This is a genomic window from Pseudomonas sp. FBCC-B35, assembly GCF_059133755.1.
Window position 1 is genome coordinate 2,615,420 of sequence record NZ_CP101439.1, and the last position, 57,671, is coordinate 2,673,090.

The window sequence follows — 57,671 nt, forward strand, 5'->3', positions numbered from 1 at the left end:
ATGGTCGACTGGTTGGTACTCCATTATGGGGACCACCTGCGCAGCGTCTCCGACCAGTTGCTGCAAGTGCTCGTTGGCCTTGAAAACCTGCTGCGGCTCATGCCGTGGTGGCTACTGCTGGCGGCGGTCGGTGCGCTGGCCTGGCATGCTTGCCGAAGCCTGCTGCGCAGCTGTGTCCTGGTAGGGCTGCTGGCGGTCATCGGTATGCTGGGGTTATGGGACAAACTGCTGCAGACCCTGGCGCTGGTGCTGGTCAGTACCGGGTTGTGCGTGCTGGTTGGCATACCGTTGGGCGTCGTGCTGGCCGCTCGGCCGTTGGCAAGGCGCCTGGTGATGCCAGTGCTCGACGTGATGCAGACCCTACCCGCTTTCGTGTACCTGATTCCCGTGTTGATGCTCTTCGGTCTGGGCAAGGTGCCTGCGGTTTTCGCGACCTTGATCTATGCCCTGCCACCGTTGGTGCGACTCACTGAACTTGGGTTGAGTCAGATAGACCCGTCGTTGCTCAAAGCCGCCCAAGGCCTTGGCGCGACCCGTGCCCAGCGGCTCAGGCGCATCGCACTGCCCCTGGCGCTGCCCAGTATCATGGCCGGGCTCAACCAGTCGGTCATGATGGCCCTGTCGATGGTCGTGGTCGCCTCGATGATTGGGGCGCGAGGGCTTGGCGAAGATGTGCTAGCAGGCATCCAGACGCTGAACGTTGGTCAAGGCGTCGAGGCCGGGCTGGCCATCGTGGCACTGGCCATGGTCATCGACCGTATCAGCCAGGCGTATGGGCGTGGACGGCGTTGAAAGGCCATAGCCAGGGCGGTAGGACGGGCATGGCAAAGCAAGTGTCCGGCCGGTACTCTGTGCAACGTACCCGGCCACGGATCTGCCTCCATGCTGCATGTGCTGTTGACCACCCTGCTCCCCATCATCCTGTTGATCGCCCTGGGCACGCTGCTGCGGGTGCGTGGCTTCGTCTCGGACAGCTTCTGGCCGGGAGCCGAGCGCCTGAGCTACTACGTGCTGCTGCCCTCGTTGTTCCTCCATGGCCTGGCCACTGCCAACCTGGACGGGGTGCCGGTGCTGGCCATGGTCGCGGTGCTGATGCTTTCGACCCTGTCCGGGGCGTTGCTGTTGGTGCTTTATCAGGGCGTGCGCCAGCACGACGGCACCGACTTCACGTCGCTGTTTCAGGGTGGCATCCGGTTCAACAACTACATCGGCGCGACCTTGGCCGCGGGCATCTACGGCAGCGCGGGCATCGCATTGGCAGCAGTGGCCAACGCAGCCATCGTGCCACTGGTCAATCTGCTCTGCGTGCTGGTGTTCGCGCGCTTCAGCGCCCGGCACAGCTCGCCGCTGACGGTGCTGCGGGCGATCCTTGCCAACCCACTGATTCTAGGGTGTGCGGGGGGCATGCTGTTACGGGTGACGGGGCTGGGCCTGCCGGCTGGCATCGAGCCTACCCTTGGCGCGCTAGGGCATGCCGCGTTGCCGCTGGGGTTGCTGTGCGTCGGTGCGGCCCTGGGTGGTGCACGTCTCGGTGATCAGGCCCAGCCATTGATAGCGGCCTGTGTCTTCAAGTTCCTGGTGATGCCGGTGACGACATGGGGGCTCTGCCGCCTGCTCGGCCTCAGTGGCCAGGCCGCTGTAGTGGCGGTGATTTTCCAGGCGCTGCCAACGGCATCGTCGTCCTACGTCATGGCCAGGCAAATGGGCGGCAACGCGCCTCTGATGGCGACCATCATTGCGGTACAGACGGTGGCGGCGGCGGCCACGCTTCCTCTGGTCCTTTCACTGTTGTTGGGCTGACAGCTGCACAACATCATGCATGGCCGATATCATGCCGAGTGCAAGTCCGGTCCACGCACACCCAGCATTGCCCCCTACACCTGGCCTGCACGCCGCCGCACTTTTTGCCCAGCCTGCGGTCTACTCTCCCTTACGACCGACAATGACTGCAGGCGTTTTCAATGCGTTGCACAGCTCGGGTCAAAACCATCGGGCTTGTGTAGGATAGGCAGCGCCTACTCGCCGCTGCCAGCCTCAGGGAGAACCATATGCGCGTCCTGTCATCTGTCGCTGCCTTCACGCTTGGGCTGATCGTTTCCTCCCAGGCACTGGCTGTCACGGGCGAAGAAGCACAGTTGATAGCGGCCATCAACGTCTACCGCAGCCAGGCGCAGCCCTGTGGCGAGCAAGGCTCGCTCGAACTGCCGCCGCTCAACAGCGACACCCGCCTGGCGCTGTCTCCCGAAGGCACCCGTGACCTTCAGCAGGCCATGACCCGCGCCGGTTACCCCATGGTCAACGTGCAGGCGATCAGCCTGTCTGGCCCCCGAGATGCACCCGCTGCCATGCACGCCATTGAAGAAAGCTTCTGCCAGGTGGTGCTCGATCCTCAGTTCGTCGACATCGGCGTCAGCCAGGAAGGTCGGGATTGGCGCATTGTGCTGGCGCGCCCCCTGCTCTCTGGTCGCTTGGGCGACTGGCAGGCGGAAGGGCAAAAGATGCTCCAGGAAATCAACGCCGCGCGTCAGCAGCCCCGCCAGTGCGGCGGCCAACCCTACGCCGCCGCACCTGCACTTGGCTGGAACACCGTGCTGGCCGGAGTGGCAGCCGGCCACACGCGGGCCATGGCCAACCAGAACTTCTTCGATCACATCGACAAAGAAGGCCGCACCCCAGGTGATCGGGCCGAGCTTGCCGGTTATCTGTACCAGCAGATTGGCGAGAACATCGCCGCCGGGCGCGACACGCCGCACAAGGTGGTTCAAGGCTGGCTGGACAGCCCAGGCCACTGCGCAGTCCTGATGAGCGCCGACTTCCGGGACCTCGGCGCAGCCTATGCCGTAGACCCGAAAAGCGATGCCGGCATCTATTGGACGGCCCTGTTCGGCTCGCCGCAATAGCGCCTGGTTGAACCGGCGACACCCGACACCCGCAGTGTTGGCCCCGGGCGTCAGGCTGGCCGGATCAGAAACCCAGCGTGACAGACAGCAGGTAAGTGCGTGGCGTCGACAAGGTAAGCCCCGGTTCGGCGTCATCCGGCGCGCCTGCTGAGCTCCAGTAACGGTCGTCGAGCACGTTTTCGACGCTGGCGCGCAGGGTCACCTGCGTGTCGTCCAGCTTGAAGGCGTACCGTGCCCCCAGGTCATAGCGTTCCCAGCCGTCGATCTTCTTGCTGTTGTTCTGGTCCAGGTACTGGGAGCTCGAGTGCGTCCCGCGCGCCGTCAGGGTCAGCCCCTGGACCACCGGCACATCCCATTCGGCCCCCAGGTTGACGTTGTACGCGGGCGTTGCGGGCGCACGGTTGCCATCGTAGGCCCCCCTCACGGTATCGGTCAGCTCACTGTCGATGTACATCACCCCGCCCAGCACACGCACCCCTTTCGTGGGTTCACCGAACACGGTCAGCTCCACACCCCGGTTGTTGCGCTTGCCATTGGCGCCGAAGACCCGGGAGCCGGGGTTGGTTTCATAGGCAGGCTGACGGATTCTGAAGGCGCTGGCCGTGAACGCCACGTTGCCCAGGTCATACTTGGCACCCACTTCCACCTGGCGGCTGGTGAAAGGCGGGAAAATCTGATCCTCGTTGATCGAGGTGGACGGTGCGATCTTGCCTTGGCTCAAGCCTTCCATGTAGTTGGCATACACCGACAGCTCCTCCGTTACCTTGTACAGCACACCACCGGAGGGCGACACCTTCTTCTCGTCATACGCCGTGTCGCCTTTGACCCCATCACTCCAATCGTCCACCTGCACCCGCTGCCAGCGCAGCCCCAGGGTCAACAGCAATCGGTCATCAAAGAAGCCGAGGGTGTCGGACAACGCCAGCCCAGAGAAACGGTTCTCGGTGTAATCCTTCGAATCGAGCCGCGTCGGGGTACCTGGCGTGGGCGTCGCCGTCGGATGATAGAGGTTGCCGGGTGAGGCGGCGTAACGGGCACCCCCATTGGTGAAGTCCATGTAGTAGTACGTGGCAGCCAGGTTGATCTCGTGGCTGACGGGCCCGGTGTGCAACCAGGTCCTCAAGCCCGCCAAGGCAGTGCGTACCGATTCATCCCTGCTGAAATCGCGGGGCTGGATGGTGAAGTCGCCAGCATTGTTGATCACAGAGACGTTATGGCGCAGGAAATCGTGTCGGCTCTCCCGGGCACCCACTGCGCCATAGGCCAGCACAGAATCGCTGAGGTCATATTCGGCATGCACTGCCCCGAAGGTATCGTTGGTGCGCGCCTTGCTCCACGCCTGGGCGTAGTTGCGGTGCACATCGCCAGCACGCGGTACCTGGGCGCTTGCCCCTACCAGCACACGCTCCTGAGGGGCATCGGTGTCACGCTCGGTATGCCCAAGGTCGGTCGAAAGCCGCAGGCGCTCGCCGCGAAAATCCAGCCCCAGTACGGCCATTTCGCGGTCCACTTGCTGGTGGTCCCATTCGGTATCGCCAGACTGTTTCACCGCGTTCAGACGCATGCCGAACTGCTGCTGTTCACCGAACCTTCGCCCTACGTCAACGGCCCCGCCTACCTGGCCCGCCGAGGCGTAGCTGCCGGTGAACTCGGTGATCGGCGTGTCGCCAGCGCGTTTGGGTTGGACGTTGATGCCGCCGCCGACGCTACCCCGTGGCGCAATGCCGTTGATCAACTGGCTGGGGCCCTTGATGATGTCGACCCGTTCGGCCATCTCCATATCGATCGAATAGGTAGGTAGCAAGCCATAGAGGCCGTTGTAGGACACATCACTGTTATACAAGCTGAAACCGCGAATGGTGAACTGCTCGAAACGCCCACCGGCCGGGTTGGTGGCACGAACCGAAGGGTCGCTGGCGACCAGTTCGCTCAGGGTGCGGGCCTGTTGGTTCTTCACGAGGTCGCTGGTGTAACTGGTGATGCTGAACGGCGTTTCCATGAAATCGCGCGCACCCAGCAAGCCCTGCGCGCCTTGGCGGGCGACCTGCCCGCCTGCATAAGGGGGTGCCTCGTCGGTCGCCGGTAGGCCACCGACGATGCTGGTAGGGGCTATTTCCAGCGGGCCACTTTGCTGGGGCGACGGCACGAGAGTGAAAGCATCTTGGCCCACGGCTACCCATTGCAGACCGCTGCCGCGCAGTAACTGCGTGAAGCCTTCATCGACGCTGTATTGCCCGGTCAGCCCTTCGCTGCGCAGGCCCTTGACCAGCGCTGGGTCCAGCGACAAGCTGACCCCTGCTTGATCGGCGAAGCGGGTCAATGCCGCCCCCAGGCTCGCCGCTGGCACTTGGTAGGTGCGCCGGGCTGGCTCATCGGCCCAAGCGGGCGTGCCGAGCAGCAGGCTGATGGCGAACAATGGGCGTGCTGCCCGCACCCATGGGCGCAGGTGGATGGACTTTACTGCAGGCATCTATAAAGCTCCCCTTTATGGTGTTCTAGGGGTAATGACAGGCGAGTCCGGAAAAGGGGACAGCTTCTCGTTGATATCACGTGCAATGCGTCGCAACGCAGCGTTCGGGGTGAACTTGGCGGGTTCGAGCTTCAGGCAGTCGTTGCTCGCGGCACCAGCGTGATCCAGTAGCGGGTACGGGCTACCACCTGCACCGGCAGGCTTGCCGCGAGCAGCGTCAATACCTGGTCGGTGTCATCCAGTCGGAAGGTGCCGGTCACCCGCAGCCTGTCCAACGCCGGGTCCCAGCGCAGCACACCTGGGCGATAGCGGCTCACCTCCACAAGCAAGTCGCCTAGCCGCTGATCGTCCAGGCGCAACACGCCATCACGCCATCCCAATCGCCATGCCTCGAAGAAACCGACATTTCGAATACCTGACGCTACAAGGTCGGCCTGCTGACCGGCGTTGAGGCGCAGGCGGCTACCCCCTGAGGGCTGCACGTCTGCCCTGCCCTGGACTACCGCGACCTGACACCCTGATTCGATCAGGCGGACGCACACCTGTCCAGGGCCAAGGGTTGCACCACCCAGCGACACCTGGCCTGAAGGCACCTGGAGGGTCAGGGGTTGAAGGCCAGGCGTGGTGACTGAAATTTCGCCGCGTCGCAACCACACCTTGTGATTTACGGTGTCCAGGTCGACAGCGCTGTCGGTGTTCAATTGCACCGTGGTGCCGTCATTGAACGTCACCACTCGACGCTCACCTACATCCGTGCGCAGGTCGGCAGTCCAGGCCTCAAGGGGCAGTTCGTGGCTCACCCACCAAGCCGTAGGCACCAGCGCTGCCAAACCCAGTATTTGCCCAAGCGCGGTACGTCGGCTCTGATCCGGACGGTCCAGCGTGGCCATGGCCAGACTGGCAGGCAAACCGGTGAAGCGCTCGCGCAAGCGCAGCGCCTGCTGCCAGGCAGTCTCATGCACAGCGCTTTGGCTGCGCCACTGCTCAAGCCCGGCCAGGTCCGTCTCACGGGTATCGCCTGAATCGATGAGCGCCAACCATTGCGCGGCCTCGCGCAAAGCTTCCCGCAGGTGCTCAGGCGCGCTCACAGGAGTTCGGCCAGCAGGCAGTGCTCGTAAGCGTGCGCCATGTAGCGCTTGACCGACCGCTCGCAAACACCAAGCCGGCTGGCGATGTCGGCGTAGCTCAGTCCTTCGAGCTGGCTCAGCAGAAAAGCCTTGCGCACGACTGGCTTCAAACCGCCCAGCAATTCATCGAGTGCCTGCAGCGTTTCGAGTAACAACCAGCGCTGCTCGGGCGAAGGTGCGTGCTGTTCGGGCAGGTGGGCCAGGGCCTCAAGGTAGGCTTTTTCAAGGCTGCGGCGTTGGTGCAGGTTGCTCAGCAGTCGCTTGCCAACTGTCAACAGGTAGGCGCGTGGTTCGCGGATGTCGGTCAACGGCTGGGCGCTGGCCATCACGCGAAGGAAGGTATCCTGACTCAGGTCGGCCGCATCCCAGGCATTGCCCATGCGCCGTCGTAGCCAGCCCTCGAGCCAGCCACGGTGCTCCCGGTAGAGGTCGGGGAAGCTTTGCGAGGGCGGCGGCGCGGCTTCGAACATGGACAAGTCCCTGCGATGATGTAAATAGGATTAATTCTAATTTACATCTCACCACAGGGCCAAGCCCTTTATCACTGCTTACGCAATGGCCGCATCCACCAGTACCTGGGCTTCCTGTACCAGACGTTGCAAGTGGGCTTCGTCGACGAAACTCTCCGCGTAGATCTTGTAGATGTCCTCGGTGCCGGATGGCCGGGCTGCGAACCAGCCATTGGCGGTGATGACCTTCAGACCACCGATGGCCTGCCCATTCCCTGGCGCGTGGCTCAGGATCTGCAGGATTGGCTCTCCAGCAAGCTCGGTGGAGGTCACTTGCTCGGGCGCAAGCTTGCTCAACAACCCTTTCTGGCGGGCATCGGCCTTGGCTTCCACGCGGGTAGCGAACGGCTTGCCCAGGGCCTGGGTCAGCTCGGCATACGCCTGGCTTGGGTTACGTCCCGTCCGGGCGGTCATTTCCGCAGCCAGCAAGGCCGGGATGAGGCCATCTTTGTCGGTTGCCCATACCGAGCCGTCGCGGCGCAGGAACGAGGCGCCCGCACTTTCTTCGCCACCAAAGCCCAGCGTGCCATCGAACAGGCCTTGGGCGAAGAACTTGAAGCCTACGGGTACTTCGTACAGCTCGCGGCCCAGCCGTTGGGTTACGCGATCGATCAGGCCGCTGGACACGACCGTCTTGCCGACGGCTGCGTCGCTACGCCACTGGGGACGGTTGCGGTACAGGTAGTCGATGGCCACGGCCAGGTAGTTGTTAGGTTGCAGCAAGCCGTCGGGGGTGACGATGCCATGGCGATCATGGTCCGGATCGCAGGCAAAGGCCACGTCGAAACGCTCGCGCAGGCCGATCAAGCCCTGCATGGCGTAGGGTGACGAAGGGTCCATGCGAATCTGGCCATCCCAGTCGACGCTCATGAAACGGAACGTCGGGTCGACCTCGGTGTTTACCACTTCCAGGTCCAGTTGATAATGCTGGGCAATGGCCGACCAGTAGCGCACCCCTGCCCCACCCAGCGGGTCCACACCCAAGCGCAGCTTGGCCGCACGGATGATCTCGAAGTCGATGACGTTTTCCAGGTCTGCCACGTAGTGGCTGACGTAGTCGTGACGATGGGTGGTAGGGGCCTGCAGCGCCTGGGCGTGGTCGATACGCTTGACCCCCGCCAGCCCGGCCGCCAGCAACTCGTTGGCCTTGGCTTCGATCCACTTGGTGACGTCGCTGTCGGCCGGGCCGCCGTTGGGCGGGTTGTACTTGAAGCCGCCACTTTGCGGCGGGTTGTGCGAGGGCGTGATGACAACCCCGTCGGCCAGGCCGTCCTGGCGCCCACGGTTGTAGCAGAGGATGGCATGAGACACTGCCGGTGTCGGGGTGTACTCGTCGTCCTTGGACAACATCACCTGCACGCCGTTGGCAGCCAGCACTTCCAACGCACTCGCTGCTGCAGGTGCTGACAGCGCGTGGGTGTCGGCACCGACGAACAGGGGGCCATCGATGCCCTTTTCCTGGCGGTACAGGCAGATGGCCTGGGTGATGGCCAGTACATGGTATTCGTTGAAGCTCAACTCAAGCGAAGTACCCCGGTGCCCCGATGTGCCGAAGGCGACCCGCTGGCTCGCCACGCCAGCGTCCGGCCGGCCGGTATAGTAGGCCGTGAGCAGGCGGGGAATATCGACCAGCACGCTGGCTGGAGCCGGCTTGCCTGCCAAAGGACTGAGCGTCATGCATTAACCTCGAGTTCAGCGAAATGTGGGGGGTTAGAGCGTGCAGTGTACTGAGAGTTGCAAGTGCGCGCGATGCAGGGCACGAAAGAAACCCCGGGTATCGCTCGATGATAATTTGATGCAGACCCCCCGTCCCTGCCACGGGATGATATCGAGCCCCTGCCTTATGTGGATCTTGGCTCAAGCCATGCGGTCAGAAGCCTTGTCGAGCACACCATTGCTGTGAGGCACCATGGCTTTCTATCGTCTGACGCGCACTCACCCTCGATTGAGCCTGGCCACAGGCGCAGGGTTGCTGAGCGCCTGGCTGATCCCTGTCAGCGACCCTGTGCAACGCCTGCTGGCAGGCTGGAACATTGGCGTCTGGTTGTACCTGATGCTGGTACTCTGGCTCAGCTGCACCGCAAGCCCTGCAAAGGTTCGCAAGGTGGCCCACAGCGAAGACGAAAACGCGGGCCTGGTGCTGCTGACCGTCTGCGTCGCAGCGATCGCCAGCCTGGTCGCCGTGACGCTGCAACTGGTGTCCAGCCGCGGGCTGCAGGGCAGTGCATTGACGGCTCACTACCTGTACACCGGGTTCACCGTCGCAGGCTCCTGGCTGCTGATTGGCTGCATCTTCAGCCTTCACTATGCACGGCTGTTCTATGCAGTGAAGGCCACGGCGCCGCCTTTACGCTTCGCCGATGGCGAAACCCAGCCAGACTACTGGGACTTTCACTACGTCTCGTTCACCATCAGCGTGGCCGTCCAGACATCCGACGTGGGGGTAGCCGGTAGCGCGATGCGGCGCGTGGTATTGGCCCACTCGCTGGTGGGGTTCGTGTTCAACACCGCCATTCTTGGCTTTACCATCAATATCGCGGCTGGGTTGCTTGGGTGAATCACCCGTCGGTCAGGTTTCATGAACTCACGCCATGCTCGGCTTTATACGTTCTATAGGCTTATCTCGTATCCCCACCCTGAACCCGGCTTCCGAGGTTCAGCGTTTGGATTGGCTCGATGCGGTGGGCGTGTGCCCGCCGGACGGGCAAAATCATGAGGATGCGCCTTAACCGGCTTCAGATTCCCATAGCGCTGTGATGCAGGTCATGCCCTGCAACATTTGTCACATTTGCAGGCGAGAATCACGTCAGCCAGATGCTATGGTTACATTCCCGGCAGCCACGGTGCGCGGCCGCCCTTCACCAGCTTTCAGTCACGTACAAGGAGGCTCGGATGAACAAGATGACCTTCCCCAACGCCTGTCAAGTCATGCGCTGGCACTTCCATCCGTTGGGTTTCGAAGCCAACATGGATGCACCGCGCAGCATGGTGGCGCGGCTGTTCGATCGAAGCACGGGCGAAACCTTGCTGGCCATAGCAGGCATCCCCTGCACAGCCATCATGGCTGCCAGCGATGTAGAGCGCATCATCGAAGCGGTCGAAACCGAACTCGATGCCTTCCAACCCCCTCCTTTGCTGCGCAACGCCAGTTAACTCAGGGTCGAGTTCGACCCCCGCAACTGCTCGGCCGGCACGGGTCGACCGAGCAAGTAGCCCTGAAGCGAATCGCAGCCTAACCGCGTCAGGAAGGCTTGCTGACTGGAGGTCTCGACGCCTTCTGCGACGATTCGCAACCCCAGTGCGCGGCCCAGGGCAACGATGGCCGACACGATGGCCGCATCCTCGCCCTCATCTTCCAGCTCGCGCACGAACCCTCGGTCGATCTTCAGCTCGTTGGCTGGCAAGCGCTTGAGGTACATCAGGCTGGAATAACCTGTACCAAAGTCGTCAATCGATAGGTCCACGCCCATGTCCGAGAGCTGCTGGAGTACGGTCAGGCTCACCTCCACGTCGGACATCGCCGTGGTTTCGGTGATTTCTAACGTCAGGCAGTTGGCGGGCAGTGCGTGACGTTCGAGGGCACGCGCCACGCTATCGAGCAGGCCCGCGTGGCAAAACTGGATGGCCGACAGATTGACCGCGATCCGCCAGCCCTCGATACCCTCATCCAGCCACAGGCGCATCTGGCGACACGCCTCGTCCAATACCCAGTCACCGATGGGGATGATCAGGCCGGTCTTTTCCGCCAGGCCGATGAAACGGTCTGGGGCCAAAAGCCCGTGCTGAGGATGCTCCCAACGCAGCAACGCCTCGGCGCCGATCGGTTGACACCGCTTGGCGTCGAACTTGGGTTGGTAATGCAGACGGAATTGACCGGCTGCCACTGCCAGGCGCAAGTCCTGCAACAACTGCAGCTGCTGACGGGCGTTGCTGTTCATCGAGGCGTCGAAGAAGCTGTAGCCATTCTTGCCGACCCGCTTGGCGTGATACATGGCAGCGTCGGCGTTGCGCAGCAGCTCGTGCTGATCCTGGCCGTTGCCGGGATACAGGACGATACCCAGGCTCGCTGAAAGCTGCAGATCATGCTCGGCCACTCTGAAAGGCCGCGAGACCAGATTCACCTGTTTGATGGCAACGTTCATGGCATCGCTCGGGTCCTGTAACTCGACCAACAGCACGAACTCGTCCCCGCCGATGCGCGCCAGCGTGTCCTGACTGTGCAGGTGACCCCGCAATCGCGTCGCCACAGCCTTGAGCAGCAGGTCCCCAGCATGATGGCCAAAGGCGTCGTTGACCGGCTTGAACCCATCCAGATCAATGAACATCAGCGCAAAGCACCCCCCCTGCTCAGCGACCTTCGAGATGGCCAGTTCTATGCGGTCAGCCAGCAGACTGCGATTGGGCAACCCTGTAAGCGTGTCGTGCAATGCCAGCTGAGTCAGCTCCTGGTTGGCCAGGGTCAAAGACCTGGCCAACGCCGCCGTGCGAGCTTCGAGGCGCGCGTCCAGTACGGAGGTCAGCAAGGCCACGAGCAACACGGCAAAGGTCGTGATCAGGACAAGCGATACCAGGCCGTCCCCTTCCAGGCCATCGGGCAGCGCGCCACAGAAACTGCCCTGGGGAAAACCAGCGGCCGCCATACCGGTGTAGTGCATGCCAACGATGGCGATCCCCATGAGCACCGCTGCCAGCCCACGTATCTGACGCACGTAGGGGGTCTGCCGGCGCAGCCGGAACGCGGTCCACAGCGCCGCAGCCGAGGCGCCCACCGCGATCAGCAGCGAGGCCATGAACAGGCTCGGGTCATAGTCGATCCCGGGTGTCATGCGCAGCGCTGCCATGCCGGTGTAATGCATGCTGGCGATTCCGGCTCCCATGATGAGCGCGCCGAGGGCAAGCTGCAGGAAGGGCAAGCTGGGCTGGCTGACCAGCCACAGGGCGAAGCCCGAGGACAGCACCGCGATCAACAGCGAACATGCCGTCAACGTGAGGTCATAGCCCAGCTCGACAGGCAGCTGCAAGGCGAGCATGCCGACAAAATGCATCGACCATATGCCGGTCCCCATGGCCAGCGCCCCGCCGATCATCCATAGCGAGGCGGCATACCCTCTGGCGGTGGCAATGCGCCCGGCAAGGTCCAGCGCCGTGTAGGACGCAAGGATGGCCACGCACAGGGAAATCAGCACCAGCGAAGAGGAGTAGCTAGCGGTCAGCATTTTGCGAAGTACCAGGGGCTGGCAGAGGTAGGCACGAAAGGCCGACCATTGTACTCAAGCTTTGGTAAAACGCACGGTGTTTCGACATGTCAAATGGCCATGTCGACAGCAGGTAGGTGCGTCGACATGTGCCATGGGCTGCACATCAATCCTGGTCGGCGAAAGCCCCACGGGCATCCCAGCCACCGCCCAGCGCTGCCACCAATTGGACACTGGCGACCAAGCGTCCCTGCAACAGGTTGAGCACACTGCGTTCGTTGCTCAGGGCGGTGGCTTGCACATTGACCACATCCAGATAGCCGATCAAGCCGGCCTTGTACTGATTTTCCGTAAGCCGCAGCGATTCGCGGGCTGCCTCCAGGGCTTCCTGGCGCACCACGGCTTCGTCCCCGTACACCTTCAGTTGCACCAGCAGGTTCTCGACTTCCTTGAACCCATCGAGCACGGTCTGGCGGTACTGGGCGACCGTCTGGTCGTATACGGCAACGGTACGGTCCACCTCGGCGCTGCGCCTGCCGGCATCGAACAGGGTGAGCGCAAGCTGTGGGCCAACCGACCAGTAGCGGTTGGGCAACTCGATCCAGTTGTTGAAGCTGCTGCTCGAATAACCGCCATTAAGGCTCAGGCTGAGATCTGGGAAATAAGCCGCACGTGACACGCCGATATTGGCGTTGGCGGCCATCACGTTGCGCTCGGCAGCGGCGATGTCGGGTCGGCGCTCGAGCAGTTGCGACGGCAGAGCCACCGGGATTTGTGGCAATGCAGGAATAGCCTGGCTGTCGGCCAGGGCAAATTGCGCAGGCGTCTTGCCCAGCAACACGGCAATGGCGTTCTCGAATTGAGCGCGCTGCCAGATCAGGTCGATCAGGTCAGCCTCGGTGCTTTTGAGCTGGGTGCGCGCTTGGGCCACGGCATCGGGGCCGGCGATGCCCGCGCGGTATTGATTCTGGTTCATCCGCAGCGATCGCTCGTACGCGGCCACGGTGGCTTGCAGCAAGCGTTTCTGCTCATCGATGACGCGCAGTTGCAGGTAGTTCTGCACCAGCTCCGACTGCTGGCTCAAGCGCATGGCGGCAAGGTCGGCCAGGCTGGCCTGGGCACTGGCCTGGTTGGCATTGAGCGTCTCGCGCAACTTGCCCCACAAGTCGATTTCCCAGCTCACGCCCAACTGGGCGTTGTAGGTGTCACGAATGCCGCTGCTGTTATTGGACAGGCTTGAGCTGGAACTGCCGGTGCCCTGGGCTGACCTGTTCTTGGCCACGCTCAGGTCAAGGCTTGGAAACAGCCCGGCGCGGCTACTGCGCACCAGCGCCTGGGCCTGACGATACTGAGCCTCGGCTTGCGCCACACTCTGGTTGTTGCGGTTGAGCTCCTCGACCAGTGCGTTGAGTTGCGCGTCGCCGTAGATCTCCCACCAGGCACCGCGGGCGATGGCGTCAGAAGGCGTGGCCTGCGTCCAGCCTTCGGCATGCTTGAATTGCGCCGTGCCGGCCATTTCCGGGCGGTGGTAATCCGGGGCCAGTGTACAGGCGCTGAGCAAGGCGGCCCCCAAGGCAGCCCCCAGCAAACGCGAGCCGCGAACACGGCTGAGCACTTGCAGGGCACGATGAAGCGGAGTCTGGGCAAAAGTCATAGCGGGTTTTCCAAGGCCGCGTCGGTGCGCACGCCGCGCCAACGGTTGTAGCGGTGACGCAAGCGGTCCAGATACAGGTAGACCACAGGCGTTGTGTAGAGGGTCAGGACCTGGCTGAAAACCAGGCCGCCGATGATGGTCAGCCCCAGCGGCTGACGCATCTCCGCCCCTTCTGCCTGGCTCAGCAGCAGGGGCAAGGCGCCGAGAATGGCCGCCAGCGTCGTCATCAGGATCGGGCGCAAGCGCAGCAGGCACGCGCGCCGAATGGATTCCTCGGGCGAGAGCCCCTGGTGGCGTTCAAGTTGCAGGGCCAGGTCGATCATCAAGATGGCGTTTTTCTTCACGACCCCGATCAACAGGAATAGCCCCAGCAGGGAAATCAGGCTGAATTCGCCACCGGTCACATACAGCGCCAACAAGGCACCAACGCCGGCCGAGGGCAGCGTGGACAAGATGGTCAGGGGGTGGATGTAGCTCTCGTACAGGATCCCGAGTACCAGGTACACAAGCACCAGTGCGCCCAGAATCATGAAAGGCTGCCCCTGCGCGGTCTTGGTGAAGGCATCGGCGGTGCCGCCCAGCTTGGCGATCACCCCTTCCGGTAGGCCGAGCTTGGCCACGGCACGCTCGACCGCCGCCAGCGCCTGGTCGGTGCTGTAGCCTTCGGCGACGTCGAAGGCGATGTCCTCGGAGGCGAACTGGTCTTCGTGGCTGACCCGGTCGTTGGCCAGGCTATTCTCGTAGTGCGCGATGGTCGACAGCGGCACCCGCGCGCCCTCGGCGGTAATCACCTGCACCTGCTCCAGCGTACTGGGGTCCCAGGCGTATTTCGGGTTGATCTCCAGCACGACCTGATATTGGTTGAGGCTGTCGTAGATGGTGGAGATCTGCCGTTGGCTGTAGGCGTTGTTCAGCACGGTGGTGACCATCTGCATGTCGATGCCCAGACGCTTGGCCTGATCACGGTCCACCACCAGTGTCACCTGCTGGGTGCCCGCCCCGTCGCGTGCGTCGATGGCGGTCAGCTCGGGCAAGGCGCGCATGGCCGCGACGACTTTGGGGAACCATTGGCGCAAAGCTGCCAGGTCGCCGCTCTGCAAAGTATACAGGTACTGCGAGGACGACTGATCGCGCCCGCCGCCGCCTAGCTGCAGGTCCTGATCGGCCATCAGGAACAGCCGCCCGCCTGGCACCTTGGGCATTTCCTTGCGCAGGCGTTCGATGACCTTCTGGGCATCGAGCTTGCGTTCGCCGATGGGCTTGAGCCTGACCAGAACCATGGCGTTGTTGGTGCCGCTGTTGCCGCCGATGAAGCCTGCAACGCTCTGCACGGCAGGGTCTGCCAGCAAGGCGCGCCGGTAGATTTCCATCTTCGGCTGCATCACGCTGAACGACAGGCCGTCGTCACCGCGAATGAAACCCATGAGCTGGCCGGTATCCTGCTGGGGCATCAGCGTTTTGGGCACCACGATGTATAGCGCCACGTTGACTGCAATGGTCACCAGCAGGCTGATCAGGGTCAGGCGCCGATGCCGCAGCGCCCAACCCAGGCTGCGGTCATACGCGGCAACCATGCGCCGGTGCACGGCATCGCTCCAGCGTTGCAGGCGAGTCTGCTCGGCCTGGTGCGCAGTCAGCCAGCGGGCGCACAGCATGGGGGTGAGGGTCAGCGACACCAGCAGCGAAACCATGATGGCGGCCGCCAGGGTGATGGAAAATTCCTGGAACAAACTGCGCACGATGCCGCCCATGAACAGGATCGACACGAACACGGCCACCAGTGACACGTTCATCGACAAGAGGGTAAAGCCGACTTCCTTGGCGCCCAGGAACGCCGCTTTCATGGGTGGCTGCCCGTCCTCGATATGCCGGGAGATGTTCTCCAGCACAACGATGGCATCGTCCACCACCAGTCCCGTCGCCAGGATCAGCGCCATCAGCGACAGGTTGTTGAGCGAGAAGCCGCACAGATACATGACCGCGAACGTGCCGACCAGCGACACCGGCACCGCAAGGCTTGGAATCAGTGAAGCACGCAGGCTGCCGAGGAACAGGTAGACCACCAGGATCACCAGTACCACGGCGATCAGCAGGGTATGCTCTGCCTCCTTTAGCGTGGCCTTGATCACCGGCGAACGGTCCATGGCCACGTTTAGCTCGACGCTTGCCGGGAGCAGCGATTGCAGTGCAGGCAACTGCGCCTTGATCTGGTCCACCGTGGCAATGATGTTGGCACCTGCCTGCCGGTTCACGACCAGCAACACCGCGCTCTGGTCATTGAAAAAACCACTGTTGTAGCGGTTTTCGACCCCATCGGTGATGGTTGCCACGTCCGATAACCGAAGAATCGTGCCATTCTCCTGGCGAATCACGATCGGCCCGTAGTCCTTGGCGCTTTCCAACTGATCGTTGGCCCGCACCTGCCAATTGCGCTCGGCATCCTCGACAAAGCCCATGGGCCGGCGCTGGTTGGCGTTGGCCACGGCGGTACGCACCTCATCCAGCGCCAGGCCGTACTGGTTCAACAATTGCGGCTCGACCGAAATGCGCACGGCCGGCAGCGAACTGCCCCCGATCTGCACCTCACCCACGCCAGGCACCTGGGCCAGGCTTTGGGACAGGATGGTGTCGGCCAAATCGTACAGCTGCCCTTTCTGCAGCACACTTGAGGTCAGCGACAGGACCATGACCGGTGCCTGCGACGGGTTGATCTTCTTGTAGGTCGGCATGCTGCGCATGCCGCTGGGCAGCAGGTTGCGGGTGGCATTGATTGCGGCCTGCACCTCGCGCGCAGCGCCGTCGATGTCGCGGCCAAGCTCAAAACCAATGATGACCCGCGTGGAGCCCTGGTTGGAGCTGCTGGTCAATGTGGTGACGCCGGCGATGCTGCCCAGCTTGCGCTCGAGCGGCGTTGCCACGGTCGAGGCCATGACCTCGGGGCTTGCGCCCGGCAGGTTGGCCGAAACCACGATCACCGGGAAATCCATCTGCGGCAGCGGCGAGACCGGCAACAGACCGAAGCTGACCGCGCCCAGCAGCATGATCGCCAAGCTCAACAGCATGGTTGCCACGGGCCTGCGGATGAATGGCGCCGACAGGTTCATCGGGCCGCCCTTAGGAACGCGCTGCACGTACTCATACCGGCTCCTGCGCCAGGTCGCGCTTGCCGAAGCGACGGCCCAACCGGTCGAAATACAGGTATATGACCGGCGTGGTGAACAGTGTCAGCACCTGGCTCACCAGCAGCCCGCCCACCATCACCAGGCCCAGGGGTTGGCGCAGTTCGGCGCCGGACCCGGTGGCCAGCATCAACGGCACTGCACCGAACAGGGCCGCCAGCGTGGTCATGAGGATCGGTCGGAATCGCAGCAGCGCGGCCTGGTAGATGGCATCGCGCGGACTCATGCCTTGGTGACGCTCGGCTTCGAGCGCGAAGTCGATCATCATGATGGCGTTTTTCTTGACGATGCCGATCAACAGGATGATGCCGATGATGGCGATCATGCCCAGGTCATTGCCACTGATCAGTAGCGCCAGCAACGCACCCACGGCAGCCGAAGGCAGCGTCGAGAGGATGGTTACCGGATGGATATAGCTTTCATAGAGCACACCCAGCACGATGTACATGGTCACCACCGCCGCGAGAATCAGCAGCAAGGTGCTGGACAGCGATGCCTGGAACGCCTGCGCCGCGCCCTGGAAACGGGTCTGGATACCCAACGGCATGCCGATGTCCTGCTGAACCTGCTCGATCACTTGCACGGCCTTGCCCAGCGACGCGCCCTGCCCCAAGTTGAATGACAAGGTGACCGCCGGGAACTGGCCGATGTGGGAAATGGCCAGCTGCGCCTGGCGCTGCTCGATGCGCGCCAGCGCGGACAGTCGCACTTGCCCGCCATCACTGGCCTTGACGTGGATCGACTCCAGTGCCTGGGGCCCGATCACGGCCGCGTCTCGCGATTGCAGCACCACCCGGTATTGGCTGGCCTGGGTATAGATGGTCGATATCTGCCTTTGGCCGAAGGCATCGTAAAGCGCGTTGGTGATCTGCGATACGCTGATGCCTAGCCGACTGGCCATGTCCCGGTCGATCACCAGGTACACCTGCAAGCCATTCTCCTGCAGGTCACTGGCCACATCGGCAAGCTCGGGGCGCAGGTTCAGGGCCTGGACCAGCTTGCCACTCCACTGCCCCAGCAGCTCGGCATCGGGCGATGACAGCGTGAACTGGTACTGCGTGCGGCTGACCCGGTCCTCGATGCTCAAATCCTGCACCGGCTGCATGAACAGGCGGATGCCCACCAGCTTGTCGAGCTGGGGTTGCAGGCGCTTGATGACATCGGTTGCAGTGACATCGCGCTCGCCATGAGGCTTGAGGTTGATGAGCATGCGGCCGCTGTTGAGCGTGGCGTTGTCGCCGTCCACGCCAATGTAGGATGAGAGGCTCTGCACGGCAGGGTCTTGCAGAATAACGCGGCTCAGGGCCTGCTGGCGCTCGCTCATGGCCGCAAACGAGGTGGACTGGGGCGCTTCGGAGATACCCTGAATGACGCCCGTGTCCTGGACCGGGAAGAACCCCTTGGGCACCACCATGTACAGCAGTACCGTCAACGCCAGGCTAGCCACCGCCACCAGCAGGGTCAGGGGCTGGCGCTTGAGTACCCATTGCAGGGCGCTGGCGTAGTGCTTGATCAGCCAGTCGATCCAGGCGCCGCTGGCGCGGTAGAAGCGGCCTTGCTCGTCAGGGGTGGGTTCACGCTTTAGCAGGCGGGCACACATCATCGGCGTGAGGGTCAGCGAGACCACCAGGGAAATCAGGATGGCCACCGCCAGGGTGATGGCGAACTCCCGGAACAGGCGCCCTACCACATCGGCCATGAACAACAGCGGGATCAGCACGGCGATCAGCGAGAAGGTCAGCGAGATCAAGGTAAAGCCAATCTGCCTGGCGCCTTTGAGCGCCGCCTGCATAGGCGTTTCGCCCTCCTCGATGTGCCGGGAAATGTTCTCCAGCATCACGATCGCATCGTCCACCACGAAACCGGTGGCGATGGTCAGCGCCATCAGGGTGAGGTTGTTGATGGAAAACCCTGCCAGGTACATGACGGCGAAGGTACCGACCAATGACAGCGGCACGGCAATCGAAGGAATGATCGTGGCGCTGAACCGCCGCAGGAACAGGAAGGTGACCATCACCACCAGGGCGATGGCGATCAGCAGTTCATGCTGAACGTCGCGCACGGCGGCACGGATGGTCTGGGTACGGTCAGTGAGCACGGACACGTCCAGGCCCGCGGGCAGGTTGTCGGTGATCGAGGGCAGCATGTCCTTGATGCGGTCCACCACCTCGATGACGTTGGCACCTGGCTGACGCTGGATGTTCAGGAGCACGGCATGGTTCTGGTTGGCCCAGGCCGCCAGCCGCTCGTTTTCCGCGCCGTCGACGATTTCCGCCACATCCTTCAAACGCAGCGGAGCGCCGTTGTTGTAGGCCAGGATGAGGTTGGCGTATTCCTCGGGCGAGCGCAGCTGGTCATTGGCGTCGAGCATCGAGACGCGGGTAGGACCATCGAAATTGCCTTTTGGCTGATTGACGTTGGAGGCCCCGATGAGTGTGCGGACATCCTCCAGGTTGAGCCCGTTGGCTGCCAGCGCATCCACGTTGACCTTGATGCGCACGGCCTGGCGCTGGCCCCCGGCGATGCTGACCATGCCCACCCCGCTGGTCTGCGCCAGCTTCTGTGCCACGCGGGTGTCGACCAGGTCGTTGAGCTTGGGCAGCGGCATGGTCTTGCTGGAGATGGCGAGCGTCAGCACTGGCGTATCGGCCGGGTTGACCTTGTTGTAGACAGGAGGCGCCGGAAGATCGCTGGGCAGCAGGTTGCTGGCGGCGTTGATTGCAGCCTGCACCTGCTGCTCGGCCACATCCATGTTCATGTCCAGGTTGAAGCGCAGGGTCAGCACCGACGCGCCACCGGAACTGGTCGAGGCCATCTGTTCAAGGCCGGGCATCTGGCCGAACTGACGTTCGAGTGGCGCGGTAACGGCACTGGTCATGACCTGGGGGCTTGCACCGGGATACAGGGTCATGACCCGAATCGTGGGGTAATCCACCTGCGGCAGCGCGGCGACAGGCAGCATGCGGTAGGCAATCAGACCGGCCAGTACCAAGGCCAGCATGGTCAAGGTCGTTGCGACTGGCCGCAGGATGAACAGGCGCGAGAGGTTCATGCGCCCGCCTTGCCTGCGGTGCTGTCGGCCTGGCCCGGGGCACTGCTTTCTTGGCCCTGCAAATGCTGGCCGGGCGTGGTGGGCACCTGGGAGCTGTCATCGACCACGTCCACCTTGGTGCCTTCGCGCAGACGGTCGGTGCCTTCGAGCACCAGGCGATCACCGGCCGCCAGGCCTTCGAGGATCACGCTGTTCTCACCGTCGCTGGGGCCGACTTTCAGCTTGCGCACGTTGACGGTATTTTCGCCGTTGACCACGTAGGCGAACGTCCCGTCGTTCCCGAACTGGATGGCGGCGGCTGGCGCCAGCACCACCTGCTTGAGCGTATCGGCAAGCAGGCGCACGTTTACGAACTGGTTGGGGAACAGGGCCAGGTCCTTGTTCTCGAAGCGGCCCTTGAACTTGAGGGTGCCAGTGGCAGTGTCGATCTGGTTGTCGATACTGCCCAGCACGCCAGTGGCCTGCAGCTTGCTGTCGCCTCGATCCCACGCCTCCACGGGCAGGCTGGCCCCGGTGCGATAGCGCTCAAGAACGGTGCCCAGTTCGGTTTCTGGCAGTGTGAACGCCACGTTGATCGGCTCTGTCTGGGTGATCACCACCAGGGCGGTGGTGTCGTTGGCGGCCACCAAATTGCCCAGGTCGAGCTGGCGCAGGCCGACACGGCCGCTGATGGGCGCGCGAATCTGGGTGAATTCGAGGTTCAGGCGCGCATCGTTGACCTGCGCCTGGTTGGTCTTGACCAGCCCCTGGAATTGCGCCACCTGCGCCTGCGCAGTGTCCAGGGTTTGCTTGGCGATACTGTCCTCGGCGTACAGCCCTTTGTAGCGAGCGACGTCGACCTGGGCATTCTTCAGTTGCGCCTGGTTCTGGGCCAGGGTGCCCTCGGCCTGCTGCAGGGCAATACGGTAGGCACGTGGGTCGATTTCAGCAAGCAGGTCACCGGCCTTTACTTGCTGGCCTTCCTTGAAGTGCACCTTGACCAACTCCCCCCCTACACGGCTGCGCACATTCACGGTATTGGTCGCGGTCACGGTGCCAAGCGCCTTGTAGTAAAGCGGGAAGTCGCCCACCCGTGCAGGTTCCACCCTGACCGGGACAGGGTCGGTAGACCCTCCGAAACCGGGCCGCCCGCTCTTGCCACCCTGCCCCCCAGCTGCCTGGTCGGTGGCTGGCGTGGCAGGCCATAGCCACCAGGCCAGCACTGCAACCAGCAGCACGATCAGCAGCATAACGAGCCAGCGACGGGGAGAACGGGATGTAGGCGCTTGCATGGGTTGAACGAACCTTGTTCGGATTGACGATTCAGGAGGGTGAACGATAAGCACTGTCGACAGCCAAGCAAAGCGCCTTTACCAGAGGTTTACCTTTGCCTGACGTTGCCAAGACCCTGAACTTTAAACGAAAACGGCCCGGAAAAGCGTTCCGGGCCGTTACAGGGTATAGCTTGGAGCAATGGGCAGGAGGAAGGTTCGATCCCTGCCCGGCGCCGTCACTTCAACGCGGCAAGGGCGGCGTCGTAGTTGGGCTCGTCGGCGATTTCAGCGACCAGCTCGCTGTGCAGCACCTTGTCGTGCTCGTCCAGTACCACGACGGCGCGGGCAGCCAGGCCTGCCAATGGGCCGTCGGCGATGGCAACACCGTACTGCTCAAGGAACTCACGGCCACGCAAGGTGGAGAGGTTCTTGACGTTTTCCAGGCCTTCGGCACCGCAGAAGCGAGCCTGGGCGAATGGCAGGTCGGCGGAAACGCACAGTACGACAGTGTTGGCCAGCTCGTTGGCCTGGGCATTGAACTTGCGCACAGACGTGGCGCAGGTAGGCGTATCGACACTTGGGAAGATGTTCAGCACCTTGCGCTTGCCGGCGAAGTCATTGAGCGACTTGTCGGCCAGCCCCTCGCCTACCAGGGAGAACGCCGGCGCCTGAGCACCGACCTGTGGCAGCGAGCCATTGACTTGGACGGGGTTGCCTTTGAGAGTCACTTGAGCCATGACAAAATCCTTGATCTTGGGTTGGGAAAAGGATCAAGAGTTAACCATGAAGGCCAGCATGTGCCTATGGGGCAACGTGAATTTGTTGGCGGTGAAGCATTGGCCCGCCCCGGCGCACGTACCGAGCACCGGGGCGGGCCTGCAGCTGGGCGCTTAAGCCAACAGGCCGTAGACGACCGAAGTCAGGGCGACCAGGCCGATCACGGTGACGAACACGTTCGACAGCGCCCCGCTGTACTTGCGCATTGCCGGCACGCGGCGGATGGCATACATGGGCATCAGGAACAGCAATACCGCGATGATCGGGCCGCCGAGAGACTCGATCATGCCCAGGATGCTGGGGTTGAGCGTGGCAACGATCCAGCACACCACCAGCATCAGCGCCGCCACCACGCGGTCCAGGGCCTTGGCACCCGGGCGCGCGCCGGTCTTGGCGATGATGCCCTTGAGACCCTCGCTGGCGCCGATGTAGTGGCCCAGGAATGACTTGGCGATGGCGACGAAGGCGATCAAGGGCGCGGCGAAGGCGATGGTCGGGTTGCTGAAATGGTTGGCCAGGTACGACAGGATCGACAGGTTCTGCGCCTTGGCTTCGGCCAGCTGCGTGCTGTCGAGGGTCAGCACGCAACTGAAGACGAAGAACAGCACCATGGCCACCATCAGCAGGTGCGCACGCGCCAGAATCTGGCCGCTGCGGGCGTCTGCATGATCGCCATAGCGGCGTTTCTGGTCGACCGCGAAGGCCGAGATGATGGGTGAATGGTTGAACGAGAACACCATCACCGGGATGGCCAGCCATACCGTGTGCAGGAAGGCCGAACCGCTGGGCACGGTGTGGACGCTGTCGAGAATGCCGCCGGTCCAGTGCGGGACCAGGTACAGGCCCAGCAGCGCCAGGGCCACGATGAACGGATAGACCAACAGGCTCATGACCTTGACGGTGGCCTGTTCGCCGCAGCGTACGATTGCAAGCAGGCCCAGGATCAGCACGAACGACAGCAGTGCACGGGGTGGAGGCGCCATGTGCAACTGGTGCTCCATGAAACTGCTGACCGTATTAGTCAGGGCCACGCTGTAAATGAGCAGGATGGGGAAGATGGCGAAGAAGTACAGGACCGTGATCACGGCGCCTGCCTTGATGCCGAAGTGTTGTTCGACCACGTCGGTGATGTCTGCCCCTTCGCGCCCCGAGAGCACGAACTGGGTCAACCCGCGGTGGGCGTAGTACGTCATCGGGAAAGCCAGCGCCGCCAGCACCAGCAATGGCCAGAACCCGCCAAGCCCGGCATTGATCGGCAGGAAAAGCGTACCTGCGCCAATGGCGGTGCCAAACAGGCCGAGCATCCAGGTGGTGTCCTGACGGGACCATTTGCCGAGGGTACCGGCGGTCGTTTCTTCGTAACGCTGTTCTACGCTTGAGGCCTGCTCATTCATCCGGGTGACGCTCCACTCGCAAGACTGCAACAGGCTGAGAATGACGAAGCGTTGGCTGCGCCCTACTCAACCGGAAAAAGAGGGGCGCGATTGTGCACGGAAAGGTTGCACTTGCGAAGCCTTTTTCGGAGGGGCGGTTGCACTTGTCTGTACAAGCGGTAGGTGCAGCCGGGCTGCTCAGCACGCTCGGCGTGCAGAAGGTCTTGACTGGCACAGGCGTCCTTGCGGGCAGGACACGGATAAAGAATGACGATGGCCGAAGCCGCAGGGCGGCCTCGGCCATCGTCGTTGCATAACGTTAAGCGTGGGCGCTTACTGATGCACAGCCGCGAATGCCTCGGCAACACGCTGCAGGTTTGCCGGCCGCAGGCCTGACATGCACACGCGCCCACTGTCGATCAGGTAGACGCCAAACTCATCGCGCAAGCGGCGCACCTGCTCCACGCTGAAGCCTGTGTAACTGAACATGCCCCGCTGACGCAGCAGGAACTGGAAATCACGCCCCGGCAGCAACACGCCCAACGCATCGACCAGCGCTTGGCGCATGTCCAGAATGCGAGTGCGCATGACTTCCACTTCCGCAGCCCACTGGGCATTGAGGACGGGATCGTTGAGCACGCCTGCGACCAGTTGGGCACCGAAGTTGGGTGGGCTGGAATAGTTACGGCGCACGGTGGCCTTGAGTTGGCCAAGCACGCTCTGCGCCGTGGCCGCATCGTCGCAGACCACCGACAGGCCGCCCACACGCTCCCCATACAGGGAGAAGATCTTGGAGAACGAGTTGCTGACCAGGCACGGCACGCCTGCGCTGGCCATTTCGCGGATGGCGAACACGTCTTCGACCAGCCCTTGGGCAAAGCCTTGGTAGGCGATGTCCAGGAAGGCGATCAACTGACGGGCCTTGACCACCTCCACCACCTGCTGCCACTGGCCCTGGTCCAGATCGGCACCTGTCGGGTTGTGGCAGCAGGGGTGCAGCAGCACCACACTGTTGGCAGGCAAGGTGTGCAACGTGGCAAGCATACCTTCGAAGTCCACGCCACGGGTGGCCTGGTCGAAGTACGGGTAGGTGTTCACCGTGAAGCCCGCCCCCTCGAAGATGGCGCGATGGTTGTCCCAGGTGGGGTTGCTGACCCAGACTTGCGCCTGCGGGAAATAACGTTTCAGGAAGTCGGCACCGACCTTCAGGGCTCCGGAACCACCGACGGTCTGCACCGTTGCCACGCGACCGTCAGCAACCGCCGGGTGGTCGGCCCCGAACAGCAGGGCCTGAATGGCCTGACGGTAACTGGCAAGGCCTTCCATGGGCAGGTACAGCGAAGCATCGTGATCCTGACCTGCGATGCGCTTTTCCACTGCATCCACTGCAGCGAGCTGCGGCACTACTCCGGCTTCGTCGTAGTAAAGGCCGATGCTCAGGTTGACCTTGTCGGCGCGTGGATCGGCCTTGAAGGTTTCCATCAACGAGAGGATCGGGTCGCCGGCGTAGGCTTCGACATGTTTGAACACAGCGTGCAGCTCCTTGGGATCAGGACGAGTCAAAAAGGCAGCCAAGAGCATACCCGTACTGGCTGAGAATGGGCACCAACTATCGTGCAAGGGGTATATGCAACCCTGCATGATCGGGTAAGGGCCGCCTACCCTGCCCTGCGGCGATCAGATGAGCAGATCGCGCAGCGCCTGCAGGGTACTGATGCCGATTGCCACCCCTTCGCGCTGCGCCCGTTCACGCTCCAGGTGCCGCCGGGCACCTGGCATGCGACTGACGCCGGCCGCCTCCATCTGCTCGAGTAGCAGGCGGCTGCGCTGGGCGAACCGTTGCCCTTGTGCGATCTGTGGATCGATGACGATCAGCAACTGCCCGGTCCACGGCGTCTTGGCCCCGGGATGGCCAGACCAGTCGAACTCCCACGAAAAATGCCCACCCGTGAGTGCTGCCGCCAACAATTCCACCATCATCGACAAGGCTGAGCCCTTGTGCTCGCCGAACGGAAGCAGAGCACCGCCGTCCAGGATCTTGGCCGGGTCCTGAGTCACCTGGCCCTGACCGTCCACGCCCACCCCCAGGGCCACGGGCTCCCCGGCACGGGCAGCCAGTTGCACATCGCCATGGGCCATCGCACTGGTGGCCATGTCGAACACGATGGGTGGATGCCCTTCGCAAGGCGCAGCGAAGGCGATCGGGTTGGTCCCGAACACCGGCTTGCGCGCACCGTGCGGTACGACGCATGTCATGCTGTTGACCACGCTCAGGGCAACCAGGCCCTGTTCGGCGAACGGCTCCACATCCGGCCACAATGCGGCGAAATGATGGGAATTGTGGATGGCCAGCACTGCGATCCCAGCGGCGCGTGCCTTGGCCACCAACACGTCCCGGGCAGCCGCCAATGCGGGCTGCGCAAAACCACCCCGTGCATCGACACTGATATAACCGGCCGCCAGATCACTGACCTCGGGAGTAGCCTTGCCATCCACCCAACCGCTGGCCAAGGTCGACACGTAGCCAGGCATGCGGAACACGCCATGGCTATGCGCGCCATCACGCTCGGCGCTGGCACAATTGGCGGCCAGTACCCGAGCCACTGCCGGCGTACAGCCATGACGTTCGAAGATCGACTCAAGCAGGGCTTTGAGCTCAGCAAAGGGAACATGGGTGGCGGGCTCGCTGCTAGGGATGGCCATCAAAATATCCTTCTTCTGATCATGGAGGGATGTGCTGCACCGCAACAGCTCGGAAGACTAACCCACGCCTGCTGGCAGGGCCACGTGATCCGGTCGAGTCAACTGCCAAGCATCAGCCTGTAGCCCCTGGAACCGTTGGAACATTGCACCGCTGCAATGAGTCGACTGCGTCGTTAAGTATTATTGACCATCGCCCCAGCCAAACCCGCGCCGCCACTGCCTTGCAGCCCGCCAGGCCCCATGATTGGGGGCCAGGGGCCTGCTGCGGTCGTTTGACATATCGAACGGCTCTGGCAATCTAACACCAAGTCCCGACCGGCATCGTCGACGCCGACGAGTCGGCAGTGCTCGGGGCCTCAGGTTGCACCAGCGCCGCGCGCCGTGCACCTGCACAACAACGACAGGTTCGACCTGTCCCAAGGTGACATATGTCCAACAGCAACATTGGCAACAAGCAACCTTCCCTGCGCAAACCCATCGTTCTGATGACCATGGGCACTCAAGAGCGCAAAGGCCATGACTACCAGGTCATGACCCACAAATACATCACCCCGCTGGTCGATTTCGCCGATTGCGTCCCGGTCCTGGTGCCCACCTGCTGTGGCACCGAGGCGCTGGAGACCTACCTGGACATGGCCGACGGCGTGTACCTGACGGGCGCGGGCAGCAACATCGACCCAGCGCTGTACGGCCAGGAGAACGAAACCCCAGGCAAAGGCCAGGACAGGAACCGTGACCTGTTCGACATTCCGCTGGTCAAGGCGGCGATCAAGCGCGGCCTGCCCATCTTCGGCGTGTGTCGGGGCATGCAGGAAATCAACGTGGCGCTGGGCGGGGACATCTACCAGAAGGTGTACGCCGAGCCTGGTTTCAATGATCACCGTGAAAACCCCGAAGACCCTGTCGAGGTGCAGTACGCTCAGGCTCACAGCGTGAAGATCAAGCCCGGCAGCTGGCTGCGCGACACCCTTGGCACGGACGAAATTCGCGTCAACTCCCTGCATGGCCAAGGCTTGCGCAACCTGGGCAAGGGCATCGAAGCCATTGCCCACGCCGAAGACGGGTTGGTCGAGGCCATCCATGCCCCGGGCCTTTCGTCTTTCCTGTTTGCCGTTCAATGGCACCCGGAGTGGCAAGCTGCCAAGAATCCTGACTCGATCAAGCTCTTCCAGGCCTTTGGCGATGCGTGCCGAGCGCAGGTTCGCAAGGCACAGGGCAAGCCTCAACAGGCGGCCTGATCACCCGCACACAGGCGAGTATTAAGCATGGGGCGGCGCAAGGCCGCCTCATTCGTTTGTAAAGCGACTACCCATCCCAGAGATACGATGACCCGACAGCAGACACAACTGTCTAAGGCCGCTTTCTGCGCTCCACCATCCATCCATAGCGCGCCATTAATGCAATCCCTCATCACCTAAACCGAAAAAAAAATCCAGAGGGGACTGTTCTTGAGTTAGGTTGTACGATAACTTACCTCATACAAACCGCACCGCTCCCACCCAAGTGTCTGGATGCCTATAACAATGAACCCACAAGAACTGAAATCCATCCTCTCCCACGGCTTGCTGTCATTTCCTGTCACCGACTTCACTGCGCAGGGCGATTTCAATCAGGCTGGCTACATCAAACGCCTGGAATGGTTGGCCCCATACGGCGCGAGTGCGCTGTTCGCCGCCGGGGGTACGGGCGAGTTCTTCTCCCTGGCTGCCAGCGAATACAGCCAGGTCATCAAGACAGCGGTGGACACATGCGCCACGTCGGTACCTATCCTGGCGGGCGTAGGTGGTGCAACCCGCCAGGCCATCGAGTATGCGCAGCAAGCCGAGCGCCTGGGGGCCAAGGGCCTTCTGTTGCTGCCGCACTACCTCACCGAAGCCAGCCAGGATGGCGTCGCTGCCCATGTAGAGGCCGTGTGCAAGTCGGTCAACATCGGCGTAGTGGTCTATAACCGCAACGTCTGTCGCCTCAATGCCACCTTGCTCGAACAACTGGCCGAGCGTTGCCCGAACCTGATCGGCTACAAGGACGGTCTGGGTGACATTGAACTGATGGTGTCGATCCGTCGCCGCCTGGGTGAGCGTTTCAGTTACCTGGGCGGGCTGCCGACTGCCGAAGTCTATGCTGCAGCGTACAAAGCGCTGGGTGTGCCGGTGTATTCATCGGCGGTATTCAACTTCATCCCCAAGACGGCCATGGACTTCTACCACGCCATTGCCCGGGACGATCACGCCACCGTAGCCAAGTTGATCGACGACTTCTTCCTGCCCTACCTGGAAATTCGTAACCGCAAGGCCGGTTACGCCGTCAGCATCGTCAAGGCGGGTGCCCGCATTGCCGGCCATGACGCAGGCCCGGTTCGTGCACCGCTGACCGACCTGAACCCCGAGGAGTATGAAATGCTTGCCGCCCTGATGGACAAGATGGGGCCGCAGTAAACCCTCGCGGCGCCTGCCAGCGCCGCCCCCGGAGTGGGCCCGCCCTACTCCGGCACAATTCGAAGACCCCGCACAACAATAACTAGTGGGAGTACTACCAGCATGCAAGCGACGAAGAAAACGCATGTGCGCTACCTGATCCTGTTCATGCTGTTCGTGGTGACCACGATCAACTACGCCGACCGCGCAACCATCGCCATCGCAGGGTCGAGCCTGCAAAAAGACCTAGGGATCGACGCCGTCACCCTGGGCTACATCTTCTCGGCCTTCGGCTGGGCCTATGTGGCCGGACAGATTCCCGGCGGATGGTTGCTGGATCGCTTCGGCTCAAAAAACGTCTATGCATTCAGCATCTTCACCTGGTCACTGTTCACCTTGCTGCAAGGCTTCGTCGGCGGCCTGCCGGTGGCCTGGGCAGTCGTCACTTTGTTCACCCTGCGTTTTCTGGTCGGCTTTGCCGAAGCGCCGTCGTTCCCCGGCAACGCCCGGATCGTCGCCGCCTGGTTTCCGACCCAGGAGCGAGGCACGGCCTCGGCGATCTTCAACTCGGCGCAGTATTTCGCCACCGCCCTGTTCGCGCCCCTGATGGGCTGGATCGTGTTCAGTTTCGGTTGGGAGCATGTGTTCGTGGTCATGGGCGTGCTGGGCATCCTCTTTTCGATGGTATGGCTCAAGACCATCTACAACCCACGCCAGCACCCGCGTATCAGCCCCGCCGAGCTTGAACACATCGAGCAAAACGGCGGCTTGGTGGACATGGACCACAAGCGCGGCAACCACGGGCCCAAGTGGGGCTACATCAAGCAATTGCTGACCAGCCGCATGCTCCTGGGTGTGTACCTTGGCCAGTACTGCATCAACGCCATCACCTACTTCTTCCTGACCTGGTTCCCGGTGTACCTGGTGCAGGAACGGGGCATGACCATCCTCAAGGCAGGGTTCATCGCTTCGCTGCCGGCTATCTGTGGCTTCATCGGTGGGGTACTGGGCGGCGTGATCTCGGACTGGTTGCTGCGCCGCGGCAATTCGTTGACCTTCTCGCGCAAACTGCCAATCGTGTGCGGCCTGATGTTGTCCACCACCATGGTGTTCTGCAACTACGTCGATGCCGAATGGATGGTAGTAGGCTTCATGACCCTCGCGTTCTTCGGCAAAGGCATTGGTGCGTTGGGCTGGGCAGTGGTGGCCGACACCTCGCCCAAGCAGATCGCAGGCCTGTCCGGCGGGTTGTTCAATACCTTCGGCAACATCGCCTCGATCACAACCCCTATCGTGATCGGCTACATCATCAGCGCCACCGGCTCGTTCAAGTGGGCGCTGGTCTATGTGGGCGCCAATGCGCTGGTGGCAGTACTGAGCTATCTGGTGATCGTCGGTCCGATCAAGCGCATCGAGCTGCGCGATGAGACGCCTGAGCCCAAACCAGCGCCTGTGGCGGATGCCCAGCTTGCCAGCCCGCGTCATTGAATGAGCACGTGCGCACTGCCCGCCAGTGCGCACGCACGTAAAAAAAGCCTGAGAACCTGAACAATAGGGCCCGAACATGCAGCTGATCGAACATTCCGAATCGCCGCGCTACATCCGTCTTCACGATGATGACAATGTGGTGGTAGTGGTCAACGACGGCGGCCTGGGCGAAGGGGCCCGGTTCGCCGATGGGCTTACCTTGGTAGAAGACGTGCCCCAGAGCCACAAGGTGGCCACCGTGCCCATCGCCAAGGGCCAAGCGGTACGGCGCTATGGACAGGTGATCGGCTATGCCCTGGAGGACCTGCGCCAAGGCAGCTGGGTGCAGGAGGGTCAGCTGGCCATGCCCGCCCCACCCGAGCTGGACGATTTGCCACGCTGCGATGCAGTTCCCCAGCCGAAACCACCGCTGCTGGGTCATACCTTCGAAGGCTATCGCAATGCCGACGGTACGGTCGGCACCCGCAACATCCTGGGTATCACTACCACCGTGCAATGCGTCACCGGGGTGCTGGAGCATGCCGTCAAGCGCATTCGCAATGAGCTGCTGCCGCGCTATCCGAATGTTGACGATGTGGTGGCCCTCACTCACAGCTACGGCTGCGGCGTGGCCATCAATGCCCGCGATGCCTATATCCCCATCCGTACCGTGCGCAACCTGGCGCGCAACCCTAACCTGGGTGGCGAAGCGCTGGTCATCAGCCTGGGCTGTGAAAAGCTGCAGGCCAGCCAAGTGATGCACGAAGACGACCTGTCGGTCGACCTCAGCGAGCCCTGGCTGTACCGTCTGCAGGACGCAAGCCTGGGCTTCACGGAAATGATCGAGCAGATCATGGCCCTGGCCGAAACCCGCCTGAAAAAACTCGACAAGCGCAGGCGTGAGACTGTGCCGGCCAGTGAGCTGATCCTGGGCATGCAGTGCGGCGGCAGCGATGCCTTCTCCGGCATCACCGCCAACCCGGCGCTTGGCTACGCGGCAGACTTGCTCGTGCGGGCCGGTGCAACAGTGCTGTTCTCGGAAGTGACCGAGGTACGCGACGCCATCTACATGCTCACCTCCCGCGCACAGGATCCGCAGGTGGCCGATGCGCTGGTACGCGAAATGGACTGGTACGACCGCTACCTGCACCAGGGCGCTGCCGACCGCAGCGCCAACACCACCCCAGGCAACAAGAAAGGCGGTTTGTCGAACATTGTCGAGAAAGCATTGGGCTCAATCGTCAAGTCCGGCAGCGGCGCCATTCAAGGTGTGCTCGGGCCGGGGGAACGGGTGAATGGCAAGGGGCTCATCTTCTGTGCCACACCTGCCAGCGACTTCGTCTGCGGCACCCTGCAACTGGCCGCCGGGATGAACCTGCATGTGTTCACCACCGGCCGAGGTACGCCATACGGCCTGGCAATGGCGCCGGTGGTGAAGGTATGCACCCGCACCGAGCTGGCGCAGCGCTGGCCGGACCTGATCGACATCGACGCCGGGCGCATCGCCACGGGCCGCAGCACCATCGAAGAGCTGGGCTGGGAGCTGTTCCATTACTACCTGGACGTGGCCAGCGGGCGCAAGCACACCTGGGCTGAGCAACACCGCCTGCACAACGACATCACCCTGTTCAATCCCGCACCCATTACCTGATCCTTTTTTCTGAGGAGTTCCAGATGCCAGAGATTCTTGGCCACAACTTCATCGCCGGCCAGCGCAGCGCCGCCGGCACACAGCGCCTGCAAAGCTTGGATGCCACTACCGGTGAGCCCCTGCCCTATGGCTTCGTACAAGCCACCGAGGGCGAAGTGGACGAGGCGGCCGAAGCCGCACAGGCCGCTTTCGCAGCGTTTCGTCAGTTGGCACCGGCACGGCGCGCCGAATTTCTGGAGGCCATTGCCGCAGAGCTCGATGCGCTCGACGATGACTTCGTGGCGATCGTCTGCCGTGAAACCGCATTACCAGCAGCCAGGATCCAGGGTGAGCGCGGCAGGACCAGCGGTCAGATGCGCCTGTTTGCACAGGTGCTGCGCCGAGGCGACTATCTGGGTGCGCGTATCGACCTGGCGCAGCCAGACCGTCAGCCGCTGCCGCGCGTGGACCTGCGGCAGATGCGCATCGGCGTTGGACCTGTAGCGGTGTTCGGCGCGAGCAACTTCCCCCTGGCCTTCTCTACCGCCGGTGGTGACACCGCCGCTGCACTGGCTGCCGGTTGCCCGGTGGTATTCAAAGCGCACAGCGGCCACATGGCTACCGCCGACCTGGTCGGTTGTGCCATCGAACGCGCGGCCGCCCGTACCGGCATGCCCAAAGGCGTGTTCAACATGGTGTTCGGGGCAGGCGTGGGTGAGCCATTGGTCAAGCATCCGGCCATCCAGGCGGTGGGCTTCACCGGCTCGCTCAAAGGTGGCGATGCCCTGTGCCGCATGGCCGCCGAGCGCCCCCAGCCGATCCCGGTGTTTGCCGAAATGTCGAGCATCAACCCGGTGATCGTCCTGCCTGGGGCGCTGGCCAAGCGCGGCGAAGCGATTGCGCGTGAACTGGCAGGCTCCGTATGCCTGGGGGCTGGACAGTTCTGCACCAATCCGGGGTTGGTGATAGGGCTGCAATCGCCCGCTTACACCCAACTGCTCAAGAACTTGGGCAGCCATCTTGATCAACAGGCTGGCCAGACCATGCTCAATGCAGGTGGCCTGCGAAGCTACGCCAGTGGGCTGGATCATCTTCACGCCCATGACGGTATCGTGCACCTGGCCGGCCAGCCGCAGACAGGCCCGCAGGCACGTGCACAGCTGTTCGAGGCCGAGGCCCGCCTGCTGGTGGAGTCTGACCCGCTTTTGCAGGAAGAAGTCTTCGGCCCGACGACGGTAGCGGTGCAAGCGCGCGACGAGGTACAACTGCGCAGCGCCCTGCAGGGCCTGAGAGGCCAGCTGACCGCGACGCTGATCGGCGAGCCTGAAGACTTTGCTGCGTTCGCCTGGTTGGTACCGCTGCTGGAGGAAAAGGTCGGCCGCATCCTGGTGAACGGCTACCCCACCGGGGTGGAGGTATGCGATGCCATGGTCCACGGCGGCCCGTACCCCGCCACCTCGGACGCTCGGGGCACGTCTGTCGGCACGTTGGCCATCGACCGATTCCTACGGCCGGTGTGCTATCAGAACTACCCGCAGGCGCTGCTGCCAGAGCCGCTGCGCGACAGCAACCCGCTGGGGTTGCGCCGGCTGGTGAATGGCCAGTGGAGTGATAAAGCGATCGAAGGACAATCTTGAGTCATTAGCCGTGATGAGGGACACCAGGAGGCTGGGGCGATGGTGTCACGCCCCGCTCACCTGTGCCCGCTCATGCGCCTGGCGCAGCCGTTCCCGGCTGTTGCTCAGGTGCATGCGCATGGCCATTTTCGCCCCTTCGCTGTCCTGACGTGCAATGGCCTCATAGATCGCTTCGTGCTCATGCATCAGCCTGCTCATGTAATGGGGCTGGTCGTCGTGGGCCAAGCGGGCAGAATTGAGGCGGGTTCGAGGGATGATGCTGGTGCCCAGGTGGTTGATGATGTCGGCGAAATAGTGATTACCGCTGGCCTGGGCGATGCGCAGGTGGAATTGAAAGTCCGCGGACACTGCATCGGTAGCATGAGCTGCCCCTTCATTGAGCTCATCGAGGGCCGCGCGCATCCCCGCCAGCTCTTCATCGCTGCGTCGCTGCGCGGCAAGGCTGGCCGACTCGATCTCAAGGGCGATGCGCAGCTCCAGTACCGCGAGTACTTCGCGCAGCGTCACCACCGTGGCCGGGTCGATGCGCAGCCCCCCAACCGGTGGAGCGTCCAGCACGAAGGTACCGATACCATGACGGGTTTCCACCTGCCCGGCGGCTTGCAAGCGCGAGATCGCCTCTCGCACGACCGTGCGGCTGACCCCTTCCTCGGCCATGATCTGCGATTCGGTCGGCAGCTTGTCACCGCGCTTGAGTTGACCACTGCGAATGCGTTCGGTCAGCACCGTGACCAGTTCCTGGGCCAGGCTGCGCGGCTTGCGCCTGGCCCGAGCCGGTGGTTGTAGATCTGACATGCCCTGTGCTTCACCTTGAAAGACAGCCGCCATGATAGCAGGCAGTTGTACGATCACATACGGCTGCCACGTTATTGGTGCTGGTGCTATCACGACACCGTTTGTTAAGGTCCGGGCTTTCCATGGAAGGATGTCTGCATGAAACTGCTGGACCGATCACTCCTGAGCTGTGGCTTGCTCATTCCATTTTGGCTGGCTCTGGGCGTTTCGCTGACCGCCATGGCCTACCCCGGCTACGATCATCTGCAATTGGCAATGAGCCAGCTTGGCGCCGTCGGCGCCCCAACCCATGGCCTCTCCCCGCTGGTGAACAATTTCCCACTAGCGCTCTTGTTCGCCTTGTTCGCCTGGGGCATTGCGCGGCGCTGGCGCGGCTCCCGGCTGGCCATGGTCAGTGCGGTACTGTTGCTACTGCACGCCGTTGGCAGCTTGGGCACGGGTTGGTTCGCCTGCGACCAGGGCTGCGCGCCTGACCAGCCTTCCACGTCGCAGCAGTTGCACAACCTGTCAGGGCTGTTGATGTTCTTGTCCTTGACCCTCGCCAGTGGCCTGTGGGTCTGGCTCGGCGCTCGCGTCGCGGACTCTCGCGCCCTGGCGGTCACCTCGCTGGTATGTACCCTTGGCGCAATCATCACCGTCGGATTCATGGGCCAAGCTATGCAGAGCGGGGAACTGTTCGGGCTTTACCAGCGGCTCAATTATGGCGTGGGGGTGGCGTGGGTAGCGGCTATCGCCGGTTACAGCCTGTGTGAACAGGCCAGCACAGGCGCCAAGGCTGCGCTGGCCTGAAGGCAAACTGCTGGCCCCTGGCTACGGAGGGAGGAGGCAAACTTCTTTCTCCTTCAAGCGCTTAGGACAGGAACATGCGAGTCATTCTAGCAATTACAACGGGCTGCCTGCTGGCGACGGTAGGTCTCAGCGCCAGCGCGCGATCGTTGACTCAGAACGATCGCCAAGCCTGCACGTGGGGTGCCCAGATTGCAGCCCAGGCCCAACAAGCCAAGTTGTCTGGCGTGACGCTCTATACCGCGCGCAAGAAGCTGCAGGCCCGCAAGTTTGCCAAGCCGTGGATGCGCATGACAGCCTTCGGCATCACCGAGCAAACCTATAACAGCCGCTCGCGGCTCTCACCGGCTGCCATCGGCAAAACCTACCATGAACAATGTGTACAGCATGCTGTGGCACGTAGATAGCTAGTTAAATCAGATAGTTACGAACTATATTTGATGTTAACTATCAGTCCAGCAGCCCCCAACCTAACGTTGATTGGCCGAGTCGTTAACCACCCGGCCAGCCCCTTGCCTTAACAGCCGGTCAAGGTCGTCGCGCGGCGCTCCCCTGCAAAGAACGCAGGGCGTAGCCGTACCCCGACCACGTTGCCCATGTAGGCGGCGATCAGCCATAGCCAGCCGTGCAGGCTCCCCGATGCGATACCGCTGAAATAAGCGCCAATATTGCAGCCGTAGGCCAGGCGAGAACCGTAGCCCAGTAACAGGCCGCCAATGACAGCAGCGATCAGTGACGGCAGCGGGATCTTCAGGCTCGGCGCAAAGCGCCCGGCAAGACCTGCGGCCAGCAGCGCCCCCAGCACGATGCCCAGGTCCATGACGGTGGTTACATCCTGCCAGACTGGCGAGGCCAAGGCCTTGGCATTGGCCGGCGCCTGCCAGAACACCCAGCTGCTTATCTGAACGCCAAGGCTGTCCAGCACCTTTGCGCCCCACAAGGCGAAAGCCGAGGTGATGCCCCAGGGCCGCCCAGCCAGCGCCAGGGTGGCATAGTTGAGCACGGCCAACGCGACGGCACCCCAGACCAACGGCCAGGGGCCCCGTACAAAGCGTTGCAGACCTGCCCGGCCATGCTGCTCAGGCTGTTCAAGCCCACCGTGGCGGCGCTTTTCCAGGTGCACCGTGACCCAGGCGATCAGGCCGAACACGCCCAGGCTCACCAGCAGGGCGGGCACGAGGCCCCATGCCTGCACGATCGAGGTCGCAGGCAATGATGGCAAAGCAAACCACCAGTCGGCGTGGTGCGTGGCGGTCACGGAACCGATGATGAAGAACAGCAGGGTCACCAGCATTCGGGCATTGCCGCCACCAACGGTGAACAAGGTGCCCGACGCGCAGCCGCCCCCCAGCTGCATGCCGATGCCGAAGATGAAAGCCCCGAACACGACGGACACCCCGGCCGGTGCCACAAGCCCTGTCACGGGGTTGCCGAACAGGTTGCCGGCCGCAAGCGCCGGGAAGAACAGCAGTACGGCCAGTGCCAGCATGAGCATCTGTGCGCGCAAGCCGGCGCCACGCCGCTCATTGATGAACACGCGCCACGCGGAAGTGAAACCGAAGGCGGCGTGATACAACGTCAGGCCCAGCGCAGCCCCCAGCAGCAGAAGCAGCACCTGCTTGAAGCCTGCGTTGACATCCAGGAACCAGGCGCCAGCCATCAGTAGGCCCAAGGCGACTAGGGGTGCGCCCAGGCGGCGCGGTTCAGGTGAAGCGGTAGCGGAAAGACCCATCGAAATACTCGGAAAAAATCGAACAGGTGCGCAGTATAACGGCAACCGCCGGCAAGGTCGTGTTGTGCCGCCAGCGGCACAGGCGCGCATTTGTTAGGCTTGGCCCTGCCCCCTTACGGATCAGACGCCCGGACCATGGATCAATTGCGCAGAATCGACCTGAACCTGCTTCTGGCCCTGCACGCCCTGCTCACCGAGCGGCATGTGACACGCGCTGCCATTCGCCTGCACCGCAGCCAGCCGGCGGTCAGCCATGCGCTGGCACAGCTGCGCGAGCATTTCGATGATCCTTTGCTGGTACGTCAGGGTGGCAAGATGATGCTCACCCCGCGGGCTCAGGCCTTGGCACAGCCGCTGGAACACGCATTGGCGGATCTGGAAGGGCTGCTGAGCACGCCGCAATTCGATGCCACGCAGGCCCGGCGATGCTTTCGGCTCTCGCTGTCGGACTACGCCGCACGGATCATCCTCCCACCTCTGCTACGCCATGTGCGGCGCGCTGCCCCGGGCATCGACCTGGCGGTCAGCCAGGCCAGTCGCGAGGCGATGGTGGCCCAATTGCTCGACGGCGAACTGGATCTGGCACTGGGGGTCTTTCCGGAGCTGCCTCAAGGCATCATCGCCCAGTCATTGTTTGACGATCGCTTCGTAAGCGTGGCTGACCAGCAGACGCTGCCGGCCACGGGCGAACTGAGCCTGAGCCAGTGGTTGGCGCGCCCCCATGTGCTGGTGGCTACGCGCCCCGACGCCTTCGATGAGATTGACCGTGCCCTGGCCTCCCAAGGTCATCGCCGTCACATTGCCCTTGCACTGCCCCATTGGAGCGCAGCCGTGCAAGTGTTGAAAGATACCGACCTGATTCTTACCGTGGCGCGACGGGCCGTTGCCCCGCTGCCTGCCCATGCAGGGGTTCGCGAGTTCATCCCGCCGGTGCCTCTGGACTGCATCGATTACCGGCAAGCCTGGCACAGCCGCAAAGACGGTGACGCAGGGCATCGCTGGCTGCGCGAGACGGTGCTGACGTGCTGTCAGCCGGAGGTCTGATCGTGGCTTGAAGACTGTACTGCGGGCTCGCTTTTGCTGGATGTACTGGTCGCCCATTGACTCTGCACCAGCCACACGCCCGCCAGAATCATAACTAGCCCAAGTACTCGCGCCAGTCCCAGGGGCCTGCCAGGCAGGTTCATGATGGCAAAATGATCAGCAACCACCGCCGTAACGATCTGCCCTGCCACCACCAGCACCAGAAAGCCTGCCGCCCCAAGCCTGGGCGTCAGCGCCGCCGCCCCTGCCACATAAAGGGCGCCCAACACACCGCCGATCCAGAGCCACCAAGGCCCTTGCAAGGCTTTGCCGATGTCCGGCGCAGGGATCCGCATCACCAGCAGCGCTGTGATAACGACCACCGCGCTGACGGCAAGTGACGCAAAAGCGCCCCACAGCCAGTGACCGAGTGCCTTCCCCGCAGCGGCATTGCCAGCTGCTTGAAACGGCAGGACAGCGCCAGCAATCAACGCTAAAACAATGGGTAACAGCACAAATATAAGGGATTTACTGAACATGACCGTTCTCGCTACCAGGACGGAGTTCAGCATGAGGCTATTGATGCCTCGCATGGAAATCGAAAACTGAGATGGAAACTATTCGTATGGCGAATAGCAACCTGGCGCGTCTTCGCCCAGGCACCGCGTGACTCTCACATTGAGTGTCGGCTACAGGGGCAATGTGTCCTGCCCCCGTAGCCGATTCATCAGTTGCGCGTCACCCGCCAGATGGTGTTGGCCAGATCGTCCGCAATGATCAGTGCCCCACGCGGGTCGACGGTCACACCCACCGGCCGCCCACGCGTCTTGCCATCTTCGCCTCTGAAACCGGTGGCGAAATCGATGGGTTCTCCCGCCGGCTTGCCGTTGCTGAATGGCACGAAGATGACCTTGTAGCCGACCGGGTTCGGCCTGTTCCAGCTTCCGTGCTCACCCACGAATACCCCTTCAGCAAAGCCTTGCCCCATGGCGGCCGTGGAGAAGTCGACGCCGAGCGCTGCGACATGCGACCCCAGGCTGTAGTCGGGCTTGATCGCGGCAGCCACCTTGTCAGGGTTCTGCGGGCGCACCCGGTCATCGACATTCTGCCCCCAGTAACTGTAAGGCCAGCCGTAGAAGCCGCCTTCACGCACTGAAGTCAGGTAATCGGGAACCAGGTCCGGGCCGAGTTCATCGCGCTCGTTGACCACTGTCCAGAGCTGCCCGGTACCCGGCTGGACGGCCAGTGCAGTGGGGTTGCGCAGCCCAGTGGCGTAGGGGCGATGCGCGCCAGTCTGGGCATCGACTTCCCACACCATCGCACGGTCGATCTCGACCTCAAGCCCCCGCTCGGTGATGTTGCTGTTCGAACCGATGCCCACATAGAGGAAGCGGCCGTCCGGGCTGATGGTCAGTGCCTTGGTCCAGTGATGGTTGATCTCGGCTGGCAGGTCGGTGAGTTTGACCGGTGGGCCGTCGGCCTTGGTCTGGCCGTCGCGGTAGTCGAAGCGCACCAGCGCATCCTGATTGGCCACGTACAACTTGCCATCGGCAAATGCCAGGCCATAGGGCGCATTCAGGTTTTCGGCAAAGACGGTCTGCAGCTCATACTTGCCGTCACCGTCGGCATCGCGCAACAGGGTTAAGCGGTTGCCGCCCTTCACCTGGGTATTGCCCTTGGCCTTGATCTGGCTGGCGATCACATCCTTGGGCTTGAGTTTGGCAGCGCTGCCGCCGCGCCCCTCTGCCACCAGGATGTCGCCGTTGGGCAACACCAGGCTCTGACGCGGGATTTTCAAATCGGTGGCGATGGCGGTGACGCTGAAACCGTCGGGTACGGTCGGCTTTTGCTGACCCCAAGCCACCGGCTCGGCGATCTTCATGCTGGGCAGCAGACCGCGCTGGGGCTCGGGCAGTTTCGGGTCGGGCCCACGGGCCTGGGTAGGGTCACCCTCACCGCCGCAAGCGGCCAGCAACAGCGAAAGGGACAACAAGCTCACAGCGTGCAGCGCTCTCATGCTTCACCTCCCGAACGCAGGTTGCTCAAGCCAAGCCACGCCGTTACCACCGCGAGCACCGTCACGATTACCGACAGTACCAGCCCGGACGGCATCACAGCCCAGGCGTCCTTGGCGTGCTCGAAGGCGTTGACCAACCCAAGCACCCACGTCACCAGCAGCAACAAGAAATAAAGGGTCGGCCGCCCGGCCTTGCGCCGAGCGCTGATCAAGTTGGCCAGGGCGAACAGCAGGGCCAGCCCGCAGAACACCAGGCCCCCTGCGATCAGCCAGGCGGCAAAGTTGCTCCATTGAATCTGGTAGCTGTTGTAGTAGGCAATGTCACTGATCATTGCCCCCAGGAACAGCGGCACGGTGCCCGCCAACAACAACGCATGCAGTGGGCCAGGTCTGCAGCGGTACAGGGTAGGGTCGGATACGGTCACGGTGCCTCCTTTTCGTTCAGTGACCAGGGCCGGCGAGAGACGGCCCACGGGGATACGCAGGGTGCGCCTAGCAAATGAGCACCCTGGCGAGCCGATAGTTCAGCCACGCACCACTGAAATATCCTGCAAGAAATCCCGAACCGCCTCCCTGTGTGGCATGCGCGGCCTATCCAGGCCCGCATGCCTGCAGGACGTCAAGCCAGCCGCGCCCGAGCGGCGTGCAGCTTCTTGTAGCTGTCGATCAGGCGCAAATGGCGATCCAGCCCTTCGAGCTTCATGCTGGTCGGGGTCAGGCCGTAGAAGCGCACGCTACCTTCGATCGAGCCCAGTACCGCATCCATCCGTGGGTTGCCGAACATGCGGCGGAAATTGACTTCGTAGTCGGCCATGTCCAGCTCATCGTCCAACTGCACTTCCAATGCCACGTTAAGCGCCTGGTAGAACAACCCCCGCTCCACGGTATTGTCGTTGAACTGCAAAAACGCCTCGACCAGTTCCTTGGCCTCCTCGAAGCGCTGCACGGCCAGGCAAATGAGCAGTTTGAGCTCGAGGATAGTCAGTTGCCCCCAGACCGTGTTGTCGTCGAATTCGACGCCAATCAGCGTGGTGATGGTGGTGTAGTCGTCGACATCGCAGTTGTCCAGGCGCTTGAGCAGCAGCTTGAGCGAGCGGTTGTCCAGGCGGTGCAGGTTGAGGATGTCGGCGCGGAAGGACAGCGCCCGGTTGGTGTTGTCCCAGATCAGGTCCTCGACCGGGTAGATTTCCGAATAGCCTGGCACCAGAATTCGGCAGGCGATCGCCCCGAGGTTGTCGTACACGGCCATGTAGACTTCTTTGCCAAGGTCTTCGAGGATGCCGAACAAGGTGGCTGCCTCCTGCGCATTGGCACCTTCGCCCTGGGCAGTGAAATCCCAATCGACGAACTCGAAATCAGGCTTAGCGCTGAAGAAGCGCCACGACACAACGCCGCTGGAGTCGATGAAGTGCTCGACGAAATTGTTCGGCTCGGTCAGGGCGTGGCTTTCGAACGTGGGCTGCGGCAGGTCGTTCAAACCTTCGAAGCTGCGGCCCTGCAGCAGTTCCGTCAGGCTGCGTTCCAAAGCCACCTCAAGGCTTGGGTGCGCACCGAACGAGGCGAACACACCACCGGTGCGCGGGTTCATCAGGGTCACGCACATCACCGGGAATTCACCGCCCAGCGAGGCATCCTTGACCAGCACCGGGAAGCCCTGTTCTTCCAGCCCCTGGATACCCGCGACGATGGACGGATAGCGCGCCAGCACCTCGTCCGGCACATCTGGCAGGCACAGCTCGCCTTCCAGGATTTCACGCTTGACCGCTCGCTCGAAGATTTCGGACAGGCACTGCACCTGCGCTTCGGCCAGCGTATTGCCCGCGCTCATGCCGTTGCTCAGGAACAGGTTCTCGATCAGGTTCGATGGGAAGTACACCACTTGCTGGTCCGACTGGCGCACGAACGGCAGTGAGCAGATGCCCCGGGCCGTGTTGCCCGAGTTGGTGTCGTACAGGTGCGAGCCGCGCAGTTCGCCATCGGGGTTGTAGATGGCCAGGCAATGCGCGTCGAGGATTTCGCTGGGCAGGGCATCACGGGGGCCGGGCTTGAACCACTGCTCGTCCGGGTAGTGCACGAACGCCGCATTGGCCAGCTCCTCTCCCCAGAACTGGTCGTTGTAGAAGAAATTGCAGTTCAGCCGCTCGATGAATTCGCCCAATGCTGACGCCAGGGCAGCTTCCTTGGTAGCGCCTTTGCCATTGGTGAAGCACATGGGCGACTGCGCATCGCGCACGTGCAGCGACCAGACGTTAGGCACGATATTGCGCCAGGAGGCAATTTCGATCTTCATGCCAAGGTCGGCCAGGATGCCGGACATGTTGGCAATCGTCTGTTCCAGTGGCAGGTCCTTGCCCGGGATGCGCGTGCTGGTTTCGGCCACTGGCATCAGCAGACCCTGGGCATCGGCGTCGAGGTTGTCGACCACCTCGATCACGAATTGCGGACCGGTCTGCACCACCTTCTTGACCGTGCAGCGCTCGATTGAACGCAAGATGCCCTGGCGGTCCTTGTCAGTGATGTCTTCGGGCAATTCGACCTGGATCTTGAACACCTGGTTGTAGCGGTTCTCAGGGTCGACGATGTTGTTCTGCGACAGGCGAATGTTTTCGGTCGCAATACCGCGTGTCTGGCAGTAGAGCTTGACGAAGTAAGCCGCGCACAGCGCCGAAGACGCCAGGAAATAGTCGAACGGCCCAGGGGCCGAACCATCGCCCTTGTAGCGGATCGGTTGATCGGCGATCACCGTGAAGTCGTCGAACTTGGCTTCGAGACGGAGATTGTCGAGAAAATTGACCTTGATTTCCATGCGGGTTTACCGTGACTTTAAGCGTGCAAAACACAATGGTCGGCATTATCCGGTTTTTCACCGCGGAAATCCTCCCCGAAGGTCGTACGCGGCAGCTACAGGCGCACGCTTGCGCATTCCGGGGAAATCCTTGCCTGATCCTCTGCATCTGCACAGCCTGCCGCAGGCAACGGTTCAGCGGTGTGCTAGCGTTTCTGCACGGGGCAACGCATCCCCAACCATCACGACAAGAACAGCGCAGACCGATCACTGGCAGGTGAACCATGGAATTACACATCAACGGCACGACCCACCAGGTCGATGCAGATGCCGACACGCCCTTGCTGTGGGTGATCCGCGACGATCTGGGCATGACCGGCACCAAGTATGGCTGCGGCCTGGCCCAATGCGGGGCCTGCTCGGTGCTGGTCGACGGCGTTGTGGTGCGCGCCTGCGTTACCCCGGTGTCCGGCGTGGTTGGCAGACAGGTATCGACCATCGAGGCGATCGAAGCGGACCCTGTGGGCAAGCGGGTGGTAGCGGCCTGGGTGGAACACCAGGTCGCGCAATGCGGGTATTGCCAGTCCGGTCAGGTGATGGCAGCGACCGCACTGCTCAAGCATACCCCTGCACCCAGCGCCGAGCAGATCGATGCGGCCATGATCAACCTGTGCCGTTGCGGCACTTACAACGCTATCCATGCAGCCATGCATGACTTGGCGCAGGGAGTCAAAGCCTGATGAGCGCTCCTGATCCCGTTGCCGAACTGCATAGGTTGCAAGCTGGCGAAACCGTCAATCTTTCGCGCCGCCGTTTCCTCGTGGGCACGGCCGCAGGCGCATTGGTCCTGGGCTTCGGCCTGCCGACGGGCGTTGCGCGTGTGCAAGCCGCTGCCGATGCGCAGCGAGGCACCCAGGTACCGGCGTTCCTGGAAATCCGACCGAATGGCACGGTTCGTCTGCTCAGTCCGTTCATGGAAGGCGGCCAAGGACCGTTTACCGCCATGGCGCAGATCGTTGGCGAGGAGCTGGATGTGGATCCCGCTCATTTCGTCGTGGACAGCGCCCCACCCGGCCAAGCCTATGTCGTGATGGAAAACGGCATGCGCATCACCGGCGGCAGCATGTCCGTACGCATGAGCTACCCCACCATGCGCCGTCTGGGCGCACTGGCGCGGGCGATGTTGCTGCAGGCCGCCGCGCAGCAACTCGGGGTCGAGATGAGCGAGCTCACCACGACGCCGGGCACCGTAGTACATACCACGTCAGGGCGCACACTCGGTTATGGCGAGCTCGCCAAGCGCGCCATGGACTTGCCGGTCCCCGACCCTGCCACCGTCAAGCTACGAGATCCTGCCCAGTTTCGCTGGATCGGCAAACCGGTTCGGCGGTTGGATGCGTACGACAAGTCCACCGGCAAGGCCTTGTACTGCATCGATATCAGCGTGCCAGGCATGCTTCACGCAGCCGTGCAGCATGCCCCTCGCCTGGGCATGACGGTGGGCCAAGTGCGCAATGAGGCACAGGTGTCTGCCATGAAGGGCGTGCATTCGGTACATCGCCTGCCCGGGGCTGTTGCCGTGGTTGCGCCGCGGTGGTGGCACGCCAAGCGTGCTGTCGAGGCGCTGCAAGTGGAGTGGCTGGAGCCGGCCGCAGACTCCACCGTACGGGCCATGCCGGCTGATTTCTCCAGCGACGGCTGGCTCCAGCACCTGGCCGATGCTACAGGTCCGGCCCGTGATGAGGAAACGGCCGGAGATGTGGCAAGCGCGCTGGACAACGCCGTGACCACTGTAGAAGCCAGCTACCACAACCAGTACCTGAACCATGCCCAGTTGGAACCCCCTTCTGCCATTGCCCGCTTCAATCCCGACGGCACACTGGAGGTCTGGCTGCCCAACCAGGCGCCCGACATGTTCCGCGATGACATTGCCAAGCGCACCGGACTGCCACCCGACCAGATCACGCTGCATTCGCCACTGCTGGGGGGCTTCTTCGGTCGGCACTTCCTGTATGAGTCGGCCAACCCCTACCCGCAGGCCATCGCGCTGGCCAAGGCGGTAGGCCAACCCGTCAAGCTGATCTGGAGCCGCGAGGAAGAGTTCTTGCGCGATGTGCTACGCCCAGTCGCCGCGGTCAAGTTCCGGGCCGGGCTCGATGCCGAAGGCTTGCCGGTGGTCCTGGAAGCGGTCAGCGCCACGGAGGGCCCCACTGAAGCCCTGGCCGGCAAACAAGGTGAAAAGGTAGACCCCACGGCATTGGAGGGGCTATCGGGCAAAGCCTATGCCATTGCCAACAAGCGCATTGCACAGGTGTACGTCAAGGGCCCGGCCATGCTCGGCTATTGGCGGTCGGTGGGTAACTCGCTCAACGATTTCTTCTATGAGTCCTTCCTGGATGAGCTGGCGGACAAAGGGGGCCAGGACCCTCTGGCCCTGCGTCAACACCTGCTGCGAGACAACCCACGCCTGACCCAGTTACTGCAAGCGGTCGTCGAGCTTTCAGGTGGCTGGAAACGCGGGCCTTTCACTGCCGAGGATGGCACGCGGCGGGCCCGGGGCTTGGCGATGGCGTCCCCTTTCGGGTCCGAAGCGGCCGTGATCGCCGAGGTCTCCATCGAAGATGGCCACGTGAAGGTCCACGACATCTGGCAGGCGATCGATCCGGGTAGCATCGTCAACCCGGCCATCATCGAGCACCAGGTCAATGGCGCGGTTGCCTTGGGGTTGTCGCAGACGCTGGTCGAGGAAGCGGTATACGTCGATGGCATGCCGCGTGCGCGCAACTATGACCTGTACCCAATCCTGCCGCCTGCGCGCATGGCCCGGGTGCATGTACGCATCGTTGAAAGCGGCGCGAAGATGGGCGGTATCGGCGAGCCACCTTTGCCCGCGGTAGCACCGGCAGTGGCCAATGCCGTGGCCCAGCTGACCGGACAGCGGGTTCGCAGCCTGCCCATGAGCCGTCATACCTTCAGCTGACCGACAAGGACGCCGCCATGAACCCTCGTACTGCTAGAACCCTCGGCTGGCTGTTGCTGCCCTGCGCGGTCGTCGCTGGCTTGGCCGGTTGGTACGTCACCCGAGAACCTGCCTCGCCGTTCGCTGATGAGCAGGCACGCGCCACCGACGACCTGGCATTGATCCGACGCGGGGAATACGTCGCACGGCTGGGCGATTGCGTCGCCTGCCACAGCGTGCCTGATAACCCGCCCATGGCAGGTGGGCTCGAAATGGCAACGCCGCTTGGCACGATCCACGCCACCAACATCACCCCTGACAAAGAAACAGGCATCGGCGCCTACTCGCTGGCCGATTTCGACCGGGCCGTGCGCCACGGTGCGGCGCCTGGTGGCCGCCGCCTTTACCCCGCCATGCCCTACCCCTCCTATGCCAAACTCAGCGACGATGACGTACGAGCGCTGTACGCATTCTTCATGCGCAGTGTTCAGCCAGCACGGCAGCCGAACAAGCCTGTCGACATACCCTGGCCATTGAACCTGCGCTGGCCCATTGCCCTGTGGAACGGAGCCTTCGCCCCTGCCAGCCCGTACTTGGCGAAGAACGACAAGAACACACTGTGGAATCGCGGCGCCTACATCGTGCAGGGACCGGGGCACTGCGGCAGTTGCCATACCCCCCGCGGCCTGGCCTTCAATGAAAAAGCCTTTGATGACTCGGGCACGGCGTACCTCGCAGGCGCCTTGCTCGATGGCTGGTACGCGCCAAGTTTACGCAATGATCCCAACACCGGCCTCGGGCGCTGGAACGAGACTGAGGTGGTGCAGTTTCTCAAGACCGGTCGCAATCGACATGCCGTGGTCTTCGGCTCGATGACCGAGGCATTCAACAACTCTACGCAGTTCATGACCGATGGCGATCTACAGGCCATCGCCCATTACCTCAAGGCGCTGCCCGGCGACCCATCCCGTGATGGCAAACCCTGGCAGTATCAGCCCGAGCCCACACTCGCGCAGCTGGAGCGCCCAGGCGTACGCACTTACATGGCACGCTGCGCCACCTGCCACGGCATGGATGGCAAGGGCCAGGGCGAGTGGATGCCGCCCCTGGCTGGTGCCACTTCCTTGCTCGCCAAGGAGGCTGCCTCGGCCATCAACATCACCCTGAACGGGTCGCAGCGGGCCGTGGCCGATGGCAGGCCCGATGCCTACCGCATGCCCGCCATGCGTGCACAGTTGAGCGATCAGGAAATAGCAGAGGTGTTGAGCTATACCCGAAGTGCCTGGGGTAACCACGGCAACGCCGTGAAAGCGACGGCGGTGGCCAAGCTGCGCAACGATACCGACCCTGCCAGCCCCAGCCCGATCATCCTGCAAATGCGCTGAGGCATGCCACGCCGTCGAGCACGGGAAAGCCTCAGCGGCTGCGTTCCAGGTTGAGTCTGAGCAACTGCTGCGGTACATCCTGCGCGTTGAGCTGCTGCATCGCCCGGCCCAAGGCTTCGCGCAGCGCCGGCTGGTTGCACGGCGAAGCCTTTGACAGGGCCAGGTACAGGCCTTCGCTGGAGACAGGCGGCTGCAGGATCAGCACCTGCTGGTCAATGCCCAAGGTGCGCGCCAGGGCCATGCCCGGGTACTGCTCATAGATCACATAGTCACTGCGCCCGTGCATCAGCTTTTCGAAAGCCTGCCTGGCGCTGGGCACCGCTTCGAGCATCAGGTGCTGCCTGGCATAGGCATCGAACTGTTGACCGTGACTGTTATTGACCAGCGTTCCGCCCTTGAGGCCCTGCAGATCCGACCATTGCCCGTAGGCGAAGCCATGCCCCTGACGAGCCCAGATCACGCTCGGCGTGTAGAGAAATGCTGGCAGAATGTAGTCCATCTGCTGCCGGCGAGCGTCGGTGATGAAGTAGCCGGCCATCAAGTCGATCCTGCCGGTGCGAACCTCTTCCTGGGCTCTGGACCAAGGGCCTACATAGAGGACGTCGATTTCCAGGCCAAGGCTGTTGGCCAGGTGGGTGACCAGATCGGCATTGGCCCCAACCAGGTGTTGCGGGTCGAGGGGGTCATGCCAAAGGTAAGGTGGGTATTCCGGATTTCCGGTAGCGGTCAGGCGTTTACACGGCTCGGCAGCCATTGCCAACGATGGCAACAGCCCGAGGCACAACAGGCCAACCAAACCCTTGATCATGCAAGAACTCCGGCAGACGACGCTGTGATTCCTCGTTCCCTGCGCTGGGCACTGGACGTAAAACCTGCTTCAGGCGGTCAGCTCTACCCGCGCGCGCTCACCGGCCCGCTGGAACACCTCGCGCACCTCGTCGGCTTTGGCCTTGGTAACCGACTTGCCGCTCAGCAGTTCGTCGACCACACGCAGGCCTTGCTCGACGGCAGTGGCTAATTGGTCCGCATCGGAGGCGTCGGCGATATCACCCAGATAAGGCGCGATGAGGTAGACATAGCGATCCTGCAGTTTCAGTGTCTCCAGGGCGTCGAGTGCCTGCTGGAAGCGATCGGCAGCGGCGGGGCTCATGCTCAATTTATCGAAATGAATCAGGCTCACACGATCAGTGGCCATGTTGACGAATCTCCGTTTCCTGATGCGGCCCAGGCCACGAGCAGCAGCGTGTCCACGCTACTCGGACAAGCAGGCCCGGGTGATGTCGATCAGGTTAACAGAACACGACACAGAAAGGGTCATCCGCCCAGGAACTAAAAGTGACCAGCAGGTCGCGCAATGGAAGCCCCAGGGCGCAACCGGGACAGGCAGCGGGAATTGGTGCGCAGGATAATCGCCCGGCAAACCACCCTGCCGAGAACGCCACCACGCGCTCGCCCCTACAACAACAAGCCTGTTTCAGCAGGCACGTCACACAGGGCTTCAACTTCATGGCAAAGGAACACTTCGCAGAGACACCCGATCTTGGCGTGACCGATCCCTCCAAAACGGACGAAGCCCGACAGGACAGGCGCCTGGAGGGCAAGCTCGACTGGGTCGTGTTCGGTTTCACCAGCCTGCTGGCCATCGCGTTCGTGCTCTGGGGTTTCCTCAACCAAGTCAATTTGGCTAGCAGCGCGTCCAGTGCGCAGTCGTGGGTCATTCTCAACTTCGGCTGGTTCTTCGTGCTGACCTCGACTGTGTTCGTCGTGTTCGTACTGTGGTTGGCTGCCAGTCGTTATGGTCGTGTGCCGCTGGGCCGGGACGGGGAACTGCCCGAATTTCGAACGGTGTCGTGGGTGGCGATGATGTTCAGCGCCGGCATGGGCATCGGCCTGATGTTCTTCGGCGTGGCCGAGCCGTTGTCGCACTACGTTTCCCCGCCGCCGGGCTCGACCACTGGTCAGTCGAGCGAAGCGATGCAGGTGGCCATGGCCACCACCCTGTTTCACTGGACGCTGCACCCTTGGGCGATGTATGCCATCGTCGGGCTCGCCATCGCCTATGGCACTTTTCGGCGTGGCCGCTCCCAACTGATATCCGCAGCCTTCAGGCCCTTGATCGGCAAGCACGCCAATGGCCCGCTCGGCCGGCTGATCGACATGATGGCAATCTTTGCCACGCTGTTCGGCTCGGCCGCATCGCTGGGGCTTGGGGCGCTGCAAATTGCAGGTGGCCTTGAATACAACGGCTGGATCGAGCACCCCGGCAAGCTGTTCTACATCGCACTGATCACCGTGCTGACCATCGCCTTCGTCACCTCAGCCGTGTCGGGCATCGGCAAGGGTATCCAGTGGCTGTCCAATACCAACATGGTGCTTGCACTTGTGCTCGCCGTGTTCGTGTTTCTGGTCGGGCCTACCCTGCTGATGCTCAACCTGCTGCCGACATCGATCGGTATCTACATCAAGATGCTGCCGGAAATGATGGCGCGCACCAATGCCAGCGGCGGCGAACCGATGAACGCCTGGCTGGCCGGCTGGACGGTGTTCTACTGGGCGTGGTGGATCTCCTGGACGCCTTTCGTCGGCATGTTCATCGCCCGTATCAGCCGTGGCCGCACCATTCGCCAATTCGTCACCGGGGTACTGCTGGTGCCAAGCCTGGTCAGCCTGGTGTGGTTCACCATCTTCGGCGGAGCGGCCATCGACGCCTTGCGCGAAGGCGCCTTCGTGCTGGCTAACGGTGCCGTCAACAGCAACCATGCGCTGTACCAATTGCTCGCCAGTTACCCTTTGGCCTCCGCCACTTCGGTGCTGGTGATGATCCTGGTCGGTATCTTCTTCGTTTCCGGTGCCGACGCAGCATCACTGGTCATGGGGACGCTGTCCGAACATGGCACCACCTCCCCTTCACGACGCACGGTGATTTTCTGGGGAGCGCTCACCGGCACGGTCGCAGCCATCATGCTGGCCATCGGTGATCCCAGCGCGCCGGACAAAGCCCTGACCGGGCTGCAAAACCTGACCATCGTGGTGGCCCTGCCCTTCGTACTGGTCATGGTGCTGCTGTGTCTGGCGCTTTATCGCGACCTGCGCAAGGACCCCATGATGCTGCGCCACCTTCGCGGTACCGAGCTGATCGAAAAAGCTGTGTTGTATGGCGCCGTCAAGCATGGCGAAGAGTTCTACATCGTCGTTCAGGAAAAGAAAGCCTCGGTGAAAGCTGTTGCAACCAAAGAGCTGACCGAATCATGAGGTCGCCAGATCGGGCGCTCTGATGCCTACCCGCGAAACTGGTAAAAGTGCCAGTTTCGCAGCCCCAGCGACCGACGCAATATCGTCAACGCCTTCCAGCCGAATGAGCGCAGCGCTCATGAATGACCTTCAGCAAGGTAGAGCCGCCTGGTTCGATGCCGGCCAGGGTTGGGCTGCAGCCAGGGAACGAACGGCATCAGTTTTCCATTCCAGGGGCGACGCCTGCTAGACCCCGGCAGGCCCCATTGCCGCGGTCAGGTTTACCAATCGAACCGGTGTACAGAAAGAATGCCTGGTTGACCCTGCCCCGCACCTCATCCATTTGCGCAACACGTTGAAGACTTTTCGCGACGCCAACGGTGAACCAGCTTACAAAAAAACGGTCTTTGGCTGACGGTTCACTACCCGACCGGTTCGCGGCCCATTCATCGGCCTACATTTGTCCAGCTTCAGCGAAGACCCCAAAATGCCCGACTCCCGCCTAACTGCCTTTGCCCTCCCTGCCCTGCGCGGCGGTCTGCTTGCCAGCGCCCTGGCGCTCGTCACGCCCGCGCACGCCGAGACGCCAGCCAGCGATGCCCGCTGGGTCAGTGACAGCCTCAGCACCTACGTACGCAGTGGTCCGACAGACGGCCACCGTATCGTCGGTACGCTGAAGTCCGGGCAGCCGCTGACGCTGATCGGTACCCAGGGCAACTACAGCCAGGTCCGTGGACAAAACGGTGATGTGGTGTGGATCCTCTCCAGTGATCTGCAGTCAGTGCCTGGCCAGAATGAGCGCTTGCCTGAGCTCGATGCCAAGGTGGCCGAATTGACAGGGCAATTGAAGACCATCGATGACAGCTGGAAGAACCGGGTGCAGGGCATGCAGGAAACCCTGGATTCGCGCAAGCAACTGGTCGACGAACTCCAGGCGCGCAACAAGGACTTGAACGAGCAACTGGACCAGAGCCAGTCGAACCTTCGCGATGCCCAGGCGCGCCTGGGTGACGAGAACAAGCAGGTGATGATGCGCTACATGGTGTATGGCGGCAGCATCGCAGGGGCGGGCTTGTTGGTCGGTCTCATTCTACCGGCCTTGACCCGTGGGCGGAAAAAGAGCGATCGCTGGTTCTAAGGCTTGTATTGACGATTCGGGCTGAACGCCTGGGGCTGCGGCGCAGCCCATCGCGGCCCCGCCTGCTCAGCCCATGGCGCAGATACTTGCGCCCTGCCCGTTTTCGGCATTGCTCAACCCGTCATCCCCAGCATTGACCGCTGCTGCGCCTGCCCACGCTACTGACTCAGCCGCTCCAATGCCTGAAGCACATAGTGAGTAGCCTTATCCTGCCTGGCGTCCCGGCAGGCGATCCCCAACTGCCGCCACAACCCAGGCCTCAAGGGTCGACAGACCAGACGTGGGTCTGCCTCCGTTACCTCACCCTCCTGCGGCAGCAACGTGGCACCGTACCCGGCACTCACCAGGCGCTTGATCGCGTCGTTGTAGTTCAGTTCGATGCGTGGCTGTGGGTGCAGCCCGGCCGCTGCGAACCATTCGGAGCAGACCCGCGACAACTGCGTGCTGCTGTCATTGAGGATCAAGGGGCGCTCGGCCAACCACTGAGGCGTGACAGCTGCCGGCGGCTGCCAGTCAGCCGGCATGTAAGCCAGGATGGGGTCTCGGCGCCAAGCAGTGACCGCCAGGCCCTTGCCCGCCACTTGTGGCAAGGCCACTAGGCCGATGTCCAGCAGCCCTTCACGCAGCTGCACCAGGGACGCCTGGGAAGTGAGGACCTGCACCTGCACATCGATGCCCGGGTGATCAATGCGCAGGTGCTCAAGCGCCTCGGGCAGCAGGTGCGCGATGGCCCCTGTCGATGCGCCAAGCCGCACACGCCCTGTCAGGCCTTGCACTTGATTGCGCACCTCATCCAGGGCCAGTTCGGCATCGGCAAGCAGGCGCCTGGCGCGCACCAGAAGGGTTTCGCCAATGGCTGTCGGCCGAACCTGGCCGCGTGTGCGGGTCAGCAGCGAAGCGCCCACCCGCGACTCCAGCTCGGCCACGTGCAGGCTGATGGTGGGGGGTGCCAGATTGAGCTGACGGGCTGCCGCCGCAAAAGACCCTAGCTGACTGATCACCACCAGCGTACGCAGGCGGTCAAGGCTTATTTCACGCACAGTGCCACGGTTTCCTTGAGCTAAACGTCGAAAGGTTCAGAATAGCTGAACGTCCCGGTCATGAAATGTAAATTTTCTTTACGTCTCGCTTGAGCGACGCTGGTGTCCGACCTACTGGCTTGGACACGTGAACATGCATCTACCTCTTGTCTTCATCGATGGCGATCAAGGCACCACCGGGCTGCAAATCCATGCCCGCCTGCACGATCGCAAGGACCTGCGCCTGCTGACACTTGCCGACGCCCAGCGCAAGGACCTCAAGCGCCGCAGCGAGGCCATCAACCGTGCCGACATCGCCATCCTCTGTTTGCCCGATGACGCTGCACGCGAAGCGGTGAGCGTGATCGACAATCCCGGGGTGCGGGTGATCGATGCCAGCTCAGCCCACCGTACCGCGCCAGGTTGGACCTACGGTTTCGCCGAACTGAATCGTGACCAGGCTGCGCATATCGGCCAAAGTACCCGGGTCAGCAACCCTGGCTGCTACCCGACGGGCGCGATCGCACTGCTCGGCCCCTTGATCGCGGCAGGCTTGGTACCTGCCGACTACCCGCTGGCCATCCATGCCATCTCGGGCTATTCCGGCGGCGGGCGCGCAGCGGTGCAGCAGCATGAGCAGCAGGACAATAGCGACGCCTCGGCCGTGCTCATGTACGGGCTGGATCTGGCGCACAAGCATGTGCCCGAGATCCAGGTCCACGCCGGCCTATCGGCCCGTCCCATGTTCATGCCCGCCTATGGCGCCTATCGCCAGGGCATCATCCTCAGCATCGCCCTGCACCTGCGCTTGCTGCCCGGCCGGGTCAGCGCGCAGCAGTTGCAGGCGTGTCTGGAGCAGCACTACCAAGGCGCCCGCCACGTGAAGGTGATGCCGCTGCAAATCCAGGGCACAGCCGAGCGGCTCGACCCCCAGGCGCTCAACGGGACCGATGATCTGCGCCTGGCCCTGTACGCCAACCCCTCGCACGGCCAGGTGCTGTTGACCGCCGTCTTCGACAACTTGGGCAAAGGGGCTGCCGGGGCTGCCGTGCAGAACCTGAACTTGATGCTCGACGCCCTGCGCGCCGAAGGCGATAACGGCAAAAACGGGTAGACTGTACAGCCCGCGCACTCATGCTGCGGGCTGTATTCCATTCGCCGGAGCCTGTTTGCCGATGTACATCCTGAGCCGCCTGTCCAGCGTGCCACCCGAGTCGTTCCAGAACCAGATCCGGGAACTGGTCATCCACGAGGTGGGTGAGCTGAGTAGTGTCGCCATCACGCCTGACAACCCGTTGTACCCGTTGTACCAATACGGTGTAGGCATGGAGGTACACCAGTACCTGCAAGCACTCGATGGCACCCGCGGGCTGCGCGTTGCCCTGACGCTGGCGCTCGATGCCTATGCCCCGGATCAGTTACTGGGCTTCGCTCTGGCATTGCCCGCCGACAACGACGACCAGGCCTGCGCCCTGGCTTTTCTCGCTGTAGCGCCCACGTACCGCCGCAAGGGGGTCGCGCGCGCCTTGCTGGCCGACCTGCAGGCTCAGTACAGGTACATCGAGTTGAATGCCTTTGCCCATCAGGTGCCGTGGTTCGAAGTCATGGGCATGCAAGCCGTCTCGGCCAACGGCCCACAGGTACTGATGAGCAGTACCGGTCAGGGCGGTGATGCGCTGATCGGGCGCCTGGACATCGCGCCCATCTACCAGACGACCGAAGTCATGCAAATCCACACCTATCTGCTGAACCAGCACGGCGAGGACGCCATGATCGAGGCCGAACAGCGTCGGGACGAGCGTCTGGATGAGCTAGCCCTTCAGGCCCAAGCCTGCGTGCAACAGCGCCTGACGGTACATTGATCCCTGCTCCTGCGCCTGTGACACGGCGCAGGTTGCCCACACTCAGGCATGCACCCAACGGCGATGCAGGCCACGGGCCAGCGCATCCAGGGCAAAGCCCAACACCCCGATCAGCAGCACCATGGCCATCAGCTCTGAATAGGCCAGACGGTCGCGTGTATCGAGAATGAAGTATCCCAGGCCTGCGCTCACCCCGAGCATCTCGCAGGGCACCAGCACGATCCACAGAATGCCGATGGCCAGCCGTACGCCTGTGAGCACGTGCCCGATCACACCAGGGACGATCACCTTGCACAAGGTTTCCCAGCGGGTGGCGCTCAGGCTTCGGCTCAGCTGCAGCCAGCGCGGGTCCAGTTGCCTTACACCGGCAGCGGTATTGAGCAGGATCGGCCACAGCGCTGCGAACGCCAGCAGGAAGTAGATAGGCTGGTCGCCCACCCCCATCAGCATCACCACGACCGGCATCCACGACAGCGGCGAGATCATGCGCAGAAACTGAAAAGCAGGTGTAGTCGCCGCCTCCAGGTGCCGGTAGCTGCCCACCAACAGCCCAAGGGGCACGCCTATCAGCAGTGCCAGCACTAACCCGATCAGGATTCGTTTGAGGCTGACCCAGATGTGACCGTACACCTCGCCTTGCCCAAGCAGCTCGATCAGGCTGGTAAAGGTGGCTGAGGGCGAGAAGCGTGCAGACAGACCATCGGGCTGGCCGAAGGCTGCCACCCCCGCCCACCAGACCAGCAGCAACCCCAGCAATCCGGCCAGCCCCAGGCTGGCATGTACCACGTGCTTGCGCATCAGACCGCGAACTCCTCGCTGCGCTCGAAGCTGTCGCCAATACCGAAGACCGAAGGGCCACCGACGCTGGCGATGGCGTTGCGCACAAAACGGTCGTCGACCAGGTCACCGGCCACGTGGGCCGGGTCCAGGTCGGCGAGGAACGCGTTGTTGCCTTCGATCAGGGTGCGCTTGAGCCGCGTAACGAGCTCTTGGGTGTAGCTGGGGTACGGGTACGGCTGGAAATCGATGCGTTTCTCATCCCACTGCTGGTGCTGTATGGCGCCAGTGGCAATGTAGTCGGCACGGTCGCTGGCAGCGGGTGCCAACACCTTGGTCAACACCGCGGGATCGTGCGGGGTGTACTTGTTAGGGCCTGACTTGGACAGCAAGGCAGCCGCCTCTGCCCGGTGTTCGCGGGTCCATTGCTGGGCCTTGACGATGGCGTTGACCACCTTCTGCGACCAGTCCGGCCGGTTGTTCAGGTCGTGCTCGTGCATGAACACCACGCAGCAGGCATGGTTGCGCCAGACGTCTGCGGTGAAGCGCTGCACGCGACCGACCTTGAGGTTTTCGGCCAAGGCGTTGAACGGCTCGGCGACGATGTAGCCGGCGATGCGCTTGCTGGCCAGCGCTGGGGGCATGTCAGAGGGAGGCAGCACCAGCAGGTTGACTTCGTTGGCGGCGAGCGCTGCTGTGGCAGGCTTGGACACGGCGGTCAGGCCGCTGTCGGCGAGCATCTGTTGCAGCACCACGTTATGGATCGAGTACCAGAACGGAATGGCCACGGTCTTGCCACCGAGCTGTTTCATGTCGGTGATGTCCGGCGCTACCGTCAGCCCCGAACCGCCCACGTGGTTCCAGGCCACCACTTTGGCCGGCACCTTGCTTGCGTAACGCGCCCAAACCGTCATCGGTGACAACAGGTGAATGACGTTGACCTGCCCAGAAATGAACGCTTCGATCACCTGTGCCCAGCTGCGCAGCAACACGGGCCGTTCGGCCTTGATGCCTTCAGCTTCGAACAGGCCATTGTTATGCGCCACCAGCAACGGGGTGGCATCGGTGATAGGTAGATAACCGATGCGCACAGGCGCATCGGGTTCTGCGGCGGCGCGCGCCTGCAGGCTGGACAGCAGCGGCAAGGCGCCAGCTGCGGTCAGCAGTGCGCTCATCTTGAGAAAATCGCGACGCGAAGAAGCGCCGCAGCAGTCATCCATGCACATGGACAGCCTCCGAGGGCAACGGGGTGGGTTGAGGTTCGTTTGTGCGGCTTGCCCGCCGAAGGGTTTTGAGAATCTCGATGCGTAGGGCGCCCAATGCCTCGACCTGCTGCGTCCGGGGTTGCAGCAGGTCGACGCGCCATTGCCCGAGCGTGTGCGCTGGGTGGTCGCCCAGTAGCAATACGCGGTCGGACAACAGCAGGGCTTCGTCGATGTCGTGCGTGATCAGGACCGCCGCGGTGTTGTGCGTGGCGATCAATTGCAGCAGCAGTTGCTGCATGTCGGCGCGGGTCACCTCGTCCAGCGCACCGAATGGCTCGTCGAGCAGCAGCACTTCAGGTTGGCGCGCCAGGCAACGGGCCAATGCCGTGCGCTGGGCCATGCCGCCGGAGAGCTGGGCCGGGTACTGGTTGCGCGCATGCTCCAGGCCCACGGCGGCAATGGCATGGTCGACGCGTGCCCGACGCTCGTCAGCGGCAAGCGCTGGCTGGCGAGCGAAGTCCAGGCCGAAGGCAACGTTCTTTTCCAGGCTCAACCAAGGCAGCAGGCTTGGATCCTGAAAGGCCACTGCCAGGCGCGGATGCGGACCCTGCAGCGGCTGGCCGTGCAACATCACATGCCCACCCTGGGGTTGCTGAAGGCCGGCCAGCACGCGCAGCAGGCTGGACTTGCCGACCCCGCTGGGGCCCAGGATGCTCACCACCTCGCCTGGGGCCAGTTGCAGATCGAACTGCGCCAGTACCTGCTGCCAGCCCTCGGCACGGGGGTAACCCAGGCTGATGCCCTGGGCTTGTAGCACCACGCGGGTCATGCCGATGCTGCCTGGCGGTGAAGTTCAGCGCGCAGTTGCACCAGGCTGGGGGTGACGATCGGCACGAAGGCCGACTCACGCCAGCGCCGAGCGAAGCCTTCGCCGTACTCGCACAGGTAAGCTTTGCCGCCGCTTGCCTGAAGCTCAAGCTGCACGGCATCGGCAGCGCACTCGGCCAGGGTGATGCGCAATTTGAACAGCGCTGCCGGTTGCTCCTTGAAGCGCTCATCGAGCAGCCCCTGCTTGAGCTCGCTCACGGTGTTCTCCAGGCGAGCACCGAGTACCTGCCTGGCTTCATCCAGGAACGAAGCGCGCCCGTGCAGGTGACCCTGGACTTCCTCCAGCGCCCTGCGCGCCAGGCCGATGGCCATGCCGCACTGCAGCCCCAGGAAAGCCGGCCGCACCCGGGGTAGGAATTCATGTGCGTTATCGTGCAGCAACCAGTCACGCGGCAGCTGCACCTGATGAAAGGCCAGCGCAGCGGTGTTACTCGACTGCAAGCCCATCAGTTGCAGGTCATCTGAGCGCTCAAGACCTTGAGCATCGGACGGAATGGCCAGCACGAAGGGGGCGCCACCGCCTTCATCTTCGATAGCCGCGGCGACAACGAAGCCGCTCTTGCGCAGGTTGGTCACCCAGTGCAACCGCCCTTCCAGGTCCCAGCCATCCTCCAGAGGCCTACCGCGCACCTGCAGTGTCTCGATACCCGAAAGAAACTTCATGGCGTTGGACAAACCCGTAGCGCCGGCCAGTTCACCGCTCAGCAGTGCAGGCAGTAGCCGTTGGCG

At 62.8% G+C, this 57,671-nt stretch carries 46 protein-coding genes (2 of these 46 running past the window's edge); 20 read left to right on the forward strand and 26 right to left on the reverse strand.

The features are described 5' to 3' along the window. From NMB38_RS11945 to NMB38_RS11955, 3 genes are all read left to right on the forward strand, one after another. Nucleotides 1-792: the 3' portion of an ABC transporter permease gene (locus tag NMB38_RS11945; protein ID WP_404691304.1), read on the forward strand. The gene continues 57 nt to the left of window position 1, outside the view; the window shows 792 of its 849 coding nt (coding positions 58-849); its start codon lies off the left edge, out of view; its stop codon occupies nt 790-792. Nucleotides 793-882: 90 nt separating this feature from the next. Continuing rightward, on the forward strand, nt 883-1,800 hold the full coding sequence (locus tag NMB38_RS11950; RefSeq protein ID WP_049695884.1) for an AEC family transporter: 918 nt from the start codon (nt 883-885) through the stop codon (nt 1,798-1,800). Nucleotides 1,801-2,048: 248 nt separating this feature from the next. Beyond that, entirely contained in the window at nt 2,049-2,900 is an 852-nt protein-coding gene (locus NMB38_RS11955) for a CAP domain-containing protein (protein WP_027914876.1), read from the forward strand. Nucleotides 2,901-2,964: 64 nt separating this feature from the next. Here the strand turns inward: NMB38_RS11955 and NMB38_RS11960 are convergent, their stop codons facing one another. The 4 genes from NMB38_RS11960 to pgm all read right to left on the reverse strand — a co-directional run bounded on the left by NMB38_RS11960 (nt 2,965) and on the right by pgm (nt 8,683). Continuing rightward, a complete protein-coding gene (locus NMB38_RS11960) occupies nt 2,965-5,370 on the reverse strand; it encodes a TonB-dependent siderophore receptor (RefSeq protein WP_494354792.1) in 2,406 nt (801 codons plus the stop codon). A 131-nt stretch (nt 5,371-5,501) separates the two neighbouring features. Continuing rightward, nucleotides 5,502-6,458 carry a FecR domain-containing protein gene (locus tag NMB38_RS11965; protein WP_490806059.1) on the reverse strand — a complete coding sequence of 319 codons (957 nt, stop codon included), beginning with the start codon at nt 6,456-6,458 and terminating at the stop codon, nt 5,502-5,504. Next, nucleotides 6,455-6,967 carry a sigma-70 family RNA polymerase sigma factor gene (locus NMB38_RS11970; protein WP_027914873.1) on the reverse strand — a complete coding sequence of 171 codons (513 nt, stop codon included), beginning with the start codon at nt 6,965-6,967 and terminating at the stop codon, nt 6,455-6,457. The genes NMB38_RS11965 and NMB38_RS11970 overlap by 4 nt, the downstream gene beginning before the upstream one ends. 78 nt (nt 6,968-7,045) lie before the next feature. Continuing rightward, entirely contained in the window at nt 7,046-8,683 is a 1,638-nt protein-coding gene (pgm, locus tag NMB38_RS11975) for a phosphoglucomutase (alpha-D-glucose-1,6-bisphosphate-dependent) (protein ID WP_027914872.1), read from the reverse strand. Nucleotides 8,684-8,915: 232 nt separating this feature from the next. Between pgm and NMB38_RS11980 the strand changes: the two genes are divergently transcribed. Then, on the forward strand, nt 8,916-9,563 hold the full coding sequence (locus tag NMB38_RS11980; protein WP_027914871.1) for a DUF1345 domain-containing protein: 648 nt from the start codon (nt 8,916-8,918) through the stop codon (nt 9,561-9,563). 335 nt (nt 9,564-9,898) lie between these two features. Further along, the gene (locus NMB38_RS11985) at nt 9,899-10,159 is read left to right on the forward strand and encodes a DUF1652 domain-containing protein (RefSeq protein ID WP_027914870.1); all 261 of its coding nucleotides are present in this window, start codon (nt 9,899-9,901) and stop codon (nt 10,157-10,159) included. On the opposite strand, the gene NMB38_RS11990 is transcribed toward NMB38_RS11985, so the two are convergent. The 9 genes from NMB38_RS11990 to NMB38_RS12030 form a co-directional block, all read right to left on the reverse strand. Further along, nucleotides 10,156-12,222: a putative bifunctional diguanylate cyclase/phosphodiesterase gene (locus NMB38_RS11990; protein ID WP_490806060.1), complete on the reverse strand. Its 2,067-nt coding sequence runs from the start codon at nt 12,220-12,222 to the stop codon at nt 10,156-10,158. The genes NMB38_RS11985 and NMB38_RS11990 overlap by 4 nt on opposite strands. 145 nt (nt 12,223-12,367) lie before the next feature. Then, nucleotides 12,368-13,855: an efflux transporter outer membrane subunit gene (locus NMB38_RS11995; RefSeq protein WP_027914868.1), complete on the reverse strand. Its 1,488-nt coding sequence runs from the start codon at nt 13,853-13,855 to the stop codon at nt 12,368-12,370. Next, complete coding sequence (locus NMB38_RS12000; RefSeq protein WP_027914867.1) at nt 13,852-16,959, reverse strand: efflux RND transporter permease subunit; 3,108 nt, start codon at nt 16,957-16,959, stop codon at nt 13,852-13,854. Before NMB38_RS12000 ends, NMB38_RS11995 begins: the two co-directional genes overlap by 4 nt. Before the next feature lie 31 nt (nt 16,960-16,990). Beyond that, nucleotides 16,991-20,086 carry an MdtB/MuxB family multidrug efflux RND transporter permease subunit gene (locus NMB38_RS12005; RefSeq protein WP_027914866.1) on the reverse strand — a complete coding sequence of 1,032 codons (3,096 nt, stop codon included), beginning with the start codon at nt 20,084-20,086 and terminating at the stop codon, nt 16,991-16,993. Beyond that, nucleotides 20,083-21,357: an MdtA/MuxA family multidrug efflux RND transporter periplasmic adaptor subunit gene (locus NMB38_RS12010; protein ID WP_027914865.1), complete on the reverse strand. Its 1,275-nt coding sequence runs from the start codon at nt 21,355-21,357 to the stop codon at nt 20,083-20,085. Before NMB38_RS12010 ends, NMB38_RS12005 begins: the two co-directional genes overlap by 4 nt. Before the next feature lie 218 nt (nt 21,358-21,575). Then, nucleotides 21,576-22,076, reverse strand: coding sequence for a thiol peroxidase (tpx, locus tag NMB38_RS12015; RefSeq protein WP_027914864.1), 501 nt, complete (start codon nt 22,074-22,076; stop codon nt 21,576-21,578). A gap of 153 nt (nt 22,077-22,229) precedes the next feature. After that, nucleotides 22,230-23,510, reverse strand: coding sequence for a serine/threonine transporter (locus NMB38_RS12020; protein WP_457274187.1), 1,281 nt, complete (start codon nt 23,508-23,510; stop codon nt 22,230-22,232). A gap of 312 nt (nt 23,511-23,822) precedes the next feature. Continuing rightward, nucleotides 23,823-25,019 carry an amino acid aminotransferase gene (locus tag NMB38_RS12025; protein WP_027914862.1) on the reverse strand — a complete coding sequence of 399 codons (1,197 nt, stop codon included), beginning with the start codon at nt 25,017-25,019 and terminating at the stop codon, nt 23,823-23,825. Between the two features lie 147 nt (nt 25,020-25,166). Further along, a complete protein-coding gene (locus tag NMB38_RS12030) occupies nt 25,167-26,192 on the reverse strand; it encodes an Ldh family oxidoreductase (protein WP_181074021.1) in 1,026 nt (341 codons plus the stop codon). A 428-nt stretch (nt 26,193-26,620) separates the two neighbouring features. Here NMB38_RS12030 and NMB38_RS12035 point away from each other — a divergent pair, with 428 nt between their 5' ends. The 5 genes from NMB38_RS12035 (at nt 26,621) to NMB38_RS12055 (ending at nt 33,340) form a co-directional block, all read left to right on the forward strand. Further along, nucleotides 26,621-27,430: a gamma-glutamyl-gamma-aminobutyrate hydrolase family protein gene (locus NMB38_RS12035; protein WP_104926273.1), complete on the forward strand. Its 810-nt coding sequence runs from the start codon at nt 26,621-26,623 to the stop codon at nt 27,428-27,430. A gap of 285 nt (nt 27,431-27,715) precedes the next feature. Next, entirely contained in the window at nt 27,716-28,627 is a 912-nt protein-coding gene (gene kdgD, locus NMB38_RS12040; RefSeq protein ID WP_027914859.1) for a 5-dehydro-4-deoxyglucarate dehydratase, read from the forward strand. Between the two features lie 102 nt (nt 28,628-28,729). Beyond that, complete coding sequence (locus tag NMB38_RS12045) at nt 28,730-30,094, forward strand: MFS transporter (protein WP_111475637.1); 1,365 nt, start codon at nt 28,730-28,732, stop codon at nt 30,092-30,094. A gap of 76 nt (nt 30,095-30,170) precedes the next feature. Further along, the gene (garD, locus tag NMB38_RS12050; RefSeq protein ID WP_028686356.1) at nt 30,171-31,724 is read left to right on the forward strand and encodes a galactarate dehydratase; all 1,554 of its coding nucleotides are present in this window, start codon (nt 30,171-30,173) and stop codon (nt 31,722-31,724) included. A 23-nt stretch (nt 31,725-31,747) separates the two neighbouring features. Continuing rightward, nucleotides 31,748-33,340 carry an aldehyde dehydrogenase (NADP(+)) gene (locus tag NMB38_RS12055; RefSeq protein WP_027914856.1) on the forward strand — a complete coding sequence of 531 codons (1,593 nt, stop codon included), beginning with the start codon at nt 31,748-31,750 and terminating at the stop codon, nt 33,338-33,340. A gap of 45 nt (nt 33,341-33,385) precedes the next feature. Here NMB38_RS12055 and NMB38_RS12060 read toward each other — a convergent pair whose 3' ends face one another. Next, on the reverse strand, nt 33,386-34,135 hold the full coding sequence (locus tag NMB38_RS12060; protein WP_027914855.1) for a FadR/GntR family transcriptional regulator: 750 nt from the start codon (nt 34,133-34,135) through the stop codon (nt 33,386-33,388). A gap of 138 nt (nt 34,136-34,273) precedes the next feature. Between NMB38_RS12060 and NMB38_RS12065 the strand changes: the two genes are divergently transcribed. Together NMB38_RS12065 and NMB38_RS12070 are read left to right on the forward strand one after the other, a co-directional pair. Beyond that, a complete protein-coding gene (locus tag NMB38_RS12065) occupies nt 34,274-34,924 on the forward strand; it encodes a DUF998 domain-containing protein (RefSeq protein WP_028686357.1) in 651 nt (216 codons plus the stop codon). A 74-nt stretch (nt 34,925-34,998) separates the two neighbouring features. Beyond that, nucleotides 34,999-35,328, forward strand: a complete 330-nt coding sequence (locus NMB38_RS12070; protein ID WP_027914853.1) for a hypothetical protein — start codon at nt 34,999-35,001, stop codon at nt 35,326-35,328. A 110-nt stretch (nt 35,329-35,438) separates the two neighbouring features. On the opposite strand, the gene NMB38_RS12075 is transcribed toward NMB38_RS12070, so the two are convergent. After that, nucleotides 35,439-36,653 carry a YeeE/YedE family protein gene (locus tag NMB38_RS12075; protein ID WP_404698092.1) on the reverse strand — a complete coding sequence of 405 codons (1,215 nt, stop codon included), beginning with the start codon at nt 36,651-36,653 and terminating at the stop codon, nt 35,439-35,441. Nucleotides 36,654-36,788: 135 nt separating this feature from the next. Between NMB38_RS12075 and NMB38_RS12080 the strand changes: the two genes are divergently transcribed. Continuing rightward, the gene (locus tag NMB38_RS12080; protein WP_027914851.1) at nt 36,789-37,697 is read left to right on the forward strand and encodes a LysR family transcriptional regulator; all 909 of its coding nucleotides are present in this window, start codon (nt 36,789-36,791) and stop codon (nt 37,695-37,697) included. On the opposite strand, the gene NMB38_RS12085 is transcribed toward NMB38_RS12080, so the two are convergent. The 4 genes from NMB38_RS12085 to NMB38_RS12100 all read right to left on the reverse strand — a co-directional run bounded on the left by NMB38_RS12085 (nt 37,682) and on the right by NMB38_RS12100 (nt 42,499). Then, nucleotides 37,682-38,215 carry a DMT family transporter gene (locus NMB38_RS12085; RefSeq protein ID WP_027914850.1) on the reverse strand — a complete coding sequence of 178 codons (534 nt, stop codon included), beginning with the start codon at nt 38,213-38,215 and terminating at the stop codon, nt 37,682-37,684. The two genes, NMB38_RS12080 and NMB38_RS12085, sit on opposite strands and share 16 nt — an antisense overlap. Nucleotides 38,216-38,403: 188 nt before the next feature. Continuing rightward, a complete protein-coding gene (locus NMB38_RS12090; RefSeq protein WP_027914849.1) occupies nt 38,404-39,693 on the reverse strand; it encodes a PQQ-dependent sugar dehydrogenase in 1,290 nt (429 codons plus the stop codon). After that, entirely contained in the window at nt 39,690-40,118 is a 429-nt protein-coding gene (locus NMB38_RS12095; protein ID WP_027914848.1) for a DUF2231 domain-containing protein, read from the reverse strand. The genes NMB38_RS12090 and NMB38_RS12095 overlap by 4 nt, the downstream gene beginning before the upstream one ends. 194 nt (nt 40,119-40,312) lie before the next feature. After that, a complete protein-coding gene (locus NMB38_RS12100) occupies nt 40,313-42,499 on the reverse strand; it encodes an OsmC domain/YcaO domain-containing protein (protein WP_027914847.1) in 2,187 nt (728 codons plus the stop codon). A gap of 263 nt (nt 42,500-42,762) precedes the next feature. On the opposite strand from NMB38_RS12100, the gene NMB38_RS12105 reads away from it, so the two are divergent. From NMB38_RS12105 to NMB38_RS12115, 3 genes are read left to right on the forward strand one after another with little or no spacing between them, the layout of a single operon-like run. After that, on the forward strand, nt 42,763-43,218 hold the full coding sequence (locus NMB38_RS12105; protein ID WP_027914846.1) for a (2Fe-2S)-binding protein: 456 nt from the start codon (nt 42,763-42,765) through the stop codon (nt 43,216-43,218). Beyond that, nucleotides 43,218-45,458 carry a xanthine dehydrogenase family protein molybdopterin-binding subunit gene (locus NMB38_RS12110; RefSeq protein WP_140174236.1) on the forward strand — a complete coding sequence of 747 codons (2,241 nt, stop codon included), beginning with the start codon at nt 43,218-43,220 and terminating at the stop codon, nt 45,456-45,458. The genes NMB38_RS12105 and NMB38_RS12110 overlap by 1 nt, the downstream gene beginning before the upstream one ends. 17 nt (nt 45,459-45,475) lie before the next feature. After that, on the forward strand, nt 45,476-46,822 hold the full coding sequence (locus tag NMB38_RS12115) for a c-type cytochrome (protein WP_490806062.1): 1,347 nt from the start codon (nt 45,476-45,478) through the stop codon (nt 46,820-46,822). Nucleotides 46,823-46,853: 31 nt separating this feature from the next. Here NMB38_RS12115 and NMB38_RS12120 read toward each other — a convergent pair whose 3' ends face one another. Together NMB38_RS12120 and NMB38_RS12125 are read right to left on the reverse strand one after the other, a co-directional pair. After that, a complete protein-coding gene (locus NMB38_RS12120) occupies nt 46,854-47,630 on the reverse strand; it encodes a substrate-binding periplasmic protein (protein ID WP_110607206.1) in 777 nt (258 codons plus the stop codon). A gap of 69 nt (nt 47,631-47,699) precedes the next feature. Next, nucleotides 47,700-48,017: a hypothetical protein gene (locus NMB38_RS12125; protein ID WP_027914842.1), complete on the reverse strand. Its 318-nt coding sequence runs from the start codon at nt 48,015-48,017 to the stop codon at nt 47,700-47,702. 311 nt (nt 48,018-48,328) lie between these two features. Here NMB38_RS12125 and NMB38_RS12130 point away from each other — a divergent pair, with 311 nt between their 5' ends. Both NMB38_RS12130 and NMB38_RS12135 read left to right on the forward strand, forming a co-directional pair. Continuing rightward, a complete protein-coding gene (locus tag NMB38_RS12130) occupies nt 48,329-50,074 on the forward strand; it encodes a BCCT family transporter (RefSeq protein WP_110607207.1) in 1,746 nt (581 codons plus the stop codon). Between the two features lie 466 nt (nt 50,075-50,540). Next, nucleotides 50,541-51,191: a TIGR04211 family SH3 domain-containing protein gene (locus tag NMB38_RS12135; RefSeq protein ID WP_027914840.1), complete on the forward strand. Its 651-nt coding sequence runs from the start codon at nt 50,541-50,543 to the stop codon at nt 51,189-51,191. Nucleotides 51,192-51,349: 158 nt separating this feature from the next. Here the strand turns inward: NMB38_RS12135 and NMB38_RS12140 are convergent, their stop codons facing one another. Then, complete coding sequence (locus tag NMB38_RS12140; RefSeq protein ID WP_028686363.1) at nt 51,350-52,231, reverse strand: LysR family transcriptional regulator; 882 nt, start codon at nt 52,229-52,231, stop codon at nt 51,350-51,352. Nucleotides 52,232-52,364: 133 nt separating this feature from the next. Here NMB38_RS12140 and argC point away from each other — a divergent pair, with 133 nt between their 5' ends. Both argC and NMB38_RS12150 read left to right on the forward strand, forming a co-directional pair. Further along, the gene (argC, locus tag NMB38_RS12145) at nt 52,365-53,324 is read left to right on the forward strand and encodes an N-acetyl-gamma-glutamyl-phosphate reductase (protein WP_490806063.1); all 960 of its coding nucleotides are present in this window, start codon (nt 52,365-52,367) and stop codon (nt 53,322-53,324) included. 61 nt (nt 53,325-53,385) lie between these two features. Then, nucleotides 53,386-54,072: a GNAT family N-acetyltransferase gene (locus NMB38_RS12150; RefSeq protein WP_490806064.1), complete on the forward strand. Its 687-nt coding sequence runs from the start codon at nt 53,386-53,388 to the stop codon at nt 54,070-54,072. Nucleotides 54,073-54,114: 42 nt separating this feature from the next. Here NMB38_RS12150 and NMB38_RS12155 read toward each other — a convergent pair whose 3' ends face one another. The 4 genes in view from NMB38_RS12155 to NMB38_RS12170 are tightly spaced (each overlapping or abutting the next) and all read right to left on the reverse strand, a layout consistent with a single transcriptional unit that may run on beyond the window. After that, nucleotides 54,115-54,870: an ABC transporter permease gene (locus NMB38_RS12155; protein ID WP_027914836.1), complete on the reverse strand. Its 756-nt coding sequence runs from the start codon at nt 54,868-54,870 to the stop codon at nt 54,115-54,117. Further along, nucleotides 54,870-56,075: an ABC transporter substrate-binding protein gene (locus NMB38_RS12160; protein ID WP_027914835.1), complete on the reverse strand. Its 1,206-nt coding sequence runs from the start codon at nt 56,073-56,075 to the stop codon at nt 54,870-54,872. Before NMB38_RS12160 ends, NMB38_RS12155 begins: the two co-directional genes overlap by 1 nt. After that, nucleotides 56,062-56,883 (reverse strand): ABC transporter ATP-binding protein, encoded by an 822-nt coding sequence (locus NMB38_RS12165; RefSeq protein ID WP_028686367.1) that lies wholly within the window; start codon nt 56,881-56,883, stop codon nt 56,062-56,064. Before NMB38_RS12165 ends, NMB38_RS12160 begins: the two co-directional genes overlap by 14 nt. Beyond that, nucleotides 56,880-57,671, reverse strand: the 3' portion of a protein-coding gene (locus NMB38_RS12170; protein ID WP_028686368.1) for an acyl-CoA dehydrogenase family protein. 273 nt of this gene lie beyond the right edge of the window; 792 of the gene's 1,065 nt are visible here — the last part of the coding sequence; the start codon falls outside the window, past its right edge — the gene reads right to left on this strand; it ends in the stop codon at nt 56,880-56,882. The genes NMB38_RS12165 and NMB38_RS12170 overlap by 4 nt, the downstream gene beginning before the upstream one ends.

Bases quoted from the DNA above. Each gene is read 5' to 3' on its own strand.
- NMB38_RS11950 (WP_049695884.1), top strand. From the start codon at position 883: ATGCTGCATGTGCTGTTGACCACCCTGCTCCCCATCATCCTGTTGATC.
- NMB38_RS11955 (WP_027914876.1), top strand. From the start codon at position 2,049: ATGCGCGTCCTGTCATCTGTCGCTGCCTTCACGCTTGGGCTGATCGTT.
- NMB38_RS11960 (WP_494354792.1), bottom strand. From the start codon at position 5,370: ATGCCTGCAGTAAAGTCCATCCACCTGCGCCCATGGGTGCGGGCAGCA.
- NMB38_RS11970 (WP_027914873.1), bottom strand. From the start codon at position 6,967: ATGTTCGAAGCCGCGCCGCCGCCCTCGCAAAGCTTCCCCGACCTCTAC.
- pgm (WP_027914872.1), bottom strand. From the start codon at position 8,683: ATGACGCTCAGTCCTTTGGCAGGCAAGCCGGCTCCAGCCAGCGTGCTG.
- NMB38_RS11980 (WP_027914871.1), top strand. From the start codon at position 8,916: ATGGCTTTCTATCGTCTGACGCGCACTCACCCTCGATTGAGCCTGGCC.
- NMB38_RS11985 (WP_027914870.1), top strand. From the start codon at position 9,899: ATGAACAAGATGACCTTCCCCAACGCCTGTCAAGTCATGCGCTGGCAC.
- NMB38_RS11990 (WP_490806060.1), bottom strand. From the start codon at position 12,222: ATGCTGACCGCTAGCTACTCCTCTTCGCTGGTGCTGATTTCCCTGTGC.
- NMB38_RS11995 (WP_027914868.1), bottom strand. From the start codon at position 13,855: ATGACTTTTGCCCAGACTCCGCTTCATCGTGCCCTGCAAGTGCTCAGC.
- NMB38_RS12000 (WP_027914867.1), bottom strand. From the start codon at position 16,959: ATGAACCTGTCGGCGCCATTCATCCGCAGGCCCGTGGCAACCATGCTG.
- NMB38_RS12005 (WP_027914866.1), bottom strand. From the start codon at position 20,086: ATGAACCTCTCGCGCCTGTTCATCCTGCGGCCAGTCGCAACGACCTTG.
- NMB38_RS12010 (WP_027914865.1), bottom strand. From the start codon at position 21,357: ATGCAAGCGCCTACATCCCGTTCTCCCCGTCGCTGGCTCGTTATGCTG.
- tpx (WP_027914864.1), bottom strand. From the start codon at position 22,076: ATGGCTCAAGTGACTCTCAAAGGCAACCCCGTCCAAGTCAATGGCTCG.
- NMB38_RS12020 (WP_457274187.1), bottom strand. From the start codon at position 23,510: ATGAATGAGCAGGCCTCAAGCGTAGAACAGCGTTACGAAGAAACGACC.
- NMB38_RS12030 (WP_181074021.1), bottom strand. From the start codon at position 26,192: ATGGCCATCCCTAGCAGCGAGCCCGCCACCCATGTTCCCTTTGCTGAG.
- NMB38_RS12035 (WP_104926273.1), top strand. From the start codon at position 26,621: ATGTCCAACAGCAACATTGGCAACAAGCAACCTTCCCTGCGCAAACCC.
- kdgD (WP_027914859.1), top strand. From the start codon at position 27,716: ATGAACCCACAAGAACTGAAATCCATCCTCTCCCACGGCTTGCTGTCA.
- NMB38_RS12045 (WP_111475637.1), top strand. From the start codon at position 28,730: ATGCAAGCGACGAAGAAAACGCATGTGCGCTACCTGATCCTGTTCATG.
- garD (WP_028686356.1), top strand. From the start codon at position 30,171: ATGCAGCTGATCGAACATTCCGAATCGCCGCGCTACATCCGTCTTCAC.
- NMB38_RS12055 (WP_027914856.1), top strand. From the start codon at position 31,748: ATGCCAGAGATTCTTGGCCACAACTTCATCGCCGGCCAGCGCAGCGCC.
- NMB38_RS12060 (WP_027914855.1), bottom strand. From the start codon at position 34,135: ATGTCAGATCTACAACCACCGGCTCGGGCCAGGCGCAAGCCGCGCAGC.
- NMB38_RS12065 (WP_028686357.1), top strand. From the start codon at position 34,274: ATGAAACTGCTGGACCGATCACTCCTGAGCTGTGGCTTGCTCATTCCA.
- NMB38_RS12070 (WP_027914853.1), top strand. From the start codon at position 34,999: ATGCGAGTCATTCTAGCAATTACAACGGGCTGCCTGCTGGCGACGGTA.
- NMB38_RS12075 (WP_404698092.1), bottom strand. From the start codon at position 36,653: ATGGGTCTTTCCGCTACCGCTTCACCTGAACCGCGCCGCCTGGGCGCA.
- NMB38_RS12080 (WP_027914851.1), top strand. From the start codon at position 36,789: ATGGATCAATTGCGCAGAATCGACCTGAACCTGCTTCTGGCCCTGCAC.
- NMB38_RS12085 (WP_027914850.1), bottom strand. From the start codon at position 38,215: ATGTTCAGTAAATCCCTTATATTTGTGCTGTTACCCATTGTTTTAGCG.
- NMB38_RS12090 (WP_027914849.1), bottom strand. From the start codon at position 39,693: ATGAGAGCGCTGCACGCTGTGAGCTTGTTGTCCCTTTCGCTGTTGCTG.
- NMB38_RS12100 (WP_027914847.1), bottom strand. From the start codon at position 42,499: ATGGAAATCAAGGTCAATTTTCTCGACAATCTCCGTCTCGAAGCCAAG.
- NMB38_RS12105 (WP_027914846.1), top strand. From the start codon at position 42,763: ATGGAATTACACATCAACGGCACGACCCACCAGGTCGATGCAGATGCC.
- NMB38_RS12110 (WP_140174236.1), top strand. From the start codon at position 43,218: ATGAGCGCTCCTGATCCCGTTGCCGAACTGCATAGGTTGCAAGCTGGC.
- NMB38_RS12115 (WP_490806062.1), top strand. From the start codon at position 45,476: ATGAACCCTCGTACTGCTAGAACCCTCGGCTGGCTGTTGCTGCCCTGC.
- NMB38_RS12120 (WP_110607206.1), bottom strand. From the start codon at position 47,630: ATGATCAAGGGTTTGGTTGGCCTGTTGTGCCTCGGGCTGTTGCCATCG.
- NMB38_RS12125 (WP_027914842.1), bottom strand. From the start codon at position 48,017: ATGGCCACTGATCGTGTGAGCCTGATTCATTTCGATAAATTGAGCATG.
- NMB38_RS12130 (WP_110607207.1), top strand. From the start codon at position 48,329: ATGGCAAAGGAACACTTCGCAGAGACACCCGATCTTGGCGTGACCGAT.
- NMB38_RS12135 (WP_027914840.1), top strand. From the start codon at position 50,541: ATGCCCGACTCCCGCCTAACTGCCTTTGCCCTCCCTGCCCTGCGCGGC.
- argC (WP_490806063.1), top strand. From the start codon at position 52,365: ATGCATCTACCTCTTGTCTTCATCGATGGCGATCAAGGCACCACCGGG.
- NMB38_RS12150 (WP_490806064.1), top strand. From the start codon at position 53,386: ATGTACATCCTGAGCCGCCTGTCCAGCGTGCCACCCGAGTCGTTCCAG.
- NMB38_RS12155 (WP_027914836.1), bottom strand. From the start codon at position 54,870: ATGCGCAAGCACGTGGTACATGCCAGCCTGGGGCTGGCCGGATTGCTG.
- NMB38_RS12160 (WP_027914835.1), bottom strand. From the start codon at position 56,075: ATGTGCATGGATGACTGCTGCGGCGCTTCTTCGCGTCGCGATTTTCTC.
- NMB38_RS12165 (WP_028686367.1), bottom strand. From the start codon at position 56,883: ATGACCCGCGTGGTGCTACAAGCCCAGGGCATCAGCCTGGGTTACCCC.